At 49.7% G+C, this 57671-nt stretch carries 56 protein-coding genes, 2 tRNA genes, 1 other RNA gene and 2 pseudogenes (1 of these 61 running past the window's edge); 32 read left to right on the forward strand and 29 right to left on the reverse strand.

Translation table 11 applies throughout. From position 1 onward, the window contains the following. The 3 genes from C4F37_RS19890 to C4F37_RS19900 form a co-directional block, all read left to right on the forward strand. The coding region (locus C4F37_RS19890; RefSeq protein ID WP_136139365.1) for a 3'-5' exoribonuclease domain-containing protein at positions 1–144 on the forward strand (144 nt) is incomplete at its 5' end. A 64-nt stretch (positions 145–208) separates the two neighbouring features. Next, positions 209–457 carry an excisionase gene (locus C4F37_RS19895; RefSeq protein WP_000113189.1) on the forward strand — a complete coding sequence of 83 codons (249 nt, stop codon included), beginning with the start codon at positions 209–211 and terminating at the stop codon, positions 455–457. Beyond that, positions 435–1565 (forward strand): phage integrase Arm DNA-binding domain-containing protein, encoded by a 1131-nt coding sequence (locus C4F37_RS19900; protein WP_000113674.1) that lies wholly within the window; start codon positions 435–437, stop codon positions 1563–1565. Before C4F37_RS19895 ends, C4F37_RS19900 begins: the two co-directional genes overlap by 23 nt. Before the next feature lie 45 nt (positions 1566–1610). Here the strand turns inward: C4F37_RS19900 and ompW are convergent, their stop codons facing one another. Further along, a complete protein-coding gene (gene ompW / locus C4F37_RS19905; protein WP_001538662.1) occupies positions 1611–2249 on the reverse strand; it encodes an outer membrane protein OmpW in 639 nt (212 codons plus the stop codon). A gap of 238 nt (positions 2250–2487) precedes the next feature. On the opposite strand from ompW, the pseudogene C4F37_RS19910 reads away from it, so the two are divergent. The 4 genes and pseudogenes from C4F37_RS19910 to yciA all read left to right on the forward strand — a co-directional run. Beyond that, positions 2488–2577 (forward strand): annotated as a pseudogene (locus C4F37_RS19910) (YkgJ family cysteine cluster protein); the annotation flags it as partial. Between the two features lie 27 nt (positions 2578–2604). Continuing rightward, positions 2605–3348 carry a YciC family protein gene (locus C4F37_RS19915; RefSeq protein ID WP_001538661.1) on the forward strand — a complete coding sequence of 248 codons (744 nt, stop codon included), beginning with the start codon at positions 2605–2607 and terminating at the stop codon, positions 3346–3348. Positions 3349–3377: 29 nt separating this feature from the next. Then, entirely contained in the window at positions 3378–3917 is a 540-nt protein-coding gene (locus C4F37_RS19920) for a septation protein A (protein WP_000808672.1), read from the forward strand. 105 nt (positions 3918–4022) lie between these two features. Further along, positions 4023–4421, forward strand: a complete 399-nt coding sequence (yciA, locus tag C4F37_RS19925; protein ID WP_000108160.1) for an acyl-CoA thioester hydrolase YciA — start codon at positions 4023–4025, stop codon at positions 4419–4421. A 39-nt stretch (positions 4422–4460) separates the two neighbouring features. Here yciA and tonB read toward each other — a convergent pair whose 3' ends face one another. After that, a complete protein-coding gene (tonB, locus tag C4F37_RS19930; RefSeq protein ID WP_001538660.1) occupies positions 4461–5177 on the reverse strand; it encodes a TonB system transport protein TonB in 717 nt (238 codons plus the stop codon). Positions 5178–5400: 223 nt separating this feature from the next. Between tonB and C4F37_RS19935 the strand changes: the two genes are divergently transcribed. Both C4F37_RS19935 and kch read left to right on the forward strand, forming a co-directional pair. Beyond that, on the forward strand, positions 5401–5697 hold the full coding sequence (locus C4F37_RS19935; protein ID WP_000967595.1) for a YciI family protein: 297 nt from the start codon (positions 5401–5403) through the stop codon (positions 5695–5697). A gap of 299 nt (positions 5698–5996) precedes the next feature. Then, positions 5997–7250, forward strand: coding sequence for a voltage-gated potassium channel protein (kch, locus tag C4F37_RS19940; RefSeq protein WP_001313775.1), 1254 nt, complete (start codon positions 5997–5999; stop codon positions 7248–7250). A 54-nt stretch (positions 7251–7304) separates the two neighbouring features. On the opposite strand, the gene C4F37_RS27395 is transcribed toward kch, so the two are convergent. Beyond that, the gene (locus C4F37_RS27395) at positions 7305–7478 is read right to left on the reverse strand and encodes a YciY family protein (protein WP_001309467.1); all 174 of its coding nucleotides are present in this window, start codon (positions 7476–7478) and stop codon (positions 7305–7307) included. Positions 7479–7620: 142 nt separating this feature from the next. Between C4F37_RS27395 and cls the strand changes: the two genes are divergently transcribed. After that, positions 7621–9081, forward strand: coding sequence for a cardiolipin synthase (cls, locus tag C4F37_RS19950; RefSeq protein ID WP_000214516.1), 1461 nt, complete (start codon positions 7621–7623; stop codon positions 9079–9081). Between the two features lie 34 nt (positions 9082–9115). Beyond that, a complete protein-coding gene (locus tag C4F37_RS19955) occupies positions 9116–9445 on the forward strand; it encodes an HI1450 family dsDNA-mimic protein (protein ID WP_000366959.1) in 330 nt (109 codons plus the stop codon). Positions 9446–9497: 52 nt separating this feature from the next. Here C4F37_RS19955 and oppF read toward each other — a convergent pair whose 3' ends face one another. The 5 genes from oppF to oppA form a co-directional block, all read right to left on the reverse strand. Then, positions 9498–10502 (reverse strand): murein tripeptide/oligopeptide ABC transporter ATP-binding protein OppF, encoded by a 1005-nt coding sequence (gene oppF / locus C4F37_RS19960; RefSeq protein WP_000994905.1) that lies wholly within the window; start codon positions 10500–10502, stop codon positions 9498–9500. Beyond that, a complete protein-coding gene (oppD, locus tag C4F37_RS19965) occupies positions 10499–11512 on the reverse strand; it encodes a murein tripeptide/oligopeptide ABC transporter ATP-binding protein OppD (RefSeq protein ID WP_000110950.1) in 1014 nt (337 codons plus the stop codon). The genes oppF and oppD overlap by 4 nt, the downstream gene beginning before the upstream one ends. An 11-nt stretch (positions 11513–11523) precedes the next feature. Next, positions 11524–12432, reverse strand: a complete 909-nt coding sequence (gene oppC / locus C4F37_RS19970; RefSeq protein WP_001538659.1) for an oligopeptide ABC transporter permease OppC — start codon at positions 12430–12432, stop codon at positions 11524–11526. 14 nt (positions 12433–12446) lie between these two features. Beyond that, complete coding sequence (gene oppB / locus C4F37_RS19975) at positions 12447–13367, reverse strand: oligopeptide ABC transporter permease OppB (protein ID WP_000911112.1); 921 nt, start codon at positions 13365–13367, stop codon at positions 12447–12449. Positions 13368–13452: 85 nt separating this feature from the next. After that, the gene (oppA, locus tag C4F37_RS19980; protein ID WP_001297114.1) at positions 13453–15084 is read right to left on the reverse strand and encodes an oligopeptide ABC transporter substrate-binding protein OppA; all 1632 of its coding nucleotides are present in this window, start codon (positions 15082–15084) and stop codon (positions 13453–13455) included. A gap of 418 nt (positions 15085–15502) precedes the next feature. Here oppA and C4F37_RS27400 point away from each other — a divergent pair, with 418 nt between their 5' ends. Further along, on the forward strand, positions 15503–15664 hold the full coding sequence (locus C4F37_RS27400; RefSeq protein WP_000051910.1) for a hypothetical protein: 162 nt from the start codon (positions 15503–15505) through the stop codon (positions 15662–15664). Positions 15665–15821: 157 nt separating this feature from the next. Here C4F37_RS27400 and ychE (C4F37_RS19985) read toward each other — a convergent pair whose 3' ends face one another. Continuing rightward, on the reverse strand, positions 15822–16469 hold the full coding sequence (ychE, locus tag C4F37_RS19985) for an NAAT family transporter YchE (RefSeq protein WP_000616773.1): 648 nt from the start codon (positions 16467–16469) through the stop codon (positions 15822–15824). A 30-nt stretch (positions 16470–16499) separates the two neighbouring features. Then, positions 16500–16553 carry a protein YchT gene (ychE, locus tag C4F37_RS27930; protein WP_211180492.1) on the reverse strand — a complete coding sequence of 18 codons (54 nt, stop codon included), beginning with the start codon at positions 16551–16553 and terminating at the stop codon, positions 16500–16502. A gap of 392 nt (positions 16554–16945) precedes the next feature. Between ychE (C4F37_RS27930) and adhE the strand changes: the two genes are divergently transcribed. Both adhE and C4F37_RS19995 read left to right on the forward strand, forming a co-directional pair. Continuing rightward, entirely contained in the window at positions 16946–19621 is a 2676-nt protein-coding gene (gene adhE / locus C4F37_RS19990; RefSeq protein ID WP_000301660.1) for a bifunctional acetaldehyde-CoA/alcohol dehydrogenase, read from the forward strand. A gap of 125 nt (positions 19622–19746) precedes the next feature. Further along, positions 19747–20794 (forward strand): annotated as a pseudogene (locus C4F37_RS19995) (IS4 family transposase). Positions 20795–21078: 284 nt separating this feature from the next. Here C4F37_RS19995 and tdk read toward each other — a convergent pair. Continuing rightward, on the reverse strand, positions 21079–21696 hold the full coding sequence (gene tdk / locus C4F37_RS20000) for a thymidine kinase (protein WP_000068076.1): 618 nt from the start codon (positions 21694–21696) through the stop codon (positions 21079–21081). A 603-nt stretch (positions 21697–22299) separates the two neighbouring features. On the opposite strand from tdk, the gene hns reads away from it, so the two are divergent. Beyond that, positions 22300–22713 (forward strand): histone-like nucleoid-structuring protein H-NS, encoded by a 414-nt coding sequence (hns, locus tag C4F37_RS20005; RefSeq protein ID WP_001287378.1) that lies wholly within the window; start codon positions 22300–22302, stop codon positions 22711–22713. 143 nt (positions 22714–22856) lie between these two features. Here the strand turns inward: hns and galU are convergent, their stop codons facing one another. From galU to rssA, 3 genes are all read right to left on the reverse strand, one after another. Then, on the reverse strand, positions 22857–23765 hold the full coding sequence (gene galU, locus C4F37_RS20010; RefSeq protein ID WP_000718993.1) for a UTP--glucose-1-phosphate uridylyltransferase GalU: 909 nt from the start codon (positions 23763–23765) through the stop codon (positions 22857–22859). Positions 23766–23966: 201 nt separating this feature from the next. Continuing rightward, positions 23967–24980, reverse strand: coding sequence for a two-component system response regulator RssB (gene rssB, locus C4F37_RS20015; protein ID WP_001538656.1), 1014 nt, complete (start codon positions 24978–24980; stop codon positions 23967–23969). Positions 24981–25071: 91 nt separating this feature from the next. Further along, positions 25072–25977: a patatin-like phospholipase RssA gene (rssA, locus tag C4F37_RS20020; RefSeq protein ID WP_024186830.1), complete on the reverse strand. Its 906-nt coding sequence runs from the start codon at positions 25975–25977 to the stop codon at positions 25072–25074. 112 nt (positions 25978–26089) lie between these two features. On the opposite strand from rssA, the gene C4F37_RS20025 reads away from it, so the two are divergent. The 6 genes from C4F37_RS20025 (at position 26090) to C4F37_RS20050 (ending at position 29433) form a co-directional block, all read left to right on the forward strand. Next, positions 26090–26548, forward strand: a complete 459-nt coding sequence (locus C4F37_RS20025; RefSeq protein ID WP_001538653.1) for a YchJ family protein — start codon at positions 26090–26092, stop codon at positions 26546–26548. 49 nt (positions 26549–26597) lie between these two features. Next, positions 26598–27440, forward strand: coding sequence for a formyltetrahydrofolate deformylase (purU, locus tag C4F37_RS20030; protein WP_000555849.1), 843 nt, complete (start codon positions 26598–26600; stop codon positions 27438–27440). A gap of 159 nt (positions 27441–27599) precedes the next feature. After that, positions 27600–27684 (forward strand) — tRNA-Tyr (locus tag C4F37_RS20035). A 33-nt stretch (positions 27685–27717) separates the two neighbouring features. Further along, positions 27718–27802, forward strand: a tRNA-Tyr gene (locus C4F37_RS20040). A gap of 46 nt (positions 27803–27848) precedes the next feature. Then, a non-coding RNA gene (locus C4F37_RS20045) (RtT sRNA) lies at positions 27849–27980 on the forward strand. Between the two features lie 253 nt (positions 27981–28233). Then, positions 28234–29433 carry an IS4 family transposase gene (locus tag C4F37_RS20050; protein ID WP_001111618.1) on the forward strand — a complete coding sequence of 400 codons (1200 nt, stop codon included), beginning with the start codon at positions 28234–28236 and terminating at the stop codon, positions 29431–29433. A gap of 52 nt (positions 29434–29485) precedes the next feature. On the opposite strand, the gene narI is transcribed toward C4F37_RS20050, so the two are convergent. From narI to narK, 5 genes are all read right to left on the reverse strand, one after another. After that, positions 29486–30163, reverse strand: coding sequence for a respiratory nitrate reductase subunit gamma (gene narI, locus C4F37_RS20055; protein ID WP_001160110.1), 678 nt, complete (start codon positions 30161–30163; stop codon positions 29486–29488). After that, positions 30163–30873 (reverse strand): nitrate reductase molybdenum cofactor assembly chaperone, encoded by a 711-nt coding sequence (gene narJ / locus C4F37_RS20060; protein WP_000571681.1) that lies wholly within the window; start codon positions 30871–30873, stop codon positions 30163–30165. The genes narI and narJ overlap by 1 nt, the downstream gene beginning before the upstream one ends. Next, a complete protein-coding gene (gene narH, locus C4F37_RS20065; protein WP_001773898.1) occupies positions 30870–32408 on the reverse strand; it encodes a nitrate reductase subunit beta in 1539 nt (512 codons plus the stop codon). Before narH ends, narJ begins: the two co-directional genes overlap by 4 nt. Continuing rightward, positions 32405–36148 carry a nitrate reductase subunit alpha gene (locus C4F37_RS20070; protein ID WP_001556902.1) on the reverse strand — a complete coding sequence of 1248 codons (3744 nt, stop codon included), beginning with the start codon at positions 36146–36148 and terminating at the stop codon, positions 32405–32407. Before C4F37_RS20070 ends, narH begins: the two co-directional genes overlap by 4 nt. A gap of 392 nt (positions 36149–36540) precedes the next feature. Continuing rightward, the gene (gene narK, locus C4F37_RS20075; protein WP_000019827.1) at positions 36541–37932 is read right to left on the reverse strand and encodes a nitrate transporter NarK; all 1392 of its coding nucleotides are present in this window, start codon (positions 37930–37932) and stop codon (positions 36541–36543) included. 338 nt (positions 37933–38270) lie between these two features. Between narK and narX the strand changes: the two genes are divergently transcribed. Together narX and narL are read left to right on the forward strand one after the other, a co-directional pair. Then, on the forward strand, positions 38271–40067 hold the full coding sequence (gene narX / locus C4F37_RS20085) for a nitrate/nitrite two-component system sensor histidine kinase NarX (RefSeq protein ID WP_001773897.1): 1797 nt from the start codon (positions 38271–38273) through the stop codon (positions 40065–40067). Further along, the gene (gene narL / locus C4F37_RS20090; RefSeq protein ID WP_000070491.1) at positions 40060–40710 is read left to right on the forward strand and encodes a two-component system response regulator NarL; all 651 of its coding nucleotides are present in this window, start codon (positions 40060–40062) and stop codon (positions 40708–40710) included. Before narX ends, narL begins: the two co-directional genes overlap by 8 nt. On the opposite strand, the gene ychO is transcribed toward narL, so the two are convergent. After that, complete coding sequence (gene ychO, locus C4F37_RS20095; RefSeq protein WP_001538647.1) at positions 40711–42105, reverse strand: inverse autotransporter invasin YchO; 1395 nt, start codon at positions 42103–42105, stop codon at positions 40711–40713. A 184-nt stretch (positions 42106–42289) separates the two neighbouring features. Between ychO and ychN the strand changes: the two genes are divergently transcribed. Next, positions 42290–42643 carry a DsrE/F sulfur relay family protein YchN gene (ychN, locus tag C4F37_RS20100; RefSeq protein ID WP_001169659.1) on the forward strand — a complete coding sequence of 118 codons (354 nt, stop codon included), beginning with the start codon at positions 42290–42292 and terminating at the stop codon, positions 42641–42643. 43 nt (positions 42644–42686) lie between these two features. Here ychN and chaC read toward each other — a convergent pair whose 3' ends face one another. Together chaC and chaB are read right to left on the reverse strand one after the other, a co-directional pair. After that, positions 42687–43382 (reverse strand): glutathione-specific gamma-glutamylcyclotransferase, encoded by a 696-nt coding sequence (gene chaC, locus C4F37_RS20105; RefSeq protein ID WP_001295621.1) that lies wholly within the window; start codon positions 43380–43382, stop codon positions 42687–42689. A gap of 145 nt (positions 43383–43527) precedes the next feature. Further along, positions 43528–43758: a putative cation transport regulator ChaB gene (gene chaB, locus C4F37_RS20110; protein ID WP_001146444.1), complete on the reverse strand. Its 231-nt coding sequence runs from the start codon at positions 43756–43758 to the stop codon at positions 43528–43530. Between the two features lie 269 nt (positions 43759–44027). On the opposite strand from chaB, the gene chaA reads away from it, so the two are divergent. Then, positions 44028–45128, forward strand: a complete 1101-nt coding sequence (chaA, locus tag C4F37_RS20115) for a sodium-potassium/proton antiporter ChaA (protein WP_000063608.1) — start codon at positions 44028–44030, stop codon at positions 45126–45128. A gap of 405 nt (positions 45129–45533) precedes the next feature. Beyond that, positions 45534–45641, forward strand: coding sequence for a type I toxin-antitoxin system toxin Ldr family protein (locus tag C4F37_RS20120; RefSeq protein WP_000170954.1), 108 nt, complete (start codon positions 45534–45536; stop codon positions 45639–45641). A 147-nt stretch (positions 45642–45788) separates the two neighbouring features. Here C4F37_RS20120 and kdsA read toward each other — a convergent pair whose 3' ends face one another. Genes kdsA through hemA form a run of 6 tightly spaced genes read right to left on the reverse strand, consistent with a single transcriptional unit; the run spans position 45789 to position 51094 of the window. Next, entirely contained in the window at positions 45789–46643 is an 855-nt protein-coding gene (gene kdsA, locus C4F37_RS20125; protein ID WP_000811065.1) for a 3-deoxy-8-phosphooctulonate synthase, read from the reverse strand. 35 nt (positions 46644–46678) lie between these two features. Then, on the reverse strand, positions 46679–47488 hold the full coding sequence (gene sirB1 / locus C4F37_RS20130) for an invasion regulator SirB1 (protein WP_001257054.1): 810 nt from the start codon (positions 47486–47488) through the stop codon (positions 46679–46681). Between the two features lie 3 nt (positions 47489–47491). Then, positions 47492–47884 carry an invasion regulator SirB2 gene (sirB2, locus tag C4F37_RS20135; protein WP_000200375.1) on the reverse strand — a complete coding sequence of 131 codons (393 nt, stop codon included), beginning with the start codon at positions 47882–47884 and terminating at the stop codon, positions 47492–47494. Next, positions 47881–48714 carry a peptide chain release factor N(5)-glutamine methyltransferase gene (gene prmC / locus C4F37_RS20140; RefSeq protein ID WP_000456474.1) on the reverse strand — a complete coding sequence of 278 codons (834 nt, stop codon included), beginning with the start codon at positions 48712–48714 and terminating at the stop codon, positions 47881–47883. The genes sirB2 and prmC overlap by 4 nt, the downstream gene beginning before the upstream one ends. Further along, entirely contained in the window at positions 48714–49796 is a 1083-nt protein-coding gene (gene prfA / locus C4F37_RS20145) for a peptide chain release factor 1 (protein ID WP_000804726.1), read from the reverse strand. The genes prmC and prfA overlap by 1 nt, the downstream gene beginning before the upstream one ends. Positions 49797–49837: 41 nt before the next feature. Then, positions 49838–51094 (reverse strand): glutamyl-tRNA reductase, encoded by a 1257-nt coding sequence (hemA, locus tag C4F37_RS20150; protein WP_000173201.1) that lies wholly within the window; start codon positions 51092–51094, stop codon positions 49838–49840. Between the two features lie 213 nt (positions 51095–51307). Here hemA and lolB point away from each other — a divergent pair, with 213 nt between their 5' ends. The 4 genes from lolB (at position 51308) to dauA (ending at position 55684) form a co-directional block, all read left to right on the forward strand. Next, positions 51308–51931, forward strand: a complete 624-nt coding sequence (lolB, locus tag C4F37_RS20155) for a lipoprotein insertase outer membrane protein LolB (RefSeq protein WP_001130698.1) — start codon at positions 51308–51310, stop codon at positions 51929–51931. After that, a complete protein-coding gene (gene ispE, locus C4F37_RS20160; protein WP_001260307.1) occupies positions 51931–52782 on the forward strand; it encodes a 4-(cytidine 5'-diphospho)-2-C-methyl-D-erythritol kinase in 852 nt (283 codons plus the stop codon). The genes lolB and ispE overlap by 1 nt, the downstream gene beginning before the upstream one ends. 150 nt (positions 52783–52932) lie before the next feature. Further along, a complete protein-coding gene (gene prs / locus C4F37_RS20170) occupies positions 52933–53880 on the forward strand; it encodes a ribose-phosphate diphosphokinase (protein ID WP_001298109.1) in 948 nt (315 codons plus the stop codon). Between the two features lie 124 nt (positions 53881–54004). Continuing rightward, a complete protein-coding gene (gene dauA / locus C4F37_RS20180; protein ID WP_001033350.1) occupies positions 54005–55684 on the forward strand; it encodes a C4-dicarboxylic acid transporter DauA in 1680 nt (559 codons plus the stop codon). Positions 55685–55738: 54 nt separating this feature from the next. On the opposite strand, the gene ychH is transcribed toward dauA, so the two are convergent. Further along, on the reverse strand, positions 55739–56017 hold the full coding sequence (gene ychH / locus C4F37_RS20185; RefSeq protein WP_000823885.1) for a stress-induced protein YchH: 279 nt from the start codon (positions 56015–56017) through the stop codon (positions 55739–55741). A 277-nt stretch (positions 56018–56294) separates the two neighbouring features. Between ychH and pth the strand changes: the two genes are divergently transcribed. Both pth and ychF read left to right on the forward strand, forming a co-directional pair. Continuing rightward, the gene (gene pth, locus C4F37_RS20190; protein WP_001538645.1) at positions 56295–56879 is read left to right on the forward strand and encodes an aminoacyl-tRNA hydrolase; all 585 of its coding nucleotides are present in this window, start codon (positions 56295–56297) and stop codon (positions 56877–56879) included. 116 nt (positions 56880–56995) lie between these two features. Beyond that, positions 56996–57671 carry the 5' portion of a redox-regulated ATPase YchF gene (gene ychF / locus C4F37_RS20195; protein WP_001538644.1) on the forward strand. 416 nt of this gene lie beyond the right edge of the window, so only the first 676 of its 1092 coding nucleotides appear in the window; it begins with the start codon at positions 56996–56998; its stop codon lies off the right edge, out of view.

Genomic DNA, 57671 nt, shown 5'->3' on the forward strand with positions numbered 1-57671 from the left:
CTGGGGAAAGCCATAGACTTCGATGCCAGAACGGCTATTCCATTCGAAGGTGAGCGCCATAATGCACTTGATGACGCCCGTTACCAGGCAAAATACGTTTCAGTTATCTGGCAAAAACTGATCCCGAATCAGGCTGATTTTTAATGTTCAACCCCGGTCGTTGCCCACCAGCTATAGTGGCGGCGACCATGATTAGCGAACGACGCTCATGGCAAGACTTATTCTGCTCACTGAGTGGGCAAAAGAGGAATTCAGTGAACCGGTCCCAACTCCGAGTACGTTAAGTAAATACGCTAAAGCCGGAATGATATTTCCTCTCCCCAAAAAAGTTGGAAGACGCTGGCGAGTGGATCCGCAAGCTCGCTTTGTCGGAATGGTAAACAAGCCGGAGGTGATCGCCACAGATCACCCTGCTTTGAAGAGGATACTGGAAGATGGCGCGCCCGCGAAAATATAAAACCGATGTTCCGGGATTATCTCCGTATTTTGACAAAAGAAATAACAAAGTTTACTGGCGTTACAGGCATCCCATAACAGGCAAAAATCACGGTCTCGGCAGTATTGACCAGAAACTGGCAGAAACTATTGCAGCAGAAGCGAACAGCCGTCTTGCCCGGCAGCAAATGGAACAAATGCTCAGTCTGCAGGAGAAAATTATTAGTGATACCGGCGGTTCATCAACCGTTACCATTTTTCTGAATAATTACAGAAAAATTCAACAGGAAAGATATGAAAACGGCGAGATCAAACTCAACACGCTGAAACAGAAAGCGGCCCCTCTCAGGGTATTTGATGAACGTTTTGGCACCAGACCGTTAGATGCCATAACCGTAAAAGATGTGGTATCAGTACTGGAAGAGTACAAGGCCAGAGGACATAACAGAATGGGACAAATTTTCAGGAAAGTACTGATCGATGTTTTCCGGGAAGCTCAGCAAACGGGCGATGTCCCGCCAGGCTTTAACCCTGCAGAATCGGCAAAAAAACCGCAGGTGCGGATATCAAGACAGCGACTGACTTTTGATGAGTGGATGATGATTTATAACGCAGCGGAAAAGGATGGTTACTTTTTACAGCGCGGTATGCTGCTGGCACTGATGACAGGCCAGCGCCTTTCAGATATTTGCAAAATGCAATTTTCGGATATCCGGGATGGTTATCTTCATGTCGAACAGCAAAAAACAGGAACCCGGATTGCCATCCCTCTGGCTCTGCGTTGCGATAAATTAAATCTCACCCTGGATGATGTAGTGTCATCCTGCCGCGATTGCGTTCTTAGTCCGTGGCTATTGCACCACCATCACGCGAAAGGGACAGCTAAGCGCGGCGGGATGGTTAAGCCAGCAACATTAACCGTTGCATTTAAAAAAGCCCGGGATTCTGTGGATTACAACTGGCGTGCTAATGGCACCCCACCCTCTTTCCATGAGCAGAGATCTTTATCAGAGCGATTGTTCAGAGAGCAGGGGGTTGATACCAAAATTTTGCTGGGCCATTCGAATCAAAAAATGACCGATATTTACAACGACGCACGCGGTAAGGAATGGAAAAAACTGGTCATTTGATGACCAGTTTTGCAGAGGGGTTTTGCAGAGGTTTTGCAGAGAAAATTAAAAACGATATCCTGCGGAGAACATAAACACCCACGGATCCAGTCGTACCGAGTCTTTTACGGTAGTAACACCAGATTTGTACTTAGCCGTGGTATCGATATCCATGTACCAGACCGACATATTCAGCAACCAGTCACGGTTGATGAGATAATCCAGACCTACTTGCCCCGCCACGCCCCATGAATCCTTCAGACTAAGGTCAGATAAACCAAGACCTTCACCGGTGTCATTGAAGTCATTATTAAAAAAGGTGGTGTAGTTAATACCCGCACCAATGTAAGGACGGAATTTACTGCCTGAATCGCCAAAATACCATTGTGCCATCAGTGTTGGCGGTAAATGGTGGACAGTTGCAATATCCCCGGTAGTGGCTGTGCCAACTTTATGACGAAACGGCGATGCCGCCAGTAATTCCACACCAATGTTGTCGGTCGCCATATAAGTAAACGTCAGGCCCAGTTGAGTGTTATTGGTCACGCTGAATCCACCCAGACTTCCTAACGTACCACCAGCACCTTCTGTTGGACGTACGGTTGCAGAACCTGCACGCATAAAAAATTCGCCGGCTTCATGCGCAAAGGCACTGCCAGAGAGAAGAGTTGCTACTGCCAAAGCCGCCACTGTTAACTTTTTCATATCCGCTCCGTCGTTATGGTTATAAAAACGTGACGAATATACCCACATTGGGGTAACAAATGATCCTACACAGATCACATTACATATGGTAATTCACCCTTTATTGATCTGGATTAATTTAGAAGTTGCATTGAAAATCCTGGTTAATGTGATTTAAATCAATTTTTATATATTTCGCTACGCAAATATTAACTCGCTCGCCACTTGCAGCGGTTTGCCCACGCCTGAAGGCCAGCAATTACCTCCGCTTTACAAAGATATGCTTTTCCATACAAGACCTGATGCTGCCACCCGGGGCTTAACCAGGGTACAATTGCCCGCTAATTAACACCTGCATAAAACTCAAGGAGAGTGCATGTCTATCACGGCGCAGTCCGTATACCGTGACACCGGAAATTTTTTCCGTAATCAATTTATGACCATTCTGTTGGTATCGTTGCTATGTGCGTTTATCACAGTGGTGTTAGGGCATGTTTTCTCACCCAGTGATGCACAGCTTGCGCAGCTCAATGACGGCGTACCCGTTAGCGGCAGTAGTGGGTTGTTCGACCTGGTTCAGAATATGTCACCGGAACAGCAACAAATTTTGCTGCAGGCTTCAGCGGCGTCCACTTTTTCAGGATTAATCGGTAACGCCATTCTCGCCGGGGGCGTAATATTAATTATCCAGCTGGTGTCTGCGGGTCAGAGAGTCAGTGCACTGCGAGCTATTGGTGCCAGTGCGCCGATATTGCCAAAGTTATTTATTCTGATTTTTCTGACTACCCTTTTAGTACAGATTGGCATCATGCTGGTGGTCGTTCCGGGAATTATCATGGCCATTTTACTGGCTCTGGCACCGGTGATGCTGGTACAGGACAAAATGGGCGTTTTTGCCTCGATGCGTAGCAGTATGCGGCTGACATGGGCGAATATACGTCTGGTGGCACCCGCAGTACTGAGCTGGTTGCTGGCAAAAACACTGTTGCTGCTTTTTGCCTCTTCTTTTGCCGCATTAACCCCGGAAATTGGTGCCGTACTGGCGAACACCTTGAGCAACCTGATTTCAGCCGTATTGCTCATCTATCTGTTCCGCCTGTATATGTTGATTCGCCAATAACCTTAAGCATTTGATTACGGAATCGTAAAATGAAGCAGTTTCTTGATTTTTTACCGCTGGTTGTCTTTTTCGCGTTTTACAAGATTTATGACATCTATGCGGCTACTGCGGCGCTCATCGTCGCCACGGCGATTGTGCTTATATATAGCTGGGTTCGCTTTCGTAAGGTTGAGAAGATGGCCCTGATCACTTTTGTTCTGGTGGTCGTCTTCGGTGGCTTAACGCTGTTCTTCCACAATGATGAGTTTATTAAATGGAAGGTTACTGTCATTTATGCCCTGTTTGCGGGTGCCCTGTTAGTCAGCCAATGGGTGATGAAAAAGCCGCTAATTCAGCGGATGCTGGGTAAAGAACTCACCCTGCCGCAATCGGTATGGTCGAAGCTGAATCTGGCCTGGGCTGTTTTCTTTATCCTTTGCGGTCTGGCAAACATCTACATCGCATTCTGGCTGCCGCAAAATATTTGGGTCAACTTTAAAGTCTTTGGCCTGACCGCCCTTACCTTAATCTTCACATTGTTAAGCGGTATCTATATCTACCGCCACATGCCGCAGGAAGATAAATCCTAACCAGACTGCCAGTCCTTCAGGGGCTGGCGCTGTATCTCCTCTGTTCTCCTCAGGAAAATCATAGTAGCATCGCGCCTGTGATTTTCCTTTTAAGTCGGTTTTACCATGTCTACAACACATAACGTCCCTCAGGGCGATCTTGTTTTACGTACTTTAGCCATGCCCGCCGATACCAATGCCAATGGTGACATCTTTGGTGGTTGGTTAATGTCACAAATGGATATTGGCGGCGCTATTCTGGCGAAAGAAATTGCCCACGGTCGTGTAGTGACCGTGCGGGTTGAAGGAATGACTTTCTTACGGCCGGTTGCGGTCGGGGATGTGGTGTGCTGCTATGCACGCTGTGTCCAGAAAGGGACGACATCAGTCAGCATTAATATTGAAGTGTGGGTGAAAAAAGTGGCGTCTGAACCAATCGGGCAACGCTATAAAGCAACAGAAGCATTATTTAAGTATGTCGCGGTTGATCCCGAAGGAAAACCTCGCGCCTTACCCGTTGAGTAATAATCAAAAGCCTCCGATCGGAGGCTTTTGACTTTATGCTTACTGAATTTCGGTAGTGCCGTTAATTTTAAACAGGATATTCACCACAATCCCACTGCCTGGCTTACCCGGCTCATAACGCCATCTGCGCATCGCATTTTTCACCTCACGCTCAAACATGTTTGCAGGCTTGGCTGAGAGGATTTGTACGTTATCCACGCGACCATCTGGCGTGACATCAAATTTAACTTTAACCTGCCCTTCAATGCGCAATGCCTGTGCTCGTGCCGGATACTGCGGCTGATTACGGCTTAATGCGCGTGGTCCTGAAGCCACACTGGTAACCGGCTTGCTGGTTGCAGCCGTTGCCGTACTTGATGTCGGGCGCGCGGGTGTCGTATTTTCAAACGGTGATGCCGGACGCGACTCTACGGGTTTGACATCGCGTTTTGGCTGCTCCACCTTTTTCACCGGCTTCGGTTTTGGCTTAGGTTTCGGCTTCGGCTTTTCAATGACCACCGGAGCTTCTTTTGGCGGTTCAGGGATCGGCTCAGGTTCCGGTTCTGGCTCTACCACCGGCTCCGGTGGTGGCTGAACGGCTTGTGGCGGTTCAAGATCAGCAGGCGCAACCATCGTGACAGAAATCGGCTGCGCAGGCGCAGGTAGTTCAATAACCTGATGTACCGAGGTATAGAGCAGACCCGCCACAACAGCACCATGAATGCAGACCGAAAGTAACGTCGGCCATGGGAAGCGGCGAGGTAAATCAAGGGTCATTGAAGTCATAATCATTTCAGTAGAAAAACCAGGCCCCGATTTTAAATGCAAATAGCAATCATATTCAATAAGGCAAGACGATCAGGATCAGTGAAAATGTCATTTTTGGCGTAATTGACCTTACTTTATGCATGGTCTTAACAAAGACATCATCTTTCCGTTGCAGATCTTCGCCCTTTCAAATAACGTACTTTACAACTTTCCCGAACAAGGAGTTGTGCCCGTGTTGTATGTTATTTACGCTCAAGACAAAGCTGATAGCCTCGAAAAACGCCTTTCCGTTCGTCCGGCACATTTAGCACGTTTACAGTTACTGCATGATGAAGGTCGTTTGTTGACCGCCGGTCCAATGCCAGCGGTAGACAGTAACGATCCAGGGGCTGCGGGATTTACTGGCTCAACCGTTATTGCTGAATTTGAGTCGCTGGAAGCAGCTCAGGCCTGGGCCGATGCTGACCCGTACGTAGCGGCAGGAGTCTATGAACACGTTTCAGTGAAACCATTTAAGAAAGTGTTCTGAATAGAGATTCAATATTTAAGGGCACGGTTTTTGCAACCGTGTTCTTGTTTGGCCTTTCCTTATAGGTCGGTCAGTGCATTCACCACCACAAGCAGATAATAACTTTATCTGTATTTCTTTATATGATGTGAACATATTCAGGAAAATGCCTTTTCCTGACGCAGAGTTGCTCACTCAAAACCTTTGATTACTGCGGATAAAGTCATCTACTATTGTTTAACACATTCACGCGCCGCATGTATGTTCAGAAAATGTGCACGTTGAGATAATTAAACAAAATTGTGGTTACAGAGGTATCAGTGAGTCACTGGACTACATTCAAACAAACAGCAACAAAGTTATGGGTGACCCTACGGCACGACATTCTCGCGCTGGCCGTCTTTTTAAATGGATTGCTTATTTTTAAAACAATCTATGGTATGTCGGTCAATTTGCTTGATATTTTCCATATCAAAGCATTTTCAGAGCTGGATCTCTCCTTGCTGGCAAACGCCCCACTATTTATGCTCGGCGTATTTCTTGTCCTGAACTCCATTGGCTTACTGTTCCGGGCAAAGCTCGCATGGGCAATCAGTATCATTTTGTTGTTGATAGCGCTAATTTACACTCTGCATTTTTATCCCTGGCTGAAATTTAGTATTGGATTTTGCATTTTTACGCTGGTGTTTTTGCTGATACTGCGCAAAGACTTCTCCCACAGTAGCGCAGCAGCCGGGACAATTTTCGCATTTATTAGTTTCACGACGTTACTGTTTTACTCCACTTACGGTGCGCTTTATTTAAGCGAAGGTTTTAATCCGCGAATAGAAAGTTTGATGACCGCGTTCTATTTTTCGATAGAAACCATGTCAACCGTCGGCTATGGCGATATTGTCCCTGTTTCTGAATCAGCACGATTGTTCACTATTTCGGTCATTATTTCCGGCATTACCGTTTTTGCCACATCTATGACCTCAATTTTTGGTCCGCTTATCCGCGGGGGATTCAACAAACTTGTAAAAGGAAACAATCATACAATGCATCGTAAAGATCATTTTATTGTTTGCGGACATTCGATTCTCGCCATCAATACGATTCTGCAACTGAATCAACGCGGACAAAACGTAACGGTTATCAGCAACTTGCCTGAAGATGATATCAAGCAACTTGAGCAACGCTTAGGCGATAACGCCGATGTTATCCCCGGTGACAGTAATGACAGTTCAGTGTTAAAGAAAGCGGGAATCGATCGTTGCCGGGCCATTCTGGCGCTGAGTGATAACGATGCAGATAACGCGTTTGTTGTACTCTCGGCAAAAGATATGAGCAGTGATGTCAAAACAGTTCTCGCCGTCAGTGATAGCAAAAACCTGAATAAGATTAAGATGGTACATCCGGATATCATTCTCTCACCACAACTGTTTGGCAGCGAAATTCTGGCGCGAGTTTTAAATGGTGAAGAGATTAATAATGATATGCTCGTTTCAATGTTGTTGAACTCCGGTCATGGCATTTTCAGCGATAACGATGAACAAGAAACGAAAGCTGACAGTAAAGAGTCGGCGCAAAAATAGAGTTTAAAGACGGAAGAGTAAACTTATTGGGCACCGCAATGGTGCCCAGTACATTTAGATATTGTAGATCGCAAACAATAACGAGTTACGCTGTTTGTTTAGAATGCACTTCCTGATGCTGTGGATACGCATATTTCGGCGCGACTGCCCCTCAAGCCAACGCGATTTACGTCGGCTAGCCTGACGCTGCATGCGCCAGCGCCCCACTTCCGTTCTACTCCGCTTCATGTTAACTACTCTATGCAACAACAGAATGGTCATTATACCCCCGCCCCTGACGCTGACCAGTGCTTTTCCCGCGTTTTTATTTGCCAGATGAATCCATATGCGTAAACTCATAACAATGCGCTTTCAAAAGGATTTCTAATCTATGACAACCGTTTATACGTTGGTGAGTTGGTTGGCCATTCTGGGATACTGGTTGCTCATTGCAGGCGTAACTTTACGCATTCTAATGAAACGACGCGCAGTTCCCTCCGCGATGGCCTGGCTGTTGATTATTTACATTCTGCCGTTAGTCGGAATTATTGCCTATCTTGCCGTTGGCGAGCTCCATTTAGGCAAACGCCGCGCTGAACGCGCCAGAGCGATGTGGCCTTCCACCGCAAAATGGCTTAACGACCTTAAAGCCTGTAAGCATATCTTCGCCGAAGAAAATAGCAGTGTCGCTGCGCCATTATTCAAGCTTTGCGAGCGTCGTCAGGGGATCGCTGGGGTCAAAGGGAATCAGCTACAACTGATGACCGAGTCAGATGATGTGATGCAGGCGTTAATCCGCGACATCCAGCTCGCGCGCCATAATATTGAGATGGTGTTTTATATCTGGCAGCCCGGCGGCATGGCGGACCAGGTGGCTGAATCATTAATGGCCGCTGCACGGCGTGGTATTCATTGCCGATTGATGCTCGACTCCGCCGGGAGTGTGGCTTTTTTCCGCAGCCCGTGGCCCGAGCTAATGCGTAATGCTGGTATTGAAGTTGTCGAAGCCTTAAAGGTCAATCTGATGCGTGTGTTTTTACGCCGTATGGACCTGCGCCAACATCGCAAGATGATCATGATTGATAATTACATCGCGTACACCGGCAGCATGAATATGGTCGACCCTCGCTACTTCAAACAAGATGCGGGCGTAGGGCAATGGATTGATCTGATGGCGCGTATGGAAGGCCCCATCGCCACCGCGATGGGGATTATTTATTCCTGCGACTGGGAGATTGAAACCGGGAAACGTATTCTGCCGCCGCCACCAGATGTCAATATTATGCCGTTTGAGCAGGCCAGCGGTCACACTATTCACACAATTGCTTCTGGCCCCGGCTTTCCGGAAGATCTCATTCACCAGGCATTATTGACTGCTGCTTATTCGGCTCGTGAATATTTGATCATGACAACGCCCTATTTTGTGCCAAGCGATGATTTACTTCATGCGATTTGCACGGCGGCGCAGCGCGGGGTGGATGTCAGTATTATCCTTCCGCGAAAAAATGACTCGATGCTGGTCGGCTGGGCCAGTCGCGCATTCTTTACAGAACTGCTGGCTGCTGGGGTTAAAATTTATCAGTTTGAAGGCGGGTTACTGCATACCAAGAGCGTGCTGGTCGATGGTGAACTAAGTCTGGTTGGCACCGTTAACCTTGATATGCGTAGTCTGTGGCTAAATTTCGAGATTACCCTGGCAATCGACGATAAAGGTTTTGGTGCAGACCTCGCCGCCGTTCAGGACGATTATATTTCGCGTTCTCGTCTGCTCGATGCCCGTTTATGGCTAAAACGTCCATTATGGCAACGTGTCGCCGAGCGACTGTTTTACTTCTTCAGCCCGTTGCTGTAAAACGTCGCCAACAGAGGTTAAACAGGTAGTGACTATGGATATGGATCTAAACAATCGCCTGACTGAAGATGAAACGCTTGAGCAGGCCTACGATATTTTTCTCGAACTGGCTGCCGACAATCTCGATCCAGCTGATGTTCTGCTGTTCAATCTTCAGTTTGAAGAGCGCGGCGGCGCGGAGTTATTCGATCCGGCGGAAGACTGGCAGGAACATGTTGATTTCGATTTGAACCCGGACTTTTTTGCCGAAGTGGTGATTGGTCTGGCGGACAGTGAAGATGGTGAAATCAACGATGTTTTCGCGCGCATTCTGTTATGCCGCGAAAAAGATCACAAACTTTGCCATATCATCTGGCGGGAATAAATAATCGCTTTTGACGTGAATAAGGGCTGACAACTGTCAGCCCTTATTGCTTTTAAAGCGGATCGACTTTCAGGCAAGAAACGGCGTGTCTGAAACTCCCTTCCAGCACAGGACGTGTTTTGGCGCACTCCGGACCGGCAATCGGACAACGGGTACGGAAAACACAACCGGAAGGCGGGTTGATCGGCGACGGTAATTCCCCTTCCAGTAACTGGATGGTTTTGTTCTTCTCCAGATCCGGATCAGGTATGGGGACTGCCGACATCAATGCCCTGGTGTAAGGATGTAGCGGATTGTGGTAGACCTCATCATAGGTCCCCAGTTCTACCGCATGGCCGAGATACATCACCAGCACACGATCGGAAATGTGTTTTACCACGGCCAAGTCGTGAGCGATAAAAATTAATGACAATCCCATCTCACGTTGCAACTGCTGGAGCAGGTTGACCACCTGCGCCTGAATTGACACGTCCAGCGCCGACACCGGCTCATCACAGATAATCAGCTTCGGTTCAAGAATAAGAGCACGAGCAATCCCGATACGCTGGCACTGCCCACCGGAGAACTCATGCGGATAGCGGTTAATCAGGTTAGGCAACAAACCGACTTTCAGCATCATCGCCTTCACGCGCTCGCGAACTTCCTGGCGTGACATTTTCGGATGATAAGTACGCAGTGGTTCAGCGATGATCTCGCCGATGGTCATACGCGGGTTCAGCGATGCCAACGGATCCTGGAAAATCATCTGGATATCACTGCGTACGGCACGCCATTCATCGGGCTTCATGCCCAGCAACTCTTTACCTAACCAGGCAACATGACCGTCGGTCGCTTTAACCAGGCCAATGATGGCGCGAGCAAAGGTGGACTTACCGCATCCCGATTCCCCTACCACACCTAATGTTTCCCCTTCATACAGGCGAAGAGTTACACCATCGACGGCTTTGAGCGTTTTCGGCGGTTGCCAGAACCACTGTTTGCCATCTTTGATTTCAAAGTGCACTTTCAGATCGGCGATTTCGAGGAGGACTTTTCTTCCTTCGGTTACAGCATTCATAACAGTTCCTCCACCGGTTTAAAGCAAGCACGCAGACGGCCAGGCGTAAACTCTTCCAGCGGCGGTGCGCTACTACAAATGTCCATCGCATGCGGACAACGTGGCTGGAACGGGCAACCTTTCGGTAATCGCAGCAGGTTTGGCGGATTACCCGGAATAGTCAACATTGTTTCACCTTCCGCATCGAGACGCGGCACCGCGTTGAGCAAACCGATAGAATAAGGATGTACGGGTTGATAAAAGACATCGCGCGCGTTGCCATATTCCATCGTGCGCCCGGCGTACATTACCAGCACTTTGTCGCAGATCCCCGCTACCACGCCAAGATCGTGGGTAATCATAATGATGGCGGTATTAAATTCCCGCTTCAGTTCATTCAATAGCGTCATGATCTGCGCCTGTACGGTGACGTCCAGCGCAGTAGTGGGTTCATCCGCAATCAGCAGCTTAGGTCGACATAGCAATGCCATCGCAATCATGACTCGCTGACGCATGCCGCCAGAAAATTCGTGCGGGTACATTTTCATGCGTTTACGCGCTTCCGGCATTTTTACCGCATCGAGCATCCGCACCGATTCTTCAAACGCCTCAGCTTTGCTCATGTTCTTATGCAGCATCAGCACTTCCATCAACTGTTCACCGACGCGCATATAGGGATTCAACGAAGTCATTGGGTCCTGAAAAATCATTGAGATTTGTTCAGCTCGCAGTTTATTGAGTTCACGCTCTGGCAAATTGAGGATTTCACGCCCATTGAAGGTTGCCGATCCGCCAATACGTCCGTTGGCAGCCAACAGCCCCATCAACGCAAATGCGGTTTGCGATTTGCCCGAACCAGACTCACCTACGATGCCCAGCGTTTCTCCGGCACGTAGCGAAAAATTCAAATCATTGACCGCCGTGACGTCGCCATCCGGGGTACTAAAGGTGACACGCAAATCTTTCACGTTCAGCAGTGCGTCAGCCTGTTGTTGTGCGAGCGGCACAGTTGCAGTTTCAATTACGCTCATGGCTGCACTCCTTAACGATCTTTCGGGTCGAGGGCATCACGCAAGCCATCGCCGATAAAGTTGAAACAAAACAGCGTCACCACGAGGAGTCCCGCTGGGAACAACAGTAACCATGGAGAAACTTCCATCGAGTTCGCGCCATCACTCAGCAATGCACCCCAGCTGCTTAACGGCTCTTGCGTACCTAATCCCAGGAAGCTAAGGAAAGATTCAAAGAGGATCATGCTGGGCACCAGAAGCGACGCATAGACCACCACCACACCGAGTACGTTCGGCACAATGTGGCGAATAACAATGCCCGGCGTCGATACACCGCCAACTTGTGCCGCCTCAATAAACTCTTTGCGCTTCAGACTCAGGGTTTGCCCACGCACAATACGAGCCATATCCAGCCAGGAAACCATGCCAATCGCCACGAAAATCAGCAGGATGTTTTGACCGAAAAAGGTCACCAGCAAAATGACGAAGAACATGAATGGGAAGGAGTTGAGGATTTCCAGCAGACGCATCATTACCGAATCCACTTTACCGCCCAGATAACCGGAAAGCGAACCATAAAGTGTCCCCACGACCACTGCCACCAGTGCCGCAGCAACACCGACCATGAGTGAGATACGCCCGCCAATCGCAACGCGCACAAGCAGGTCGCGACCGGATGAGTCAGTACCAAAGTAGTGACCGGACTCCATATCCGGGGCGCTGGACATCATCGCCCAGTCAGTATCGTCATAGGCAAACTGCGAAAGCATCGGTGCCAGGATTACAAATAACGCGATCAGCACCAGCACTATCAGACTGGCAACCGCCGCACGGTTATGCATAAAACGTCGACGTGCGTCCTGCCACAAGCTGCGCCCTTCGACCTCCAGCTTTTCACTGAAATTTTCCAGCGTCTCGCTGTTTTTCTTACTTAACATCATCGCGAGCTCCAGTATCAGTAACGGATTTTCGGGTCGATAACCGCATATAGCACATCGACAATGGCATTAAACAAAATGGTTAACGCGCCAACCAGAATGGTCAGACTTAACACTAAGGAATAGTCACGGTTCAATGCGCCATTAACGAACAATTGCCCAATCCCCGGTAAACCATAAATGGTTTCGATGACCATCGAACCGGTAATAATGCCGACAAATGCGGGCCCCATATAGGAGAGCACGGGTAACAGAGCAGGTTTTAATGCGTGGCGTAAAATGATCCGCCGCATAGGTAACCCTTTCGCCCGGGCAGTACGAATAAAGTTGGAGTGTAAAACCTCAATCATAGAACCACGGGTAATACGCGCAATACTGGCGATATAGGCGAGTGATAACGCCACCATTGGCAATATCATGAATTTAAGCGCTCCACCATTCCAGCCACCGCCCGGCAGCCAATGCAAAATGATCGCAAATATCATGACTAATAATGGCGCAACCACAAAACTGGGGATAACAACCCCGGTCATTGCCAGCCCCATCACGGTATAGTCCCATTTGGTGTTTTGCTTTAATGCGGCAATAACGCCAGCACTAACACCCAGTATTACCGCAAGAAAAAATGCTGCGGCTCCCAGTTTGGCAGAAACGGGAAAACTGGATGCAACCAGGTCATTGACCGAATAATCTTTATATTTAAACGATGGACCGAAATCGCCATGCGCCAGTTGTTTCAGGTAGCTGAAATACTGAGTCATGATCGGATCATTAAGATGATATTTCGCTTCGATATTGGCCATCACTTCCGGTGGTAAAGTACGTTCGCCGGTAAAAGGACTGCCCGGAGCGAGGCGCATCATAAAGAACGAAATAGTAATAAGAATAAATAGCGTCGGAATCGCTTCCAGACAGCGACGTAGAATAAATTTTAACATTGCCCTACCTTCTGGCCTGTGCCTTCTGTAATGCGATAAAAATCAGACACCGTGGAGCAGGACACTCCTGCCCCACGTATTGCCATTAGTGCTTCACAATGTACATATTCCGGGTGTAGGTATTATCCAGCGGATCTTTGCCGGTATAGCCACCAACCCACGGTTTCACCAAACGCGCATTCACGTAGTAATAAACAGGAACAATGGCCGAATCCTTATCCAGCTGTTGTTCTGCTTTAGTGTACAGAGCTGTACGCTGCGCCTCGTCAGTCACTTTCAGCGTTTCCGCCATAATGCTGTCAAAGGCCGGGCTCTTATAATGCGCGGTATTCATTGAGCTATTCGACAGCATGGTGTTCAGGAAAGAAGTTGGTTCGTTGTAGTCTGCACACCAGCCTGCACGGGCCACATCAAAAGTGCCCTGGTGACGGGTGTCGAGGAACGTTTTCCACTCCTGGTTAACCAGTTTGACGTTTACACCAATGTTTTTCTTCCACAATGAAGAGGCAGCAATCGCCAGCTTTTTATGCAGATCGGAGGTGTTATACAACAGGTTGATGGTCAACGGTTTGTCTGCGGTATAACCCGCTTCAGCCAGCAGTTTTTTCGCTTCTTCGTTACGTTTTTCCTGGCTCCAGCCAAACCATTCCGGCTGAGTCAATTTTGCGCCATCAGTATATGGTGGAGTGTAACCATAGGCGGGCATGTCGCCCTGCGCTTTCACTTTATTAACAATGATATCGCGGTCCATACCCAATTTCAGTGCGGTACGCACACGCACGTCATTAAATGGCGGTTTCTGGTTGTTAATTTCGTAATAGTAAGTGCACAGGTATGGATCAACGTGAACTTCGTCCGGGATCTCTTTTTTCAGCTTCTGGAACAATTCGATCGGCATGTTGTTATAAGTCATGTCGATTTCACCACTACGGTAGCGGTTGACATCGGTAACTTCAGAAGCAATAGGCAAATAGGTTACCTGGTTAATAACGGTTTTCGCGTTGTTCCAGTAGGTCGGGCTGCGTTCAAGAACGATTCGTTCGTTTACGACCCAATCTTTTAAGGTATAGGCACCGTTGGTGACGATATTACCAGGCTGGGTCCATTTTTCGCCGAATTTCTCGATAGCGGCTTTTGGCACCGGTGAAGTTGATGGGTGAACAAGTAATTTATAGAAGTACGGAACAGGTTCACTTAAGGTGACTTCTAATGTGTGATCATCAATAGCTTTCACGCCCAGATCGGTAATCGGTTTTTTCCCTTCAAGAATTTCATCAATACCGGCGATATGCCCATATTGCAGATAACTGGCATACGGAGAAGCAGTGTTTGGATCAACAGAACGTTGCCAGCTATACACAAAGTCTTGTGCTGTAACTGGCGTGCCATCAGACCATTTCGCATCTTTACGCAAATGGAAGGTCCAGACTTTCGCGTCTTTATTATCCCAGGATTCAGCGACGCCAGGTGCCGGATGACCGTCAAGATCGCTGACCAGTAAGCCTTCAAACAGGTCTCGGCTGATATTAGACTCCGGAACACCTTCAATTTTGTGCGGATCTAATGACTGAACTTCTGAACCATTGTTACGTACCAGCGTTTGTTTTTCCGCCAGTGTGACACCTGCGGGTACATCAGCTGCCAGCGCGACATTCCCTGCCATAAGCGCAGCCAAAACGCCAGCTGCTACTAAACTTCTCTTGGTGATGTTGGTCATTGTTTTTTGGACTCCCTCATTATAATTACTGGTATTAACCAGCATGTGTAATCCCGGATTGGGACCCTGCACAGGCTCGGAGACTTTCTGCTGTCAGGTTACTTTATCGTTACGTATTACTATCACCGACTTTATTTATTCTGGTGATTCAGACGATCACCTTATGTCGATTCGTACTGTGTCTCCCCTGTCGAGACACATTATTCTTTCGCGACGATCTTTAATTGTTAATTATTCTCATTACCAATAAAGAATCGCCTGGCGGTTGCCCGGAAAGTACCAAATGCGGTTCTTACTCGCCAATACATTTTGCAAAATTGTTAAGCAATTCTCTTTTATTGACCGTACCAGAATCTATAGCTTGCATCCATGCCTTAACAAACATCTTTCAATTCAATCAAATAGAGGTTGGTTAAGCATGTCTCTCTTTTCTGATTACAGTTCAAGCAGTGAAATGCACAATAATTTAACAATTGATTATTATTTAGCACTTTCCTCTACCAAAGGCAGTGGAATTACTAATATCATTTCAATTATTCTTCAGCAAGCCCAGGATTATGATGTGGCGAAAATAACATGATGGTGAGGAGAAGCAGTTAAGGAAATCCTTATAACTAACTGTAATTTGAGAAGAATATTTTTACCTATTCCTTTTGCTTTTGATAACTGCGCAGGAACAAAGTAAAAATAATGACGAAGTAAACGGAGCATGGCAGCTCCGTTTCATTTGAAAGGAATTAATTAAGCAGGCCGGGGAAAATCCCCTTAATACCAGTAACGATAAATTCAATCCCCAATGCCATCAGCAATAGCCCCATAATACGCGTAATCACGTTGATGCCGGTCTGGCGTAAAACTCGTACCAGCCACGGTGCCATGCGGAACAATCCCCAGCAACATAAAGCGAACAATGCAATAGCCACAAAGAAACCAAACAGATAACTAATGCTGTGATAACGCGTACCCCAGACGATGGTAGAACTGATCGCCCCTGGCCCCGCCATCAACGGCAACGCCAATGGCACCACACCAATGCTTTCACGTACCGCGGTTTCTGATTTTTCTTGCTTGTTCTGTTTATCCTCACCAAGCTTGCCGCTGATCATCGACATCGCTATTGTCACCACCAGGATGCCACCGGCGATACGGAATGAATCAATTGATATACCAAAAAGTTGTAGAATCGTGTCGCCGAGAAAAAGCGAGATCCACAAGATAATGGCCACAGACAGGTTGGCTGTAAGGTTAGTTTTGTTTCGCGCTGCCGCTGTCTGATAACTGGTCATGCTGATAAAGACGGGAATAATCCCTACCGGGTTGACCAGCGCAAATAACCCGATGAAAAATTTGAAGTAAACGGGAAAATCAAAAAGGGTCTGAATCACGGTTAGCTCCGAAGCAAAAGCCGGATAATGTTAGCCATAAATAAGGTTGAAAAGACGCGCTGACAATACGCCTTTTGACAGCATTTTTCACCTCCTAACTACTTAAAATTGCTATCATTCGTTATTGTTATCTAGTTGTGCAAAACATGCTAATGTAGCCAACAAATCATACTACAATTTATTAACTGTTAGCTATAATGGCGAAAAGCCATGCTGAAAGGTGTCAGCTTTGCAAAATTTTGATTTGGATCACGTAATCAGTACCCAGAAGTGAGTAATCTTGCTTACGCCACCTGGAAGTGACGCATTAGAGATAATAACTCTAATGTTTAAACTCTTTTAGTAAATCACAGTGAGTGTGAGCGCGAGTAAGCTTTTGATTTCCATCGGTTAAGCAAATCATCACCGCACTGACTATACTCTCGTATTCGAGCAGATGATTTACTAAAAAAGTTTAACATTATCAGGAGAGCATTATGGCTGTTACTAATGTCGCTGAACTTAACGCACTCGTAGAGCGTGTAAAAAAAGCCCAGCGTGAATATGCCAGTTTCACTCAAGAGCAAGTAGACAAAATCTTCCGCGCCGCCGCTCTGGCTGCTGCAGATGCTCGAATCCCACTCGCGAAAATGGCCGTTGCCGAATCCGGCATGGGTATCGTCGAAGATAAAGTGATCAAAAACCACTTTGCTTCTGAATATATCTACAACGCTTATAAAGATGAAAAAACCTGTGGTGTTCTGTCTGAAGACGACACTTTTGGTACCATCACTATCGCTGAACCCATCGGTATTATTTGCGGTATCGTTCCGACCACTAACCCGACTTCAACTGCTATCTTCAAATCGCTGATCAGCCTGAAGACCCGTAACGCCATTATCTTCTCCCCGCACCCGCGTGCAAAAGATGCCACCAACAAAGCGGCTGATATCGTTCTACAGGCTGCTATCGCTGCCGGTGCTCCGAAAGATCTGATCGGCTGGATCGATCAACCTTCTGTTGAGCTGTCTAACGCACTGATGCACCACCCAGACATCAACCTGATCCTCGCGACTGGTGGTCCGGGCATGGTTAAAGCCGCATACAGCTCCGGTAAACCAGCTATCGGCGTAGGCGCGGGCAACACTCCGGTTGTTATCGATGAAACTGCTGATATCAAACGTGCAGTTGCATCTGTACTGATGTCCAAAACCTTCGACAACGGTGTAATCTGTGCTTCTGAACAGTCTGTTGTTGTTGTTGACTCTGTTTATGACGCAGTACGTGAACGTTTCGCAACCCACGGCGGCTATCTGTTGCAGGGTAAAGAGCTGAAAGCTGTTCAGGACGTTATCCTGAAAAACGGTGCGCTGAACGCGGCTATCGTTGGTCAGCCAGCCTATAAAATTGCTGAACTGGCAGGCTTCTCTGTACCAGAAAACACCAAGATTCTGATCGGTGAAGTGACCGTTGTTGATGAAAGCGAACCGTTCGCACATGAAAAACTGTCCCCGACTCTGGCAATGTACCGTGCTAAAGATTTCGAAGACGCGGTAGAAAAAGCAGAGAAACTGGTTGCTATGGGCGGTATCGGTCATACCTCTTGCCTGTACACTGACCAGGATAACCAACCGGCTCGCGTTTCTTACTTCGGTCAGAAAATGAAAACGGCTCGTATCCTGATTAACACCCCGGCTTCTCAGGGTGGTATCGGTGACCTGTATAACTTCAAACTCGCACCTTCCCTGACTCTGGGTTGTGGTTCCTGGGGTGGTAACTCCATCTCTGAAAACGTTGGTCCGAAACACCTGATCAACAAGAAAACCGTTGCTAAGCGAGCTGAAAACATGTTGTGGCACAAACTTCCGAAATCTATCTACTTCCGCCGTGGCTCCCTGCCAATCGCGCTGGATGAAGTGATTACTGATGGCCACAAACGTGCGCTCATCGTGACTGACCGCTTCCTGTTCAACAATGGCTATGCTGATCAGATCACTTCCGTATTGAAAGCAGCAGGCGTTGAAACTGAAGTCTTCTTCGAAGTAGAAGCTGACCCGACCCTGAGCATCGTTCGTAAAGGTGCAGAACTGGCAAACTCCTTCAAACCAGACGTGATTATCGCGCTGGGTGGTGGTTCCCCGATGGACGCTGCGAAGATCATGTGGGTTATGTACGAACATCCGGAAACTCACTTCGAAGAACTGGCGCTGCGCTTTATGGATATCCGTAAACGTATCTACAAGTTCCCGAAAATGGGTGTGAAAGCGAAAATGATCGCTGTCACCACCACTTCTGGTACAGGTTCTGAAGTCACTCCGTTTGCGGTTGTAACTGACGACACTACTGGTCAGAAATATCCGCTGGCAGACTATGCACTGACCCCGGATATGGCGATTGTCGACGCCAACCTTGTTATGGACATGCCGAAGTCCCTGTGTGCTTTCGGTGGTCTGGACGCAGTAACTCACGCCATGGAAGCTTATGTTTCTGTACTGGCATCTGAGTTCTCTGATGGTCAGGCTCTGCAGGCACTGAAACTGCTGAAAGAATATCTGCCAGCGTCCTACCACGAAGGGTCTAAAAATCCGGTAGCGCGTGAACGTGTTCACAGTGCAGCAACTATCGCGGGTATCGCGTTTGCGAACGCCTTCCTGGGTGTATGTCACTCAATGGCGCACAAACTGGGTTCCCAGTTCCATATTCCGCACGGTCTGGCAAACGCCCTGCTGATTTGTAACGTTATTCGCTACAACGCGAATGACAACCCGACCAAGCAGACTGCATTCAGCCAGTATGACCGTCCGCAGGCTCGCCGTCGTTATGCTGAAATTGCTGACCACCTGGGTCTGAGCGCACCGGGCGACCGTACTGCAGCTAAGATCGAGAAACTGCTGGCATGGCTGGAAACGCTGAAAGCTGAACTGGGTATTCCGAAATCTATCCGTGAAGCTGGCGTTCAGGAAGCAGACTTCCTGGCGAACGTGGATAAACTGTCTGAAGATGCATTCGATGACCAGTGCACCGGCGCTAACCCGCGTTACCCGCTGATCTCCGAGCTGAAACAGATTCTGCTGGATACCTACTACGGTCGTGATTATGTAGAAGGCGAAACTGCAGCGAAGAAAGAAGCTGCTCCGGCTAAAGCTGAGAAAAAAGCGAAAAAATCCGCTTAATCAGTAGCGCTGTCTGGCAACATAAACGGCCCCTTCTGGGGTAATGCCAGTCAGTTAAGGATCAGTTGACCGCTCCAGTGGCTGTGTAAGAATCCGGAAACGCTCACTCGTTTCCGGATTTTTTTATGCTCATTGGACAGGCCCTTGATTTGATATCCCGTTACGATTCTCTGCGTAACCCACTGACTTCTCTGGGGGATTACCTCGCCCCCGAACTCATCTCTCGTTGCCTTGCCGAATCAGGTACTGTAACGCTACACAAGCGCCGTCTTCCCCTCGAAATGATGGTCTGGTGTATTGTTGGCATGGCGCTTGAGCGTAAAGAACCTCTTCACCAGATTGCGAATCGCCTGGACATCATGCTGCCGGGCAATCGCCCCTTCGTTGCCCCCAGTGCCGTTATTCAGACCCGCCAGCGTCTGGGAATTGAGGCTGTCCGCCGCGTGTTCACGAAAACAGCGCAGCTCTGGCATAACGCCACTCCGCATCCGCACTGGTGCGGCCTGACCCTGCTGGCCATCGATGGTGTGTTCTGGCGCACACCGGATACACCAGAGAACGATGCAGCCTTCCCCCGCCAGACACATGCCGGGAACCCGGCGCTCTACCCGCAGGTCAAAATGGTCTGCCAGATGGAACTGACCAGCCATCTGCTGACGGCTGCAGCCTTCGGCACGATGAAGAACAGCGAAAATGAGCTTGCTGAGCAACTTATAGAACAAACCGGCGATAACACTCTGACGTTAATGGATAAAGGTTATTACTCACCAGGACTGTTAAATGCCTGGAGCCTGGCGGGAGAACACCGCCACTGGATGATCCCTCTCAGAAAGGGAGCGCAATATGAAGAGATTAGAAAACTGGGTAAAGGCGATCATCTGGTGAAGCTGAAAACCAGCCCGCAGGCACGAAAAAAGTGGCCGGGACTGGGAAATGAGGTGACAGCCCGCCTGCTGACCGTGACGCGCAAAGGAAAAGTCTGCCATCTGCTGACGTCGATGACGGACGCCATACGCTTCCCCAGGACGTATACCGGAGCTGATGCGCGATCTTGCAAGTATGGGACAACCAGTGAAATTACCGACAAGAAGGGAAAGGGCCTTCCCGAGAGTGGTAAAGGAGAGGCCCTGGAAATACCCCACAGCCCCGAAAAAGAGCCAGTCAGTTGCTTAACTGACTGGCATTACCCCTTCTGGGGCCGTTTTTTGTTTTCCCAAAACAACTTTTCCATAAACCGGCAGCATTGTCCTTCATCATATTTGCGACGATGTATAACGCCTACACACAGCGATATTGTACTTTACAGGTTACAAGTCAATGTCGGTGTATAAGCGCTCTGTGAGGCGTATAGCGGCGTTAAAAAACTGCCGAGAAGGGTGTATAGCCCGAAAGAAGTGCGTAAAACGAACTGACAGGATAAAAGCGCCCTGCTCACCCTGTCAGTAAAGAAATTCTTATTAATCGTGGCGATGCCTTTCCTGAATAGCCGTTAATGAGCCGACTTCTAACGCTTCTTTATAGTGTTTACGGCATACAGAAACGTAGCGTTCATTACCACCAATAACCACCTGCTCACCTTCGTTATAAGGTCTGCCTGCTTGATCAAGACGCAGCACCATGCTTGCTTTACGGCCACAAAAACAGATGGTTTTTAATTCAACCAGTTTGTCGGACCACGCCAGTAAGTATTGACTGCCAATAAATAATTCACCTCGAAAATCGGTACGTAAACCATAACAAAGTACAGGTATATCGAGTTGATCGACAACCTCCGATAATTCATATACTTGTTGTCTGGTTAAAAACTGGCATTCATCAACCAGTACGCAATGAATTGCCTGCTGTTCATGTTCCGCACGAATCTCATCAAATAATGATGAATTTTGGTTAAATAATTTTGCAGGCGATGACAAACCTATACGCGAACTGACTTTCCCGGCACCAAAACGATCATCAATTTCTGCCGTATATACGACAGTGCGCATGCCGCGTTCCTGGTAATTGTATGAAGATTGCAACAATGCTGTAGACTTACCCGCATTCATTGCGGAATAGTAGAAATATAGCTGTGCCATCAGCCACAGGCCCTCAATGATATGAAATAAAGTTGGCTGGAGTTTATCATAATTCGTCAGTTTTTCAGCTCAACAGTATGCACAGAAGTGGTATATGCGTTCTCCCTTACGAAGCCTTGCATAATCCTTCTGAGCTATCATTACAACTGCCTCGCTTGTTATAAGCGGGTAAATGACTGCCGGTAACTATTCACAATCTTTAACCTGTTGCGCATGTAATAGCCCTCTGTTGACCTCCAGGAGATAGTGCAATACTAAGTCCCTGCTCTTATTGCGACTGTTCTACTTTTCATCATTCGCTTAATAGGGAATTCTCGTAAACTCGGCTAATACAGAAGACTGAAAGGTCGTCAGCCTACGATTATCTCCCCATAAAATGTGACATGAATCAGGAAGTTTAAACCTCACGTGCTGCGAAATCATCGGTGCAAATAGGGCTATATGCCGCGTCTTTTCTGGCTAATTTTATGAAAAGATATTTATTGGCGGCACAAAATAAAGAACAATTTTGAATTCCTTACATTCCTGGCTATTGCACAACTGAATTTAAGGCTCTATTATTACCTCAACAAACCACCCCAATATAAGTTTGAGATTACTACAATGAGCGAAGCACTTAAAATTCTGAACAACATCCGTACTCTTCGTGCGCAGGCAAGAGAATGTACACTTGAAACGCTGGAAGAAATGCTGGAAAAATTAGAAGTTGTTGTTAACGAACGTCGCGAAGAAGAAAGCGCGGCTGCTGCTGAAGTTGAAGAGCGCACTCGTAAACTGCAGCAATATCGCGAAATGCTGATCGCTGACGGTATTGACCCGAACGAACTGCTGAATAGCCTTGCTGCCGTTAAATCTGGCACCAAAGCTAAGCGTGCTCAGCGTCCGGCAAAATATAGCTACGTTGACGAAAACGGCGAAACTAAAACCTGGACTGGCCAGGGCCGTACTCCAGCTGTAATCAAAAAAGCAATGGATGAGCAAGGTAAATCCCTCGACGATTTCCTGATCAAGCAATAATCTTTTGTAGATTGCACATGCTAAAAATCCCGCCATCGGCGGGATTTTTTATTGTCCGGTTTAAGACAATTTAATAAGAATAAGCTATAAAAAAACGGCGTCGATTGCTCAACGCCGTTTCGTGGAAAACACCGATACGGATGTTACTTCTTAATGCCCATCTCGTCTTCAAGCCAGGCTTTAAATTCCGTGCCAAGGGTGTTATGACGAATACCGTATTCAACGAAGGCCTGCATGTAACCTAATTTATTACCGCAGTCATGGCTCTTCCCTTTCATATGATAGGCTTCAACCGTTTCTTTTTCGATCAGCATATCAATTGCGTCGGTGAGCTGAATTTCATCACCAGCTCCAGGAGGGGTTTTTGCCAGCAACGGCCAAATATCCGCGCTAAGTACGTAACGACCCACAATAGCGAGATTAGACGGCGCAACATCCGCTTTTGGTTTTTCAACCACGCCAACCATCGGTACGCTTTCACCCGGCGCTAATTCAACGCCTTTGCAATCCACAACGCCATATGCGGTCACATCAGCAACCGGTTCAACCATGATCTGGCTATGACCCGTTTCATCAAAGCGGCGGATCATCTCTGCCAGGTTATCCTGTGATAAATCGGATTCATATTCATCCAGAATAACGTCAGGCAAAATAACAGCTACCGGTTCATCACCCACTACCGGGTGAGCACACAATACCGCGTGTCCCAGGCCTTTCGCCAGCCCCTGACGAACTTGCATAATAGTCACGTGTGGCGGACAAATAGACTGCACTTCATCAAGCAGTTGACGTTTTACACGTTTTTCCAGCATTGCTTCCAGTTCAAAACTGGTATCAAAGTGGTTTTCAATAGAGTTTTTAGATGAGTGAGTAACCAGCACAATTTCAGTAATGCCAGCCGCAATACATTCATTCACGACGTATTGAATTAATGGCTTATCGACAAGTGGCAGCATCTCTTTCGGGATGGCTTTCGTCGCCGGCAACATCCTGGTTCCTAATCCCGCTACGGGGATAACGGCTTTTTTGACTTTCGTATTAATGGCAGCCATTTAAATTCTCCTGGACTGTTCGTGTTTTGAACGTGTTCATATTTCTGTATCGCATCCCAGTATATCAGCACCCCGAAGGGGCTAAGTTCTGAAAAGGAGGCGAGTTAGCATAATTAAGACAATTACTTATACGAATAGCGACGATAGTACCACCAGCCGACATTAGCAGGTAATGCAAATTTAGCCCGTGTTATCGTTTGCTCATTCTGCAGACAACATCAAGCGCAGCCGACCACCGGTTCCCCATATTTGGCATTGCCAGGCATCGCATCGCTGGCTCAATTGATTCAAATAAGCGTTACCTAAAGTGCCTAACGGAACACCATTACTGATTTGCACCTGATGTTCGCCGGTATTTAACGTCGCATTCAGACCCGCAGAAACCAGAATGAGATTTTTCAGTTCGCGATGATAATAGCCAACTAATAGCGGAAACTGCCCCGGCAGATTGGCCTGACGGAGTAAATGGTTTACCTGCTTCAATAACGCGCCCAACTCTGGCAACCGTTGATTTTGGTGTGCAAGCTGTTCCTGTAATAATCCGTTAAACAATACGCGTAATAACAAGGCAGCAAGTACGCCATTATGTCCAGCTCGGGTGACATCAAGGCAATAAAATGCCAGATCGTTTTCCGAAAGTGCGGCAATATCAAGCACCAGGCCGGGTTTGTCCGCGGCAACTAATTGACGATAATTAACCCGGCATTGGGAAATCACCTGCTGAACTGGCGGTTGTAGTTCCTGTAATAATTTCGCCGCTGCAGCAGGGTTATCAACCATTGCATCCCAGTCGCGAAAAAGCCTTTCCTCTTCCTCAACGCGGGAATTAAACATGCTGGGATAGAGACAGGCAAAAACCATCTCGCGCAAGCGATTCAGATCTTTAACCGGTTTCAGCAAAACATCTTCAACACCCAGACGTAACGCTTTGGCAATATCTGCCATATTTTCAGTGGCAGATATCACCAGAACTGGTGTCTGGTCACCTCTATTGCGTATATGTTCCAGCAGTTTAAGCCCGTTCATTCGTGGCATCGCGATATCACATATCATCAGGTCTGGAGTGAAACCTCCCAGCAACTCAAGGGCATCCACCCCATCAGCCGCCAGTACCGTTGTCGCTCCCAATGAGGAAAACCACGAATCCAGAAGCGAGCGAAATACCTGCTCATCTTCAACAATGAGAATCTGTTTTCCGACCAATGGCTGCGTCATGTTCTCTCCCCTGACTGGCTTTACTCAATAGTGGCACGCTATTGCCACCTACGCCTGTCAGAATTAACTTAAGTGTAGATAAAAATTCTGGTCAAATGTTGGTGCGTACCAACGGCAAAAGTTCGTCCATTTTCTTTTCCACTGCCAGCTGTCCGGCCGCAATGGCAGCGTGCGCGCGATGGAAATCAAGCGTAGATATTTGCGGGCAAACAGGTTGAATCAGAATATCGGGCGGATCACCTGCCATGCGGTTCCTTTTAAGTCGGTTCTCCAGCACCTGGATAGAAGTGGTCATAATCTCTGTTGCCGTTGGCGCTGTCACCGTCCGACGTGTCGTTATGCTGCCTAACCTTTCTTTCAGACGCGCATGCCACGGCAGAGAATCACCATTCTCGCTATTTTCTTCACTGACATTAAAGGAGAGCAAATCTTGTTGCATCAAATGAGCATCGTGCTGCAGGTCGACCGCTATCACAATATCAGCCCCCAATGCACGCGTGAGGGAAATAGGAATTGGGTTAACTACAGCGCCATCAACCAGCCAGTAGCCGTTATGCGCAACGGGTGCCATTAGTCCAGGAATACTGCATGATGCACGAATGGCAAGATGGAGATCGCCTTCAGTAAACCATAATTCACGCCCAGTACTTAAATTGGTGGCAACAGCCGCGAAGCGACGGGAACAATTTTCGATCTCTGTTTCCGGCATTATTTCGCGATATTGATTGAAGACACGCTCGCCGCGCAGTAACCCACCGCGCTGCCAGGAGAGATCCATCAGGCGTAAAACATCCCAATAACTGAAAGAGGTCACCCAATCTTCCAGCGCAGATAATCGATCGCATGCATAGGCAGCGCCCACCAGCGAACCAATTGAACATCCTGCAACGATATCAATTTCAATACCCACTTTTTTTAGCGCATTAATTACGCCAATATGCGACCAACCTCTTGCCGCGCCAGATCCCAGCGCCAGCCCTATTTTTATCTTTCTCATTATTCCCGCAAGATTCCCCTGGAATGCAATCGTAGCCACATCGCTACTGCTCGGTTAACATAGTGCTACTCAGGCGGTTAATACGCCGTTATTGTTTCCAGGGAGATTATTTGTGTCTCAGCTTTGTCCCTGTGGTAGTGCTGTCGAGTATAGCCTATGTTGCCACCCTTATGTGTCTGGTGAAAAGGTTGCACCTGATCCAGAACATCTCATGCGTTCGCGTTACTGCGCTTTTGTGATGCAAGACGCAGATTATTTAATAAAGACCTGGCATCCATCTTGTGGAGCAGCGGCGTTACGTGCCGAATTGATTGCCGGATTTGCGCATACTGAATGGTTGGGCTTGACCGTATTTGAACATTGCTGGCAGGACGGCGGCAATATCGGATTTGTCAGTTTTGTTGCTCAATTTACCGAGGGTGGCAAAACAGGTGCAATAATTGAACGTTCGCGATTTTTGAAAGAAAACGGTCAATGGTACTATATTGACGGTACACGTCCGCAGTTTGGCCGCAACGATCCCTGCCCTTGTGGTTCAGGTAAAAAATTTAAAAAGTGCTGCGGCCAATAATGGTTGACGGTACGGTTTAGCAAACACTCTCAACAAGGTTTTTCCAGCAATGCATTCACTCCAACGTAAAGTTCTGCGTACTATTTGTCCGGACCAAAAAGGTCTGATCGCACGTATTACCAATATTTGCTACAAGCACGAGTTAAATATCGTGCAGAACAATGAATTTGTAGATCATCGTACCGGGCGCTTTTTTATGCGCACGGAACTGGAAGGGATTTTTAATGATTCCACCCTGCTGGCGGATCTCGATAGCGCATTGCCAGAAGGCTCCGTGCGTGAGCTGAATCCTGCCGGTCGTCGCCGGATAGTAATTCTGGTCACTAAAGAAGCGCATTGCCTTGGCGATTTGTTGATGAAAGCCAATTACGGCGGCCTGGATGTCGAAATCGCGGCAGTTATTGGTAACCACGATACTTTACGTTCTCTGGTTGAGCGGTTTGATATTCCGTTTGAGCTGGTAAGCCATGAAGGGTTAAGCCGCAACGAGCACGATCAAAAGATGGCGGATGCCATTGATGCTTATCAACCTGACTATGTGGTGCTGGCGAAGTATATGCGGGTATTAACGCCGGAATTTGTGGCACGCTTCCCGAATAAGATCATCAATATTCACCATTCATTCCTGCCAGCGTTTATCGGCGCACGTCCTTATCACCAGGCCTATGAGCGTGGAGTGAAGATTATTGGCGCAACCGCTCACTATGTGAATGACAATCTGGACGAAGGCCCAATCATCATGCAGGACGTTATTCATGTCGATCATACCTACACAGCTGAAGATATGATGCGCGCAGGTCGTGACGTCGAGAAAAACGTCTTAAGTCGTGCGCTATACAAAGTACTGGCGCAGCGCGTCTTTGTTTACGGTAATCGGACGATTATTCTTTAATCGCCAGCAAAAATAACTGGTTAGCTTTAATCCGTTACGGATGAAAATTACGCAACCAGTTCATTTTTCTCAACGTAACACTTTACAGCGGCGCGTCATTTGATATGATGCGCCCCGCTTCCCGATAAGGGAGCAGGCCAGTAAAAAGCATTACCCCGTGGTGGGGTTCCCGAGCGGCCAAAGGGAGCAGACTGTAAATCTGCCGTCATCGACTTCGAAGGTTCGAATCCTTCCCCCACCACCATCTCAAGCATTACCTACAATATGAATTACCCCTGGTGGGGTTCCCGAGCGGCCAAAGGGAGCAGACTGTAAATCTGCCGTCATCGACTTCGAAGGTTCGAATCCTTCCCCCACCACCATCACTTTCAAAAGCCCCTGAATTCTCAAACGAATCCGCAATTAAATATTCTGCCCATGCGGGGAAGGATGAGAGGCTTCGACCAAGGTTCGACTCGAGTGCCAGCGAGAGAGCGTTGCCGCAGGCAACGACCCGTAGGGCGAAGCGCGCAGCGCTGAGTAATCCTTCCCCCACCACCATTTCTTCCTGAAATACTCAAAACCTGTTACTCCGAGCTAATTCTGCCCAATGGCACCGCGTTTACCGGACCTAAAATATCCTCCCCTGTAGGTCGGATAAGCGAAGCGCATCCGACAACTCCCCCCGCACCGTGCCCATAAAAAAAACCCGCCGGAGCGCTGAGGAATCCCCAGTAATGGGCGGGTAAAAAAAGACAGGCATAGAGTTTTGTGATCTACTGACTTGTGCAACCAATTCAATGAGATCTCCTCTATGCCTGCTCGCCAAGTATGTCAGAATTTTTTCCGCGGTGCTTTAGCACCATTTCACAAATACCGACAAAATGCTTTGTTGGATGCCACTATCGCACTAATCAATGGCGCATCTCTGACGCTGACCAGCATCGGACGTTATTTACCCGGTAATGCTCAGGTCAAAAATAAAATAAAACGTGTTGATCGTCTGCTCGGTAATGAGTCTCTTCATCACGACATCCCCCTGATTTTCAGAAACATTATTTCCATGCTGACGAGCAAGCTGTCACTGTGTGTCATCGCCGTTGACTGGAGTGGATACCCCTCTCAGGAGTATCACGTACTCCGCGCCAGCCTGATTTGCGATGGACATTCGATTCCATTGCTGAGTTGGATAGTTCCTTCGGAAAAACAGCAAAATGCAAAGATACAGCAAGCCTTTCTTAATACTCTTTCCGAAGCGGTAAACCCAAAAGCAAGGGTAATCATCGTCACGGATGCAGGGTTCCAGAATGCCTGGTTTCGGCACATAAAATCACTCGGCTGGGATTTTATTGGCCGGATACGAGGCAATAAACAACTGCATCTGGCGAGAAAAGGGGAATGCTGGTTCAGGCGTCAGGAATTACAGGCCGGTAACAAACCTGAATATCTGGGGCCGGGGACGCTTTCCCGGGCGGAATACGCCCGTTGCGATGGTCATTTTTATTTGCACAAAAAAGAGCCGAAAGGCCGGAGAAATAAACGTTCGCGTTGCGGTATAGCCAGACCATCACAGATAAAAGATGCCAGGTCGGCGGCAAAAGAACCATGGTTAATATTCAGCAGCACAGATGACTTTAAACCGCGAGAAATCATGAAGTTATACAGCCGCCGAATGCAGATTGAGCAAAACTCCAGGGATGAAAAAAGTGAGCGTTTTGGGTTCGGTCTGCGAGCCAGTTACAGCTGTTCGGCAGGAAGAATGCTGGTACTGAGCCTGCTGGCAACACTGAGCACAATAGTGCTGTGGCTTATTGGCTATCACGCTGAAAATCAAGGGTTACATCTTAGATATCAGGCCAACAGCATTAAAACGCGGCGGGTAATCTCGTATCTGAGGTTAGCGGAGAATGTCTTACGACACTCCCCGCTAATTTTAAAACGAACGGTGCTAAGCACCATTCTTAATCACCTCACCAGAACCTACCAGAATATGGTGTTGGTTTATTATCGCTGATTTATGGGGATCCCTCAGCGCCGAAGCAGGGTCTATGTGAACTAAAATTCGCTTAGTGACGAGCGCGCACCAGCTGATACTTACGCGTCAGATACTCCACCGGGACGCTCCAGATGTGTACCAGACGCGAGAACGGGAACAGCAGGAATAACGTCATCCCCAACACCAGGTGCAGACGGAAGATAAACGCCACGCCATCAAGATGTTGAGAAGCGCCACCGTGGAAGGTCACTACAGACTGCGCCCAGCCAACCAGTTTCATCATCTCGCTACCGTCCATATGCTGGGCGGAGAACGGAATGGTCAGCAGGCCCAGCGCGCACTGGATAACGAGCAGCGACAGGATCAAGATATCCGCTCCGGTAGTCGTTGCACGCACGCGTGGGCTGAACAGACGACGTTTCAACAACAGCACGCCGCCAATCAGACACAGTACGCCGCTGGCACCACCAGCAAACATCGCCATTTTCTGTTTCACTTCAATCGGCAGCCAGGCTTCATACATCCAGTGCGGCGTCAGCATACCGAAGAAGTGACCGACAAAAATCCCCAGAATACCGATATGGAACAGGTTCGACGCCAGATTCATCCCTTTGCGATCCAGCATCTGGCTGGACGCCGCACGCCATGTGTACTGCCCGTAGTCATAACGCAGCCAGCTACCAATCAGGAAGACCGCCCCGGCTATGTACGGGTAGATATCAAAGAAGAACATATTCAGGAATTGCATTAGTGCTGTCCTCCGGTGGTGATATTCAGATATTGCGGCGCGACGGCACCGGCAAAGCGACGCTGATGAGCAGTGATTGCTGAATCACCGCAGCCTTTGTCAGCAAAGAATTTAACCTGCTCTTCTTCCCAGACTGCATCCAGCGCCTGCGGCGTATCGTCGCGCGCTTCATCGGCAATTTTTTCCGCCACTTTGTCGCTGTCGATTGCGGTATTCGCCAGTTTCAGCAGCAGATCAAACAGCACGGCATAACGGCTTTCACGCTGTTGCAGACGCGCGCTCAGCAATGCCAGAATCGGCGCAATATCTTTCAAACCCTCCACGGCTTCGCTTTGCGGCAGCTGCGCCAGGTACTCCAGATACAGCGGCAGATGGTCGGGCAATTCGCGGCTGTTTAACTGCAAGCCGTGCTGCTCGTACTGCGCCAGCAGATCCACCATCGCCTGGCCGCGGTCACGGGATTCACCGTGAACATGTTCAAATAGCAACAGTGACGTGGCGCGGCCACGGTCGAACAGTTCGCTGTACTGCGCCTGGGCATCGAGCGGATCCATCGTCGTTAAATCGCGCAGGAAAATGCCCAGCGCATGGGCATCCTCTTTTGGCAGATTTTTCGACGCGGCAATCGCCTCAAACATCTCTTGTTGATGCTGCCATAAGGCAGCATCCGGATATTCAAGGAGACGCGATACAATCACGAGTTCGATCATGGGTGCGGCTCCGTTTTGCTGGTTACATCGATGGCATCGATACGGCGGCTGTTGAACAGATTGAATTTGGTATCTGAACCGTGGCAGCCATCACCAAAGGTAAAGCCGCAGCCATTTTTCTCCGGGAAGGCTTCCCGCGCCAGTTCACGATGACTGCTCGGCACCACAAAGCGATCTTCGTAGTTGGCAATAGCCAGATAACGATACATCTCCTGTGCCTGGGCTTCGGTCAGACCGACCTCTTCCAGCGCACGGGTATCGACTTTACCGTCAACGGTTTCAGCACGTTTGTAATGACGCATCGCCAGCATACGTTTCAGCGCGCGCAGTACCGGTTTGGTATCACCGGCGGTCAGCAGATTCGCCAGATACTGTACCGGAATACGCAGGCTTTCGACGTCTGGCAGAATGCCGTTGCTGCCCAGTTCACCCGCGTCTGCCGCAGACTGAATCGGCGACAGAGGCGGCACGTACCAGACCATCGGCAGTGTGCGATATTCCGGATGCAGCGGCAGCGCCAGTTTCCATTCCATCGCCATTTTATAAACTGGCGACTGCTGCGCAGCCTCAATAACGCTCAGCGGAATACCGTCTTTAATCGCCTGCTCGATGACTTTCGGCTCGTTCGGATCGAGGAACACATCCAGCTGACGCTGGTAGAGATCTTTCTCGTTCTCGGTACTTGCCGCACGTTCAATCGCGTCGGCATCGTACAGCAGCACGCCAAGATAACGGATACGACCGACACAGGTTTCTGAACATATTGTCGGCTGGCCGGCTTCAATACGCGGATAGCAGAAGATGCACTTCTCAGACTTACCGCTCTTCCAGTTGAAGTAGATTTTTTTGTACGGGCATCCGGTGATGCACATACGCCAGCCACGGCATTTATCCTGGTCGATCAGGACGATGCCATCTTCTTCACGCTTGTAAATCGCACCGCTCGGGCAGGTCGCCACACATGCCGGGTTCAGACAGTGTTCGCACAGGCGCGGCAAATACATCATGAAGGTGTTTTCGAACTGGCTATACATCGCCTTCTGGATGTTGTCGAAGTTCTTGTCTTTCGCCAGCTTGTCAAACTCACCGCCCAGGTCATCTTCCCAGTTCGGCCCTTTTTCGATTTTCGCCATCCGTTCGCCGGTAATCAGCGAACGCGGACGGGCAATCGGCTGTGATTTGCTGCCTTCCGGCGCGGTATGCAGGTTCTGATAATCAAAATCGAACGGCTCGTAATAATCGTCGATCCCCGGCAGATGCGGGTTAGCGAAGATTTTACCCAGCAGCATGGCACGGTTACCCATGCGCGGCTGCAGTTTGCCGTTGATTTTACGGATCCAGCCGCCTTTGTATTTTTCCTGGTTTTCCCAGTCAGTCGGGAAGCCCTGGCCCGGCTTGGTTTCCACGTTGTTGAACCACGCGTATTCCACGCCTTCACGGCTGGTCCAGACGTTTTTACAGGTCACTGAACAGGTGTGGCAGCCGATGCACTTATCGAGATTCAGCACCATGCCGACTTGTGAACGAATTTTCATTTTACGCTCTCCTGTACCTGGTCATTGCCTTCGCCATCTAACCAGTCAATGTTCTTCATCTTACGCACTACAACAAACTCATCGCGGTTAGAACCTACGGTGCCGTAGTAGTTAAAGCCATATGCCAGATGGGCATAGCCGCCGATCATATGCGTCGGTTTCGGCGTGATACGGGTGACCGAGTTATGGATACCACCACGCTGTTGGGTAATTTCCGAACCAGGCAGGTTAACGATACGTTCCTGCGCGTGGTACATCATGGTCATCCCTGCCGGAACACGCTGGCTGACAACCGCACGGGCAGTCAGTGCACCGTTGCTGTTGAAGACTTCAATCCAGTCGTTATCGGCGATACCCAGCTCTTTGGCATCGGCTTCACTCAGCCAGACCACCGGACCACCGCGACCTAAAGTCAGCATCAGCAGGTTGTCGCTGTAGGTGGAGTGGATACCCCACTTCTGGTGTGGCGTCAGGAAGTTGAGCGCTTTTTCCGGGTTGCCATTGGATTTCTGGCCCATCACTTCTTTCACCGAACGGGTGTCGATCGGCGGACGATAAACCAGCAGGCTTTCACCGAAATCACGCATCCATTGGTGATCCTGATACAGCTGCTGACGGCCAGAGAGCGTACGCCACGGGATCAGCTCGTGAACGTTGGTGTAACCGGCGTTGTAAGAAACGTGTTCATCTTCAAGGCCAGACCATGTCGGGCTGGAGATGATTTTGCGCGGCTGTGCCTGAATATCGCGGAAGCGAATCTTCTCGTCTTCTTTATTCAGCGCCAGATGCGTATGGTCACGACCGGTAAATTCGCTCAGGGCAGCCCAGGCTTTTACAGCTACCTGACCATTGGTTTCCGGTGCCAGTGTCAGGATCATCTCTGCCGCATCAATTGCGGTGTTCAGCATCGGCTGGCCTTTCGCCGGACCTTCCGCTTTGGTGTAGTTGAGCTTACGCAGCAGATCCATCTCGCTCTGGGTGTTCCAGGCAATCCCTTTACCGCCGTTACCGATTTTCTCCATCAGCGGGCCGATAGAGGTAAAGCGTTCGTAAGTTGCCGGATAATCGCGCTCTACGACCATAATGTGCGGTGCAGTTTTACCTGGGATCAGGTCGCATTCGCCTTTTTTCCAGTCTTTCACATCCAGCGGCTGCGCCAGTTCAGCGGCAGAGTCGTGCTGGATAGGCAGCGTGACGATGTCAGTTTCTTTACCCAGATGACCAACGCACACTTCGGAGAATTTCCTGGCGATGGCTTTGTAGATTTCCCAGTCGCTTTTCGCTTCCCAGGCCGGATCGACCGCCGCAGACAGCGGGTGAATAAACGGATGCATATCCGAAGTATTCATGTCGTCTTTTTCGTACCAAGTCGCCGTCGGCAAAATGATGTCGGAATAGAGACAGGTGCTCGACAGACGGAAGTCCAGCGTCACCACCAGATCCAGCTTGCCTTCCAGACCGTTGTCCTGCCAGTCCACTTCTTCCGGCTTCACGCCGCCCTGCTGCCCCAGGTCTTTGCCCTGGATACCGTGCTCCGTCCCCAGCAGGTACTTGAGCATAAACTCATGACCTTTACCGGAAGAACCGAGCAGGTTAGAACGCCAGATGAACAGATTACGCGGGTGGTTTTTACCGTTTTCCGGCTGTTCCGCAGCGAAACGGATAGAACCCTCTTTCAGGGATTTCACCGTATAGTCCACCGGATTCATCCCGGCTTTTTCTGCTTCGCGAGCGATTGTCAGCGGGTTAGTGCCTAACTGCGGCGCAGACGGCAGCCAGCCCATGCGTTCTGCACGGACGTTAAAGTCGATCAAGTGTCCGGTATAGCGAGATTTATCCGCCATCGGCGACAGCAGTTCTTCCGCAGTCACGGTTTCATAACGCCACTGGCTGGAGTGGTTATAGAAATAAGAGGTACTGTTCATGTGACGCGCCGGACGCTGCCAGTCGAGGGCAAACGCCAGCGGCTGCCAGCCGGTTTGCGGACGCAGTTTTTCCTGACCTACATAGTGCGCCCAGCCACCGCCGCTCTGACCGACACAGCCGCAGAAAATCAGCATATTGATCAGACCACGATAGTTCATGTCCAGGTGATACCAGTGGTTCAGCCCAGCGCCGACGATAATCATCGAACGACCGTGCGTTTTATCAGCGTTATCGGCAAATTCACGGGCGATGCGAATAATCTGGCTGCGAGAAACGCCGGTAATCTGCTCTGCCCAGGCAGGGGTGTAAGCTTTCACATCGTCATAGCTGGTTGCACAGTTAACGTCGTTCAGGCCACGTTCCAGACCGTAGTTTGCCAGCGTCAGATCATAAACGGTGGTCACCAGGGCGGTGCTGCCATCAGCCAGTTGCAGGCGTTTCACCGGCAGCTTATGCAGCAGCACGTTTTCCAGTTCCACTTTGTTGAAGTGTTCCGTGCCATCGCCACCAAAGTACGGGAAGCCCACCTCAGCGATCTCATCCTGGCTACCCAGCAGGCTCAGTTGCAGCTCGGTTTCTTCGCCAGTTTTGCCGTCGCGCTGCTCAAGATTCCATTTGCCCTTCTCGCCCCAGCGGAAGCCAATAGAACCGTTCGGCGCAACCATTTCACCATTGGTATTAAAGGCGACAGTTTTCCATTCCGGATTGTTTTCCTGGCCCAGTGCATCCACCAGATCAGCAGCGCGCAGCATACGACCCGCAGCGTAGTAACCGTCGCGCTCTTCCAGCATCACCAGCATCGGCATGTCGGTGTAGCGGCGCACATAGTCGGTGAAATACTGGCTTGGGTTGTCGAGGTGGAATTCACGCAGCATTACGTGACCCATTGCCAGCGCCATTGCCGCATCGGTGCCCTGTTTCGGTGCCAGCCACAGATCGCACAGTTTGGCGATTTCAGCGTAGTCTGGTGTGACGGCAACAGTTTTGGTTCCTTTGTAACGCACTTCAGTAAAGAAGTGAGCATCCGGGGTACGCGTCTGCGGCACGTTTGAACCCCAGGCGATGATGTAGCTGGAGTTGTACCAGTCAGCAGATTCCGGTACGTCAGTTTGCTCACCCCAGGTTTGCGGAGACGCAGGAGGCAGGTCGCAGTACCAGTCGTAGAAGCTTAAGCAAGTACCGCCAATCAGCGAGAGATAGCGCGCACCCGATGCGTAAGAAACCATCGACATTGCCGGAATTGGCGAGAAGCCAGCGACACGGTCCGGACCGTAATTTTTGATGGTGTAAACGTTAGATGCGGCGATCAGTTCGTTCACTTCCTGCCAGGAAGAACGAACAAAACCACCGCGTCCACGCGCCTGCTTAAAGCTTTTCGCTTTATCGGCGTCTTCAATGATAGAAGCCCATGCCTCAACCGGATCGCTATGCAGCGCCTTCGCTTCACGCCACATTTTCATCAGGCGTTTGCGCATCATCGGGTATTTCAGGCGGTTAGCGCTGTAAAGATACCAGGAGTAGCTGGCACCGCGCGGGCAGCCGCGAGGTTCATGGTTTGGCAGGTCCGGGCGAGTTCGCGGATAGTCAGTCTGCTGGGTTTCCCAGGTGACCAGACCGTTTTTGACGTAGATTTTCCAGCTGCAGGAGCCGGTGCAGTTTACCCCGTGGGTAGAGCGGACGATTTTGTCATGCTGCCAACGCTGGCGATATCCATCCTCCCAGTCACGGTTGGTATTGAGAAGCTGGCCATGCCCATCGGCAAAGGTTTCACCCTTCTGTTTGAAGTAGCGAAACCGGTCCAGGAATTTACTCATCGGTTTTCTCCTGTGGGAGCCTGTCGGCCCTCTGATAAATCGACATTGCTAATGTTTAAGGGCAAGGTAACGCTCTGAAACAGCGTGGGAATTGATAACGATCAAGAGTGATGGGGATGAAAAATAAAGTAAATTCCTGGAATACCCCTTTAGGATAATTAACATTTATAGCATAACAGACTGTAAATTAAGACGTTTTACACCTGTGGTTATTTAAACCATTAAGATTTTTATGCAGATGGGTATTAAGGAGTATTCCCCATGGGTAACATATTAATGACTCTTAATGAAATCCAGCGAAATAAGCCATACAACATTAGTATGTTGTAACTAAATGACGCATAAAAAAAGCGCGACATCATGCCGCGCAAAGGATAATCAAATATTACGATTTATTTTTTAGAATGCCGACCATATACCGCCCAGGTAATCACCACGCAGGCGATATAGAAAATCAAAAATACTTTCATTGCGCCGACTGGCGAACCCGTTAATGCCAGCGAGCTACCAAACGCTTTCGGGATAAAGAAGCCACCAATCGCGCCAATCGCAGAGATGAAACCCAGCGCCGCCGCCGTGTCGGTTGCCGCTTCACGCATCGCACGTTCGTCAGAACCCCCTTCTGCTTTCACGCGATCCATTGTCAGTTTACGGAAGATCACGGAAATCATCTGGAAAGTGGAACCACTACCCAGCCCAGCTGTCAGGAACAGCGCCAGGAAGACTGCGAAGAACGCCATGAAGCTTCCGCCCTGTCCGTCAGTCGGTAAGGTCAGGAACAGCAGGCCGCTGAAAATCGCCATCAGGATAAAGTTCACCAGCGTGACACGAGTTCCGCCCAGACGGTCAGATAATGCACCACCTGCAGAACGCGCCAGCGCACCAATAAACGGCCCGAAGAAAGCGTATTGCAGAATCTGAACATCCGGGAACTGCGTTTTTGACAGCATCGCAAAGCCCGCGGAGAAGCCGATGAAGGAGCCGAAGGTTGCCAGATACAGCAGGCTCATAATCCACAGATGACCCCGTTTGAGTACCGGCAACTGCTCCTTGATGGAGGCTTTCGAGGTAGCAAGATCGTTCATGCCAAACCACGCCGCAATGGTGAAGATGGCAAGGAACGGCACCCATATCCAGGACGCATTCGCCAGATACAGCTCAGTCCCATCCGGCTGTTTGACGCCCTGGCTACCAAATACTGCGAAAATCGACAGTGATACCACCAGCGGAGCAACCAACTGCATGACGCTGACGCCCATGTTGCCCAGACCACCATTCAGACCCAGCGCGCCACCCTGCTTCTGTTTCGGAAAGAAGAAGCTGATGTTTGCCATACTGGATGCGAAGTTCGCGCCAGCAAAGCCGCACAGCAGAGAAATGATGATGAAGACGCTATAAGGCGTGGAGGTATCCTGCACGGCAAAACCCAGCCAGACGCAAGGAATAATCAGAATACCGGTGCTGAACGCCGTCCAGCGACGACCACCAAAGATAGGAACCATAAAGGAGTATGGAACACGTAATAACGCGCCAGAAACCGAAGGCAGCGCAGTCAACATAAATAGCTGATCGGTCGTAAAATTAAAACCGACTTTCGGTAAGTTCACCGCAACAGCGCTGAACAACATCCATACGCAAAACGCCAGCAGCAGACAGGGAACGGAAATCCACAGGTTGCGGCTGGCAATACGTTGACCGCGTTGTTGCCAGAACGCAGGATCTTCCGGTCGCCAATCTGTAATGACAGCTCCAGTAGCCCTTTCGGGGGCGGATGAGTGACTCATAGACACCTCTGATACTCGTTTCGATGTCTGCCACCTTAGTGTCTGTAGCTAAAGGCAATTTGATGTAAATCAAACGATAAGATAACTTTATCTATCATTGATATTTATCATTATCCATAGTGAGTACAGTGATTTCATAAAAATTATGAGATTTTTCACGGTGCTGTAAAATCCCTACCCTTACCGATGTAAAGCGACTAACCACACGGCAAATAAGGAGTAACTCTTTCCGGGTATGGGTATACTTCAGCCAATAGCCGAGAATACTGCCATTCCAGAATGTATCATCACATTCATTAAGGTTATTGCTCATTTAAAGCCTGAAGGAAGAGGTTTACATGCTTAAACGTTGTCTCTCTCCGCTCACCCTGGTTAATCAGGTTGCGCTTATTGTGTTGCTTTCTACTGCTATTGGACTGGCAGGGATGGCGGTTTCTGGCTGGCTGGTGCAAGGCGTTCAGGGCAGCGCCCATGCGATCAACAAAGCGGGATCGCTGCGCATGCAAAGTTACCGTCTGTTGGCAGCAGTGCCATTAAGCGAGAAAGACAAGCCCTTAATTAAAGAGATGGAACAAACAGCATTTAGCGCCGAGTTGACTCGAGCAGCAGAACGAGACGGGCAACTGGCGCAATTACAGGGTTTACAAGATTACTGGCGTAATGAACTGATCCCTGCACTGATACGTGCACAAAACCGCGAAACGGTGTCAGCGGATGTCAGCCAGTTTGTTGCCGGGCTTGATCAGCTGGTATCTGGTTTTGATCGCACCACGGAAATGCGCATTGAGACAGTGGTGCTGGTCCATCGGGTAATGGCGGTATTTATGGCACTTTTACTGGTATTCACTATTATCTGGTTGCGGGCGAGATTGCTACAACCGTGGCGGCAACTGCTGGCAATGGCGAGTGCCGTCAGCCATCGCGATTTTACCCAATGCGCAAACATCAGCGGGCGCAACGAAATGGCGATGCTTGGAACTGCGTTGAACAATATGTCTGCAGAACTGGCGGAAAGTTATGCCGTACTTGAGCAGCGGGTTCAGGAGAAAACCGCCGGGCTGGAGCATAAAAATCAGATCCTCTCTTTTTTATGGCAGGCTAACCGCCGTTTGCATTCCCGCGCCCCGCTGTGTGAACGCCTGTCACCTGTACTCAACGACTTACAGAATTTAACCCTGCTACGTGATATCGAACTGCGGGTGTATGACACTGATGATGAAGAGAATCATCAGGAGTTTACCTGCCAGTCAGATATGACTTGTGATGATAAAGGCTGCCAGCTCTGCCCGCGCGGCGTATTACCCGTTGGCGATCGCGGCACAACCCTGAAGTGGCGGCTGGCTGACACTCATACGCAGTACGGTATTTTGCTGGCGACCCTGCCGCAGGGGCGTCATCTTAGCCATGATCAACAACAACTGGTGGATACCCTGGTTGAACAACTCACCGCCACGCTGGCGCTGGATCGCCATCAGGAACGTCAGCAACAGTTGATCGTGATGGAAGAGCGTGCCACCATTGCGCGCGAACTGCATGATTCTATTGCCCAATCTCTCTCTTGCATGAAGATGCAGGTGAGTTGCTTACAGATGCAGGGCGATGCGCTGCCAGAAAGCAGCCGCGAACTGTTAAGTCAGATCCGTAACGAACTGAATGCATCCTGGGTGCAGTTGCGTGAATTGCTCACCACATTCCGTTTGCAGCTCACCGAGCCTGGATTACGTCCGGCGCTGGAGGCGAGTTGCGAAGAGTACAGCGCCAAATTTGGCTTCCCGGTGAAGCTGGATTATCAATTGCCGCCTCGTCTGGTGCCTTCGCATCAGGCAATCCACTTGTTGCAAATTGCCCGTGAGGCATTAAGTAACGCCCTCAAACATTCGCAAGCGAGTGAGGTCGTGGTGACGGTGGCGCAAAACGATAATCAGGTCAAACTGACCGTCCAGGATAACGGCTGCGGCGTGCCTGAAAATGCCATCCGCAGCAATCACTACGGCATGATAATAATGCGCGACCGTGCGCAAAGTTTACGAGGCGATTGCCGCGTCCGCCGTCGTGAATCAGGTGGCACCGAAGTGGTGGTCACCTTTATTCCCGAAAAAACTTTCACAGACGTCCAAGGAGATACCCATGAGTAATCAGGAACCGGCTACTATCCTGCTGATCGACGATCACCCGATGTTGCGAACTGGCGTAAAACAGCTTATCAGTATGGCACCAGATATCACTGTGGTTGGCGAAGCGAGTAATGGCGAACAGGGTATTGAACTGGCGGAATCTCTTGATCCCGATCTGATCCTGTTAGATCTCAATATGCCCGGCATGAACGGTCTGGAAACGCTGGATAAACTGCGCGAAAAGTCCCTCTCCGGTCGCATTGTGGTATTCAGCGTCTCTAACCATGAAGAAGATGTGGTCACCGCACTGAAACGCGGCGCGGATGGCTATCTGTTAAAAGATATGGAACCGGAAGATCTGCTGAAAGCGTTACATCAGGCAGCTGCTGGCGAAATGGTATTAAGCGAAGCATTAACGCCTGTTCTGGCCGCCAGCTTGCGCGCAAACCGTGCCACTACTGAGCGCGACGTTAACCAGTTAACCCCACGCGAGCGCGATATTCTCAAGCTGATTGCCCAGGGTTTGCCGAACAAGATGATTGCCCGCCGCCTGGACATCACCGAAAGCACAGTAAAAGTGCACGTCAAGCACATGCTGAAGAAAATGAAGCTCAAGTCTCGCGTGGAAGCAGCGGTATGGGTGCATCAGGAGCGCATTTTCTGATTACGGTTCCCAGCGCAGTTCGTCGTTTGACAATGCGTCGAACGGTTCGACAAGCGTTAGCGTGATCTCATTGGAGGAGACACGCTGCCCCTGGTTATCTTCCACCACCACTGACAATCGCCAGTGATTGCTTGCGCCTTCCCCGTTTTGCCAGTCAGGCATGATCAGCGTCCAGCCCTCCTCACTGTTGGCTTGTGCGCCCGGCGTCAAACTTAATATCTGCGTATCGCCCTGCCAAATCAGTTGCCGAATACCGTAACGACTGCGGATTTGTAATTTCAGCGGCACTGTTTCGCCAGGTTTTAGATCCCACGGAGGTGTCGCCAGAAACACCGTTAACGTTTTTCGCTGTCGGTACTCAAGAGTCGGCAGATTATTTCGCTGCGGATTGTCATAGCGACTACCACGTAACGACTGACTTTCGGCAACCTCGCCCGCAGAAAGTTGTTTTTTGAGCGGTACACCAAAGCGGTAGTTAAGATTCAGCCCGAGGTTATTTTGATTCTCGCCACTTTCACCCTGTTTATGCTGGGCCGTCACAGTGACTAAGGGCACAGGGGTGTAATTTAATCCCAGACTCAACGCGACGGGATTGTGATAACCCGTACCAGAGTTAAACAAATCGACACGATCACCAAAATACTGTTCTACGCTGACACTGGTATTGAGGAGTTGATAGAACGGCATGCGCATCCGGGCTGTCAGGTCGTACCCGCGCGCCATCCGTTGTTCCTGCGTGGCTGTCTGTTCATGCCATGCAGCAAACGGCTGATAAAAGTTTGCCGATAGTCGCAAATATTCGCCCCACGCTTCAGCGCCAAAGCCCGCTCGCTGAAGATTTTCGTCCAGCAAGTTGTCATAAAAAGTGTTATAACCCACCAGCCAGCTGCCGCGCGCCCAGCGTTGCCCAACGCCCACATTGCTCACCAGCCCATCATCCTGCTGAGTAAGACCAAGCTGGCTCCAGGTGAGATAACGATCATTATCTTGTAACGGCACAAACCAGCTTCCACGACTGCCGGTGAAATGTCCTTCGTTATCCACTTTGACGTCAACACTGGCATTTCCCCACGGTGATAGCCAGGACTCTACGTGCTGATTAACCTGTTGACTAAGCGCATCGCGGACTTTTCCCAATGCGAAAGCTTTTGCCTGCTCGCCAGTATCCAGCCCGTTATCATTCATACTGGTTTCGCCGAAATCTTTCACAATTTCAGCAAAGTGTTTTTCCCCATCATGATTTTCAGGTGCCATGCCTAAATCCGGCAGACCATCATTGCTATTATCAAAGGGACTTGCCGCTTTTTGCTCGAAGGTAGATTGTGCGTTAGCTGTACCGCCTGCCGCCAGCAAGAGTAAATAAAACGGAATAATGCGAGGAACGAAACGGCTCAAAACGTCGGTAACTTCCGGTAAAAATGAAAAACCATAGCCTTAAAGAATAACGATTACTGGCACCTTTTGTCGTATTTTCTCGCGCTTTCAGGAAAATCCTTAAAAATGTGACCGATTGGTCAGACGCTGCAGAAGCAGTAAGATAGAAGATGAGTGTCTAATTCCCTGAATACAGGAGTAAATAATGCAAAAAATCGTGATCGTTGCCAATGGCGCACCTTACGGGAGCGAATCCTTGTTTAACAGCTTGCGGCTGGCCATTGCGTTACGAGAGCAGGAGAACAATCTGGATCTGCGTCTGTTCCTGATGTCTGATGCGGTCACAGCCGGGTTGCGCGGGCAAAAACCAGGGGAAGGCTACAACATTCAGCAAATGCTGGAGATCCTTACCGCTCAGAATGTACCGGTGAAATTGTGCAAAACCTGTACCGACGGGCGCGGGATTAGTACACTTCCTCTGATTGATGGGGTGGAAATCGGTACTCTTGTTGAACTGGCGCAATGGACGCTGTCAGCCGATAAAGTGCTCACATTTTAATGTTTGAGGGGGCGTCTGACGCCCCACTATGAGGGAAGTTTACTCAGGCGAATCCCGGCCGTAACACACCATCCGGATAATTCTCCGCCAGCAGTTTTTTTACCGATACCAGCAAATCATTCAGCCCATCGTCCTGCATTCCCAGTTTGATAAGCTCCTGTTCCAGTGAAAACAGGTATTGTGCATTGGTTCCCAGCGGACCGCTCGCCGCCGCAATCAACGGCGCTATGACCTGAGCGCGAGTGTCAGATTCATATTCTGGATGTCGCGGGTCCATAATAAACACAATGGCGTTTACTGTGCGTCCATCATCAAGATCAAGCTGACACCAGGTTGGCAGATAACAGCCGGTAATCATCTCGCGCTTCCACAGCAGGGTTAGTTCCTGCTCCAGCGTCTCTTCTGGCAGTCGATAGGCGACGCCTGTGGTGCGTCCGCCCTCTTTCAGTGCAAGCATTCGTCCCGGCTGGTGCGCAGTCCCGCGCCCGGCGGTCAGGCGCAGGCAAAACGCGCGATGCCATCCAACCAGTGTACCGGTGCACGACTCGGTAAACTCCAGTGCCGGATTCCACATCAACGATCCATAACCGAAGATCCACACCGGTCCCTCATCAGGTCGACAAGCCAGCGTCGCCGCCAGCGAAGCCGCCCGTTGTTCTGCTGACCATAAGAGTGATTCTTCAATGGCACCAAATGCCGTTTTACAATCGGCATTCATCAAGAAATCACGCGTTATCACCTTACACCTCCGCCACTGCATACTTCCCTGCGACAACTTTTTGGTGTCTTCCGGACATTTTTACTGCTCATTTTGAAACCACTAACGGGACAATATGCAATCCACGGACCACTTGCAAGGCAACACCGCACGAATAGCTTTAGTTTTACGATTTTTTATGCCATTTATCATCATCCCCTTTGGCATATTCATGCTTCACAGCAGCCCAGGCCACTTTATGCGCTGTTTCTTCGCGACTGGCGTCATCACGCCGATCTTCTTTATCTTTATATTGATCCCATGCGCTGTTGAACGCTTCTTTATAGATATCCTGGGCATGAGACGGAAGCACGTGCTTTACGCTTTCCGGCAGATCGCTTTTCGTTTTATACGGCATCGTTGACTCCTTTTACAAAGTTGAACATTAAGTGTGGTCAGCAATATCTACTCTTGCCAAAACATAAGAATTTTCATGTCAGACTCTTCTTAAGAAGTGCTAAAACAAACATTGTCTAAACGTATTACTTATTTTTATGCCCAAATGAGTAAAAAATCGACAGCGGGGTAAAAATTCGTAAAATGTTACCGATATCCAGACAATTTCTGTTATTTTTCCTACCTATTTTTTACATTTTCGATAAATTCATCTGCAAAGGGATAACCATAATGTCAAATGCTCAAGAGGCGGTAAAAACCCGCCACAAGGAGACTTCGCTTATTTTCCCGGTTCTGGCGCTGGTAGTGCTGTTCCTGTGGGGAAGCAGCCAGACACTACCAGTGGTCATTGCCATCAATCTTCTTGCGCTTATTGGTATTTTAAGTAGCGCCTTTAGTGTTGTCCGTCATGCGGACGTATTAGCCCATCGCCTGGGAGAACCTTACGGTTCGCTTATTCTTAGCCTTTCAGTGGTTATTCTTGAAGTCAGTTTGATTTCAGCTTTAATGGCAACCGGCGACGCCGCGCCAACGCTAATGCGTGATACGCTCTATTCAATCATTATGATTGTTACAGGTGGGCTGGTTGGCTTTTCATTATTGTTGGGCGGACGTAAGTTTGCCACCCAATATATGAATCTGTTTGGTATCAAGCAGTATTTAATTGCGCTGTTCCCCCTGGCGATAATCGTACTGGTATTTCCAATGGCTCTGCCTGCGGCGAATTTTTCAACAGGTCAGGCGTTACTGGTAGCATTAATTTCTGCGGCAATGTATGGCGTATTTTTGCTGATCCAGACCAAAACGCATCAAAGTTTGTTTGTCTACGAGCACGAAGATGACAGTGATGATGACGACCCGCACCACGGTAAACCGTCTGCCCATAGCAGCCTGTGGCATGCCATCTGGTTGATTGTCCATCTGATTGCCGTTATTGCAGTCACCAAAATGAACGCCAGCCCGCTGGAGACATTGCTCGACAGCATGAATGCGCCTGTCGCCTTTACTGGCTTCCTGGTGGCTCTGTTGATTCTGTCGCCGGAAGGTTTAGGTGCGTTAAAAGCAGTGTTGAATAACCAGGTCCAGCGCGCGATGAATCTGTTCTTTGGTTCAGTGTTGGCAACCATTTCGCTTACCGTACCTGTCGTCACGCTAATTGCCTTTATGACGGGTAACGAATTGCAGTTTGCACTTGGTGCGCCAGAAATGGTGGTGATGGTGGCCTCTTTAGTACTGTGCCATATCTCCTTCTCCACCGGACGAACTAACGTGCTCAATGGCGCAGCGCATCTGGCACTGTTTGCCGCCTATTTGATGACGATATTTGCCTGACAGTTATATCTCCTCCGATGACGGAAATCGGGGGAGATAATATAAATTCCTGCTTATTGTATTTCTTCATACTACCTGGACAGGTCGTTAATCAGAATTGCGAGCCTGTACCACAACCTGCACGAAACCACTGCAACAGCTGTTGAAAAGCCGGAATGTACTCTTCAATGCAAACATTTCAGGGATGAAGTGAAGATGAATTGCGACGTAGTATCCACACCAAGCCGGCGTTATCCGGTGAGGCGCAATGTTGCGGGGGCTTTATCCCTGGTGGCATTGGTTGCTGGAAAGAGAAAACCCCCGCACGTTGAGAGGTAAAACCTGACAACAGAACGGGGGCTAATCTTGAACCATCAACAATCCAAGAATAGCCGCAAAATGTTGTCATTACAACAAGGCGGCTATATGACGCTCGCGCAGTTTGCCATGATTTTCTGGCACGACCTGGCAGCACCGATCCTGGCGGGAATTATTACCGCAGCGATTGTCGGCTGGTGGCGTAACCGGAAGTAAGGTGAAAACGGGCGTCAGGCTGCCGTGATGGCAATATGCGCCCGAAACCGGCCGCAGGGGTAACAGCCTGCGGCCTTTTTTGTATCCGGCACCCATAAAAAAAGTCTTAACGCAGAACGCTAAGACTTTATTTTTCAAACAAAAAGATTACTTGCTGGTATCCAGTTCTTCGAAACCTTTCACCAGATCATCAATCGCTTTCATTTGCTTGAGGAACGGTTCCAGTTTAGCCAGCGGCAGCGCGGATGGACCATCACATTTCGCATGTTCCGGATCCGGATGCGCTTCAATAAACAGCCCCGCCAGACCTACCGCCATACCGGCTCTTGCCAGCTCAGCCACCTGAGCACGGCGACCGCCGGAAGCTGCGCCAAATGGATCGCGACATTGCAGTGCGTGGGTAACGTCGAAAATCACCGGCGAATTACCAGACACTTTCTTCATGATGCTGAAGCCCAGCATATCAACAACCAGGTTGTCATAGCCGAAGTTAGCACCGCGATCGCAAAGAATCACTTTTTCGTTGCCGCCTTCTTTGAATTTATCAACGATATTACCCATCTGTCCCGGGCTGACAAACTGCGGTTTCTTGACGTTAATTACCGCACCGGTTTTCGCCATGGCTTCAACCAGGTCAGTCTGGCGAGCAAGAAACGCCGGCAACTGAATCACATCTACAACATCAGCAACGGGCTGTGCCTGGCTTGGTTCGTGAACGTCGGTGATAATTTTCACGCCAAAAGTCTGCTTCAACTCCTGGAAGATTTTCATCCCTTCTTCCAGGCCCGGTCCACGATAAGAGTGGATGGAGGAGCGGTTGGCTTTGTCAAAAGAGGCTTTGAACACGTAAGGGATACCCAGTTTCTGGGTCACGGTTACGTAGTGCTCGCAAATGCGCATCGCCAGATCGCGAGATTCCAGCACGTTCATACCGCCAAACAGTACGAACGGCAGGTCATTTGCTACGTTGATGTCGCCAATGCTAACCACTTTTTGTTTCATAGGATCGCCTTAATCTTGAGTAAAATGTCGATTAATTAATGCAGCACAATATGTTTATGCGCGATGTTATTTATTTGCGCACGGATCATTTCGCTGATCGGGTCTTCCGGACACTGTTCAACGAAATAACTTAAATCGTTCAACGCAACGTGTTCGCAATCCAGTTGCGCATAAATCAACCCGCGATCGCGAATTTCATAGGGATCTTCCGGGTTGAATTGTAATAAAGCTTCGCTGGTGCGTAACGCCAGCTCCATCTGATTTTCTTCCATCAACGAAGCTTTGAGTGTATCCAGCAATTTGCGGATTACCTCAATGTTATCAGCTTCATCAAGGTCTTCATAAAACAGTTCCGCCGACGGGCTGATATTTCCCTTTAACCACACATCCAGCATATGTTCGCTTAACGATTCACCGTTAAAAGGATTAATCAGCCAAATTTCGCCATCCGGACATTCAATGCGCAATATCAGCTGCGTAGGGAAAATCACCGGCAGCAGCGGCAAATCGAGACGATTCGCGACCCATAATAAAACCGCACCTAATGATACCGCACTGCCCTGTCGATTCTTTAACACCTGGTCCAGCCATAATGCATCGGAAAGACGATAAACGCCGCGTGAGGCTTTAAACCCCCATTCGCCGTAAAACAGCGCGATTAATTTTTCTAGCTGCTCTTCTAATGGCAGAAGCTGGCTAATTTCTTCCTTCGCCAGACTAACGAGACGCTCCAGTTCGTCGTAAACATCTTGCGAGGGAAAATCGCGGCGGATTGCTTCGCAAGCCAGGATCATGCCTTCGCACAATGGCGCTTTATTAAATTCGAAATCAGCTAACGATCTCATGACTTACCCCAGTAACGGTACTTTTGTGGTGGCGAGTTTAATGATGATGTACAGCACCACCAACGCCAGCGGGAAGGCAATAATGCGCGCCTGCTGACTGTGCATACGACGATAATCGAGTGCAATAAAACCCAAAACGATATAAATGATAACTCCAAACAGCTTTTCAGTCAGCCACTGTGCCTGCCCGGAAAATGGCTGGATGTGCGCTTTAGCCATCAACGCAATGCCGCTTAACAATAACAGCGTATCGACAACCGGCGGCACAATGCGCGTCCAGCGAGCAAATGCCTGTGGATGCTTCTGATAACGTAGCCAGAAACGTAAGGTCAATAGCCCAACAGAAAGCGCGATACTAATGAGATGAACGCTAAGCAACGTAGAAAAACTTGTCATTGATAATAGCGGCCGAGCGTTACGCGCTCGTTATCCCCATAGTCACGGCAGGTTTCGACGTCATGATACCCCGCGAAGATAAATGCCTGTCGCACCGCTTCACCCTGCTGCCAGCCATGCTCCAGAAGCAGAAAGCCGCCGGATACCAGCGCGTTACGCGACTGTTCGATGATATGCACGATGTCTGCCATTCCACTGTCTGCCGCAACCAGCGCAGTGAGCGGCTCAAAGCGGACATCGCCTTGTTGAAGATGTGGGTCCTGCTCGTCAATATACGGCGGATTGCTGACAATCATCGCAAACTGCTGCCCGGCTAGCGCGCTAAACCAGTCGCTTTGCAGAATGTGGATATTTTTGATAGCCAGATGCTGGGCATTACGTTGCGCCAGAGAGACAGCATCTGGCATACGATCTACAGCGGTAATTTCGCAGTCCGGACGCTCGCTGGCCAGCGCCAGCGCAATCGCCCCGGTACCCGTCCCGAGATCGAGAATACGGCAAGGTTGTTCAGGCAACCGCGCCAGTGCCTGCTCCACCAGACACTCCGTATCCGGGCGCGGAATTAAGGTCGCTGGCGAAACAAATAACGGCAACGACCAGAATTCTCGCACCCCGGTTAAATGAGCAATGGGTTCACCATCGCGACGACGCGTCAGTAGCGCATCAAGTTGCTGACATTGTTCGTCAGTCAGCTGCGTTTCACCAAAGGCGAGAATAAAAGTACGCCCTCTGCCGGTAACATGCTCCAGCAGGATTTCAGCATCACGCCGCGGGCTTTCGCTCGCCTGAAGTTGGCTTATTGCTTCACGTAACCAGTGTTGATATTCCATTATTCCTGCTCGGACAACGCCGCCAGTTGGTCGGCCTGATGTTCCTGGATAATCGGTTCAATCAGCATATCCAGCTTACCTTCCATCACTTCATCCAGGCGGTAGAGCGTCAGGTTGATGCGGTGATCGGTAACGCGCCCCTGCGGGAAGTTGTAAGTACGGTTACGGTCGCTGCGATCGCCACTCCCCAGCAGGTTACGACGGGTAGACGCTTCGGCCTGTTGCCGTTTTGCCATTTCAGCAGCGTGGATGCGAGCACCGAGTACAGAAAGTGCTTTAGCTTTGTTTTTATGTTGTGAACGTTCGTCCTGACATTCAACAACAATCCCGGTCGGCAAGTGAGTAATACGAATTGCCGAATCGGTGGTGTTAACGTGCTGACCACCCGCCCCTGACGAGCGGAAAGTATCAATGCGTAAATCTGCTGGGTTGATGTCCGGCAGTTCTGCATCAGGCAGTTCTGGCATTACCGCAACGGTACAAGCAGAAGTATGAATACGACCCTGCGATTCCGTAGCAGGAACACGCTGCACGCGATGACCGCCAGATTCGAATTTCAAACGACCATATACACCATCACCGCTAATTTTGGCGATGATCTCTTTATAACCACCATGTTCACCCTCGCTGGCGCTCATGATTTCTACACGCCAGCGGCGGGCTTCGGCGTAACGGCTGTACATACGGAACAGATCGCCAGCGAACAGCGCCGCTTCGTCGCCGCCGGTTCCGGCACGGACTTCGAGGAAGGCGTTACGTTCGTCATCAGGATCTTTTGGTAGTAACAGAACCTGTAATTGCTGTTCCAGTTGCTCGCTTTTTTCTTTAGCTTCGCGCAGTTCATCCTGCGCCATCTCACGCATTTCAGGATCGTCGAGCATCATCTGTGCGGTTTCGATATCTTCCTGAACCTGTTGCCAGTCGGTAAAACAGCGCGAAACATCACTTAACTGCGCATATTCACGAGATAATGCGCGAAAACGTTCCTGGTCAGCGATGGTTTGCGCATCACCCAGCAGCGCCTGAACTTCTTCATGGCGTTCATGCAGGGCTTCCAGTTTGGCAACGATAGAAGGCTTCATAGGCGTAAATGCACCCTGTAAAAAAAGAAAATGATGTACTGCTACTCCAGCCCGAGGCTGTCGCGCAGAATATTCAGGCGTTCGTTATCCCCGTCACGGGCGGCCTGTTGAAGTGATTTTGTTGGTGCATGGATCAGGCGGTTAGTCAGTTTCCATGCCAGATCCTGCATAATGGTTTGCGCATCGCCGCCCTGTTCAAGGGCCGCTAACGCTTTAGCAGTTAACTCATCACGAACCTGCTCTGCCTGGCTACGATAATCGCGAATAGTTTCGCTGGCGCTTTGTGCTCGAAGCCATGCCATAAATTCACTGGCCTCCTGGGCGACGATAGTTTCCGCCTCCACAGCAGCAGCTTTCCGTTGCGCCAGGTTGTGCGAAATAATGCTTTGCAGATCGTCAACGCTATAAAGATAAGCATTCGCCAGTTTACCAACTTCCGGCTCAACATCGCGCGGAACGGCAATATCCACCAGCAGCATTGGTTGATTGCGACGGCTTTTTAATGCGCGCTCTACCATGCCTTTACCGATAATCGGCAACGGGCTGGCGGTGGAACTGATGATGATATCGGCTTCGCGCAGACGTTCGTCGATATCGCTCAGGGCAATCACTTCCGCGCCAACCTCATCTGCCAGAATTTGGGCACGTTCGCGAGTGCGATTGGCGATAATCATCTTCTGTACTTTGTGTTCGCGCAGATGACGCGCCACCAGCTCGATGGTTTCGCCCGCGCCAACCAGCAGTACCGTCACCGTAGAGAGCGATTCAAAGATCTGCCGCGCCAGCGTACAAGCCGCAAAAGCGACAGACACAGCACTGGCACCGATATCTGTTTCAGTGCGAACGCGTTTCGCCACAGAGAAAGATTTCTGAAACATGCGTTCCAGTTCGCTGGCCTTCATATGACCTTTTTGCGAATCGGCAAACGCTTTTTTAACCTGACCGAGGATCTGCGGCTCGCCAAGGACGAGAGAATCAAGCCCACTGGCAACGCGCATTAAATGACTGACCGCATCGTTATCCTGATGCCAGTAGAGGCTATTACGCAGATCGTCTTCGTTGAGATTATGGTAATCACACAACCAGCGAATGAGCGCCTCTTGCAGGTCATCCCGTTCTTCAACGCTGAGATAAAGTTCTGTGCGGTTACACGTCGACAGCACCACACCGCCCTGCACCATCGGCTGCGCGAGCAGACTGTCAAGCGCCTGATCGAGCTTATCCGGCGAAAACGATACACGTTCTCGCAGCGATACAGGTGCCGTTTTATGGTTGATACCGAGTGCTAAAAGGGTCATGTCTGCGGGAAATAATACCAACGTTGATAGGGTTAGTCTGCTTGCATCATACAGGATGCGTAAGATCAATAAAAGAGAGCGCCCCCTTTTGGAGTAATTGCCGAAAGCCGTTAGATTCTGGCAATTAAGACAACGTGAACATAGACGATGGCTAACGGTAACGCTAGCATTAAGGGTTATAACTGCAACGTATCTCAAGGACTTGTCATTATTATGCCCCTGCCCGATTTTCGTCTTATCCGCCTGCTACCGCTGGCTGCTCTTGTGCTCACTGCCTGTTCCGTTACCACGCCCAAAGGTCCTGGCAAAAGCCCGGATTCGCCACAATGGCGTCAGCATCAGCAAGACGTGCGCAATCTTAATCAGTATCAAACTCGCGGCGCGTTCGCTTATATTTCTGACCAACAAAAAGTGTACGCCCGTTTCTTCTGGCAACAAACTGGCCAGGATCGCTACCGTCTGCTGCTGACTAACCCATTGGGCAGCACGGAACTGGAGCTGAATGCTCAACCGGGTAACGTGCAGTTAGTCGACAATAAAGGTCAGCGTTATACCTCCGATGACGCCGAAGAGATGATTGGCAAATTGACCGGAATGCCAATTCCGCTCAACAGCTTGCGCCAGTGGATTTTAGGTTTACCGGGTGATGCGACTGACTACAAACTTGACGACCAGTACCGCCTGAGCGAAATCACCTACAGCCAGAATGGCAAAAACTGGAAAGTTGTTTACGGTGGTTATGACACAAAAACTCAACCTGCGATGCCAGCCAATATGGAACTCACCGACGGTGGTCAACGCATCAAGTTAAAAATGGATAACTGGATAGTGAAATAATGCGGACACAGTGGCCCTCTCCGGCAAAACTTAATCTGTTTTTATACATTACCGGTCAGCGTGCGGATGGTTACCACACGCTGCAAACGCTGTTTCAGTTTCTTGATTACGGCGACATCATCAGCATTGAGCTTCGTGACGATGGGGATATTCGTCTGTTAACGCCCGTTGAAGGCGTGGAACATGAAGATAACCTGATCGTTCGCGCAGCGCGGTTGTTGATGAAAACTGCGGCAGACAGCGGGCGTCTTTCGATGGGAAGCGGTGCGAATATCAGCATTGACAAGCGTTTGCCGATGGGCGGCGGTCTCGGCGGTGGTTCATCCAATGCCGCGACGGTTCTGGTGGCGTTAAATCATCTCTGGCAATGCGGACTAAGCATGGATGAACTGGCGGAAATGGGGCTGACGCTGGGCGCAGATGTTCCTGTCTTTGTTCGTGGTCATGCCGCGTTTGCCGAAGGCGTTGGTGAAATACTAATGCCGGTGGATCCGCCAGAGAAGTGGTATCTGGTGGCGCACCCTGGTGTAAGTATTCCAACACCGGTGATTTTTAAAGATCCTGAACTCCCGCGCAATACGCCAAAAAGGTCAATAGAAACGTTGCTAAAATGTGAATTCAGCAATGATTGCGAGGTTATCGCAAGAAAACGTTTTCGCGAGGTTGATGCGGTGCTTTCCTGGCTGTTAGAATACGCCCCGTCGCGCCTGACTGGGACAGGGGCCTGTGTCTTTGCTGAATTTGATACAGAGTCTGAAGCCCGCCAGGTGCTAGAGCAAGCCCCGGAATGGCTCAATGGCTTTGTGGCGAAAGGCGTTAATCTTTCCCCATTGCACAGAGCCATGCTTTAAGCCGGGCAAGCTGAGTTTCGGTGACAACGTCACCTTGTTCCAGACGTTGCATCGCGCTCTTTAATACACCGCCTGGAAAGAATCATGCCTGGCCCGCACAGTTTTCGGCAGATTCTTTCCACCAATGGACGCATGCCTGAGGTTCTTCTCGTGCCTGATATGAAGCTTTTTGCTGGTAACGCCACCCCGGAACTAGCACAACGTATTGCCAACCGCCTGTACACTTCACTCGGCGACGCCGCTGTAGGTCGCTTTAGCGACGGCGAAGTCAGTGTACAAATTAATGAAAATGTACGCGGTGGTGATATTTTCATCATCCAGTCCACTTGTGCCCCTACTAACGACAACCTGATGGAATTAGTCGTTATGGTTGATGCCCTGCGTCGTGCTTCCGCAGGTCGTATCACCGCTGTTATCCCCTACTTTGGCTATGCGCGCCAGGACCGTCGCGTCCGTTCCGCTCGTGTACCAATCACTGCGAAAGTGGTTGCAGACTTCCTCTCCAGCGTCGGTGTTGACCGTGTGCTGACAGTGGATCTGCACGCTGAACAGATTCAGGGTTTCTTCGACGTTCCGGTTGATAACGTATTTGGTAGCCCGATCCTGCTGGAAGACATGCTGCAGCTGAATCTGGATAACCCAATTGTGGTTTCTCCGGACATCGGCGGCGTTGTGCGTGCCCGCGCTATCGCTAAGCTGCTGAACGATACCGATATGGCAATCATCGACAAACGTCGTCCGCGTGCGAACGTTTCCCAGGTGATGCATATCATCGGTGACGTTGCAGGTCGTGACTGCGTACTGGTCGATGATATGATCGACACTGGCGGTACGCTGTGTAAAGCTGCTGAAGCTCTGAAAGAACGTGGTGCTAAACGTGTATTTGCGTACGCGACTCACCCGATCTTCTCTGGCAACGCGGCGAACAACCTGCGTAACTCTGTAATTGATGAAGTCGTTGTCTGCGATACCATTCCGCTGAGCGATGAAATCAAATCACTGCCGAACGTGCGTACTCTGACCCTGTCAGGTATGCTGGCCGAAGCGATTCGTCGTATCAGCAACGAAGAATCGATCTCTGCCATGTTCGAACACTAATCGAACCCGGCTCAAAGACCCGCTGCGGCGGGTTTTTTTGTCTGTAATATCCATTTGTATGACCTATGCCTCCTTCACCTGCCATTTAGTTGACAGATGATGCGCTCACGGATGAAACATTATTGTGAACAAAATATTTTCCTCACATGTGATGCCTTTCCGCGCTCTGATCGACGCTTGCTGGAAAGAAAAATATACTGCCGCACGGTTTACCCGTGACCTGATTGCCGGGATAACCGTCGGGATTATTGCTATCCCGCTGGCGATGGCGTTGGCTATTGGTAGTGGTGTGGCCCCCCAGTACGGTTTATATACCGCAGCTGTTGCGGGGATTGTCATTGCTCTGACGGGGGGGTCACGCTTTAGCGTTTCCGGTCCGACTGCGGCATTTGTGGTAATTCTCTATCCCGTTTCGCAACAGTTTGGACTGGCAGGACTGCTGGTTGCGACCTTGCTGTCGGGAATCTTTTTGATTCTGATGGGGCTGGCACGCTTTGGTCGCCTGATTGAGTATATTCCGGTTTCCGTCACCTTAGGTTTCACCTCGGGTATCGGGATCACCATCGGTACCATGCAGATTAAAGATTTTCTCGGTCTGCAAATGGCCCATGTCCCGGAACATTATCTACAAAAAGTCGGCGCATTATTTATGGCGCTGCCGACCATTAATGTGGGTGATGCAGCCATTGGCATTGTGACGCTTGGCATTCTGGTTTTCTGGCCGCGTCTGGGCATACGTTTACCCGGCCACCTTCCGGCCTTGCTGGCTGGTTGCGCGGTGATGGGGATTGTTAACCTGCTCGGCGGACATGTTGCTACCATCGGTTCGCAATTCCACTACGTCCTGGCCGATGGTTCTCAGGGTAACGGTATTCCGCAACTGCTGCCGCAACTGGTGCTGCCGTGGGATCTGCCTAATTCAGAATTCACGCTAACCTGGGATTCTATTCGCACCCTGCTGCCTGCGGCATTCTCAATGGCAATGCTCGGCGCAATCGAATCTCTGCTCTGCGCCGTGGTGCTGGATGGTATGACCGGGACGAAACACAAGGCGAACAGCGAACTGGTTGGACAGGGACTGGGGAATATTATCGCTCCGTTCTTTGGTGGTATTACCGCTACAGCTGCCATCGCGCGTTCTGCCGCTAACGTCCGTGCCGGGGCAACTTCCCCTATCTCGGCGGTGATCCACTCTATTCTGGTTATTCTTGCCCTGCTGGTACTGGCACCGCTGCTCTCCTGGCTGCCGCTTTCCGCCATGGCAGCCCTGCTGTTGATGGTGGCGTGGAACATGAGTGAAGCGCACAAAGTGGTCGACTTGCTGCGTCATGCACCGAAAGATGACATCATCGTCATGCTGCTGTGCATGTCGCTGACCGTGCTGTTCGATATGGTTATTGCCATCAGCGTGGGGATCGTGCTGGCATCGCTGCTGTTTATGCGTCGTATCGCACGTATGACTCGCCTGGCACCGGTAGTCGTAGACGTTCCAGACGATGTCCTGGTTCTGCGCGTTATTGGCCCGCTGTTTTTTGCTGCCGCTGAAGGCTTATTCACGGACCTGGAGTCACGTCTTGAAGGCAAACGGATTGTGATTCTGAAGTGGGATGCCGTTCCGGTACTTGATGCTGGTGGTCTTGATGCGTTCCAGCGTTTTGTGAAGCGTCTGCCCGAAGGATGTGAACTGCGCGTGTGCAACCTGGAATTCCAGCCACTGCGCACTATGGCTCGCGCAGGCATTCAACCGATCCCGGGACGCCTCGCATTCTTCCCGAATCGTCGCGCGGCGATGGCGGATTTATAAGTACGAGATTGACCAGTCAGCGCAAACTGACTGGTCAGCAAACTGCATTATTTGTTAGCTATGACGGCGATTATCGCTACGGCGGCAACGTTTGTCATAGTGGCGAACCCACCAGTAACGGTCGCACACCTGTTCATGCCCGCCAACACGGGCACCTGCCAGCCAGAGAATCGCACCGACGAAAATACTTAGCACAGCACCATGTGCGAAATACTGGGGCATATTAAACTGTGGTAACTGGTTGAGGATTGAATACCCCACGCCGACCACCATTACCACCAGACCCAACCCCATGAGCACGTTACCGAGTAACGAAGCGTTTTTGCGTTTCATATGTCACCTCCGGAACTTTCTGGGTTGTAACAGGGAATACCCCTCTTCCTTATGCGTAAAGTATAGACAACACCCTGTGGGTTATGTGCGGGTGTGATCACAATTACAACCCTTACTTCAACAAAACTTTACAAATAAACGCCTGAACACCTTGACTTTCTAATAGTCCACTCAGGCAATAATTGCATTATCTACATTTGATACGCAGTTTTTTGTCAAGCGGGGCCGCAACCAGTAAACTACGCGCCAGTTATGTACACACTCAGGACAAAAAAACGTGACGATTAAATTGATTGTCGGCCTGGCGAACCCCGGTGCTGAATACGCCGCAACGCGACATAATGCTGGTGCCTGGTTCGTTGACTTACTGGCAGAGCGATTGCGCGCTCCGCTGCGCGAAGAGGCTAAATTCTTTGGTTATACTTCGCGAGTCACCCTTGGAGGCGAAGATGTCCGCCTGTTAGTCCCGACTACATTTATGAATCTCAGCGGCAAAGCCGTTGCGGCGATGGCCAGTTTTTTCCGCATTAATCCGGACGAAATTCTGGTGGCCCACGACGAACTGGATCTGCCTCCTGGCGTCGCCAAATTTAAGTTGGGTGGCGGTCATGGTGGTCACAATGGACTGAAAGACATCATCAGTAAATTGGGTAATAACCCTAACTTTCACCGTTTACGCATCGGAATCGGTCATCCGGGCGATAAAGATAAAGTTGTCGGTTTTGTGTTAGGCAAACCGCCTGTTAGTGAACAGAAGTTAATTGATGAAGCCATCGACGAAGCGGCGCGTTGTACTGAAATGTGGTTTACAGATGGCTTGACCAAAGCAACGAACCGATTGCACGCCTTTAAAGCGCAATAAGTCGTTGTCTGCGGCATTTTTGCCGAGTGCCGTGTATAATAGGCAAAGTTATTTCCATTTCTGCAATCTGTTAGCAATAACAGGTTGATTATTAAGATATTAAGGTGATTTAAATCATGGGATTCAAATGCGGTATCGTCGGTTTGCCCAACGTCGGGAAATCTACCCTGTTCAACGCGCTGACCAAAGCCGGTATTGAAGCGGCCAACTTTCCATTCTGCACCATCGAGCCGAACACTGGCGTCGTACCAATGCCTGACCCTCGCCTGGATCAACTGGCTGAAATCGTAAAACCGCAGCGTACACTTCCCACGACCATGGAATTTGTCGATATCGCCGGTCTGGTAAAAGGCGCATCGAAAGGCGAAGGTCTGGGTAACCAGTTCCTGACCAACATCCGTGAAACCGAAGCGATCGGTCACGTTGTTCGCTGCTTTGAAAATGACAACATCATTCACGTTTCCGGCAAAGTTAACCCGGCGGATGATATTGAAGTTATCAACACCGAACTGGCGCTGGCGGATCTCGACACCTGTGAACGTGCGATTCATCGCGTACAGAAGAAAGCCAAAGGTGGCGATAATGACGCGAAAGCCGAGCTGGCGGTACTGGAAAAATGCCTGCCCCAGCTGGAAAACGCAGGTATGCTGCGTGCGCTGGATTTAAGCGCTGAAGAGAAAGCGGCTGTTCGTTACCTGAGCTTCCTGACGCTAAAACCAACAATGTACATCGCCAACGTCAACGAAGACGGTTTTGAAAACAACCCGTATCTTGACCAGGTGCGTGAAATCG

Source organism: Escherichia sp. R1, from assembly GCF_003000935.1.
GTDB lineage: Bacteria > Pseudomonadota > Gammaproteobacteria > Enterobacterales > Enterobacteriaceae > Escherichia > Escherichia coli.

What these genes read in the sequence shown, in the direction of transcription:
- narL (WP_000070491.1), top strand. Translation starts at nt 40,060, where the DNA reads ATGAGTAATCAGGAACCGGCTACTATCCTGCTGATCGACGATCACCCG.
- C4F37_RS20050 (WP_001111618.1), top strand. Translation starts at nt 28,234, where the DNA reads ATGCCTGCTCGCCAAGTATGTCAGAATTTTTTCCGCGGTGCTTTAGCA.
- narI (WP_001160110.1), bottom strand. Translation starts at nt 30,163, where the DNA reads ATGCAATTCCTGAATATGTTCTTCTTTGATATCTACCCGTACATAGCC.
- sirB2 (WP_000200375.1), bottom strand. Translation starts at nt 47,884, where the DNA reads ATGACAAGTTTTTCTACGTTGCTTAGCGTTCATCTCATTAGTATCGCG.
- purU (WP_000555849.1), top strand. Translation starts at nt 26,598, where the DNA reads ATGCATTCACTCCAACGTAAAGTTCTGCGTACTATTTGTCCGGACCAA.
- C4F37_RS20120 (WP_000170954.1), top strand. Translation starts at nt 45,534, where the DNA reads ATGACGCTCGCGCAGTTTGCCATGATTTTCTGGCACGACCTGGCAGCA.
- oppB (WP_000911112.1), bottom strand. Translation starts at nt 13,367, where the DNA reads ATGTTAAAATTTATTCTACGTCGCTGTCTGGAAGCGATTCCGACGCTA.
- ispE (WP_001260307.1), top strand. Translation starts at nt 51,931, where the DNA reads ATGCGGACACAGTGGCCCTCTCCGGCAAAACTTAATCTGTTTTTATAC.
- kdsA (WP_000811065.1), bottom strand. Translation starts at nt 46,643, where the DNA reads ATGAAACAAAAAGTGGTTAGCATTGGCGACATCAACGTAGCAAATGAC.
- tdk (WP_000068076.1), bottom strand. Translation starts at nt 21,696, where the DNA reads ATGGCACAGCTATATTTCTACTATTCCGCAATGAATGCGGGTAAGTCT.
- chaB (WP_001146444.1), bottom strand. Translation starts at nt 43,758, where the DNA reads ATGCCGTATAAAACGAAAAGCGATCTGCCGGAAAGCGTAAAGCACGTG.
- cls (WP_000214516.1), top strand. Translation starts at nt 7,621, where the DNA reads ATGACAACCGTTTATACGTTGGTGAGTTGGTTGGCCATTCTGGGATAC.
- ychH (WP_000823885.1), bottom strand. Translation starts at nt 56,017, where the DNA reads ATGAAACGCAAAAACGCTTCGTTACTCGGTAACGTGCTCATGGGGTTG.
- chaA (WP_000063608.1), top strand. Translation starts at nt 44,028, where the DNA reads ATGTCAAATGCTCAAGAGGCGGTAAAAACCCGCCACAAGGAGACTTCG.
- oppA (WP_001297114.1), bottom strand. Translation starts at nt 15,084, where the DNA reads ATGACCAACATCACCAAGAGAAGTTTAGTAGCAGCTGGCGTTTTGGCT.
- galU (WP_000718993.1), bottom strand. Translation starts at nt 23,765, where the DNA reads ATGGCTGCCATTAATACGAAAGTCAAAAAAGCCGTTATCCCCGTAGCG.
- yciA (WP_000108160.1), top strand. Translation starts at nt 4,023, where the DNA reads ATGTCTACAACACATAACGTCCCTCAGGGCGATCTTGTTTTACGTACT.
- C4F37_RS27400 (WP_000051910.1), top strand. Translation starts at nt 15,503, where the DNA reads ATGTCTCTCTTTTCTGATTACAGTTCAAGCAGTGAAATGCACAATAAT.
- narJ (WP_000571681.1), bottom strand. Translation starts at nt 30,873, where the DNA reads ATGATCGAACTCGTGATTGTATCGCGTCTCCTTGAATATCCGGATGCT.
- narX (WP_001773897.1), top strand. Translation starts at nt 38,271, where the DNA reads ATGCTTAAACGTTGTCTCTCTCCGCTCACCCTGGTTAATCAGGTTGCG.
- lolB (WP_001130698.1), top strand. Translation starts at nt 51,308, where the DNA reads ATGCCCCTGCCCGATTTTCGTCTTATCCGCCTGCTACCGCTGGCTGCT.
- C4F37_RS19900 (WP_000113674.1), top strand. Translation starts at nt 435, where the DNA reads ATGGCGCGCCCGCGAAAATATAAAACCGATGTTCCGGGATTATCTCCG.
- rssA (WP_024186830.1), bottom strand. Translation starts at nt 25,977, where the DNA reads ATGAGAAAGATAAAAATAGGGCTGGCGCTGGGATCTGGCGCGGCAAGA.
- narH (WP_001773898.1), bottom strand. Translation starts at nt 32,408, where the DNA reads ATGAAAATTCGTTCACAAGTCGGCATGGTGCTGAATCTCGATAAGTGC.
- prfA (WP_000804726.1), bottom strand. Translation starts at nt 49,796, where the DNA reads ATGAAGCCTTCTATCGTTGCCAAACTGGAAGCCCTGCATGAACGCCAT.
- rssB (WP_001538656.1), bottom strand. Translation starts at nt 24,980, where the DNA reads ATGACGCAGCCATTGGTCGGAAAACAGATTCTCATTGTTGAAGATGAG.
- prmC (WP_000456474.1), bottom strand. Translation starts at nt 48,714, where the DNA reads ATGGAATATCAACACTGGTTACGTGAAGCAATAAGCCAACTTCAGGCG.
- sirB1 (WP_001257054.1), bottom strand. Translation starts at nt 47,488, where the DNA reads ATGAGATCGTTAGCTGATTTCGAATTTAATAAAGCGCCATTGTGCGAA.
- C4F37_RS19915 (WP_001538661.1), top strand. Translation starts at nt 2,605, where the DNA reads ATGTCTATCACGGCGCAGTCCGTATACCGTGACACCGGAAATTTTTTC.
- C4F37_RS20070 (WP_001556902.1), bottom strand. Translation starts at nt 36,148, where the DNA reads ATGAGTAAATTCCTGGACCGGTTTCGCTACTTCAAACAGAAGGGTGAA.
- oppC (WP_001538659.1), bottom strand. Translation starts at nt 12,432, where the DNA reads ATGATGTTAAGTAAGAAAAACAGCGAGACGCTGGAAAATTTCAGTGAA.
- tonB (WP_001538660.1), bottom strand. Translation starts at nt 5,177, where the DNA reads ATGACCCTTGATTTACCTCGCCGCTTCCCATGGCCGACGTTACTTTCG.
- C4F37_RS19920 (WP_000808672.1), top strand. Translation starts at nt 3,378, where the DNA reads ATGAAGCAGTTTCTTGATTTTTTACCGCTGGTTGTCTTTTTCGCGTTT.
- C4F37_RS27395 (WP_001309467.1), bottom strand. Translation starts at nt 7,478, where the DNA reads ATGAAGCGGAGTAGAACGGAAGTGGGGCGCTGGCGCATGCAGCGTCAG.
- narK (WP_000019827.1), bottom strand. Translation starts at nt 37,932, where the DNA reads ATGAGTCACTCATCCGCCCCCGAAAGGGCTACTGGAGCTGTCATTACA.
- oppD (WP_000110950.1), bottom strand. Translation starts at nt 11,512, where the DNA reads ATGAGCGTAATTGAAACTGCAACTGTGCCGCTCGCACAACAACAGGCT.
- ompW (WP_001538662.1), bottom strand. Translation starts at nt 2,249, where the DNA reads ATGAAAAAGTTAACAGTGGCGGCTTTGGCAGTAGCAACTCTTCTCTCT.
- hns (WP_001287378.1), top strand. Translation starts at nt 22,300, where the DNA reads ATGAGCGAAGCACTTAAAATTCTGAACAACATCCGTACTCTTCGTGCG.
- oppF (WP_000994905.1), bottom strand. Translation starts at nt 10,502, where the DNA reads ATGAATGCTGTAACCGAAGGAAGAAAAGTCCTCCTCGAAATCGCCGAT.
- C4F37_RS19955 (WP_000366959.1), top strand. Translation starts at nt 9,116, where the DNA reads ATGGATATGGATCTAAACAATCGCCTGACTGAAGATGAAACGCTTGAG.
- hemA (WP_000173201.1), bottom strand. Translation starts at nt 51,094, where the DNA reads ATGACCCTTTTAGCACTCGGTATCAACCATAAAACGGCACCTGTATCG.
- C4F37_RS19895 (WP_000113189.1), top strand. Translation starts at nt 209, where the DNA reads ATGGCAAGACTTATTCTGCTCACTGAGTGGGCAAAAGAGGAATTCAGT.
- ychN (WP_001169659.1), top strand. Translation starts at nt 42,290, where the DNA reads ATGCAAAAAATCGTGATCGTTGCCAATGGCGCACCTTACGGGAGCGAA.
- adhE (WP_000301660.1), top strand. Translation starts at nt 16,946, where the DNA reads ATGGCTGTTACTAATGTCGCTGAACTTAACGCACTCGTAGAGCGTGTA.